Source organism: Microbacterium sp. NPDC089987, from assembly GCF_044748505.1.
GTDB lineage: Bacteria > Actinomycetota > Actinomycetes > Actinomycetales > Microbacteriaceae > Microbacterium.
In genome coordinates, this window is the sequence record NZ_JBIVGE010000002.1 from 1,006,324 (window position 1) to 1,060,175 (window position 53,852).

A 53,852-nucleotide genomic window follows, 5' to 3' on the forward strand; every position below is an offset into this window, starting at 1 on the left:
GACTCAGCGGCCGGCGGTCTTCGGGGCGAACCACTTGGCGATCAGGCGCGCGAGCAGGTTCAGCAGCATGACGATGAGGATCAGGGTGAGCGCGCCGGCCCAGGCGCGGGCGACCGAGGCGTCCGCCGCAGTGCCCTGGTTCATGTACGAGTTGTAGACGAACACCGGCAGCGTCATCATCTGACCGCTCACGAGGTTCGTGTTGAGGCTGGCGGTGAAGCCTGCGGTCAGCAGCAGCGGAGCGGTCTCGCCGATCACGCGCGAGATCGCGAGCATCACCGAGGTGGTGATTCCGGCGATCGAGGTGGGCAGCACGATCTTCAGGATCGTCAGCCACTTCGGCACGCCCAGCGCGTACGACGCCTCGCGCAGCTCGTTCGGCACGATGCGCAGCAGCTCCTCGCTGCCGCGTACGACCACGGGCACCATCAGCACCGCCAGGGCCAGAGCGCCCATCAGTCCCATCGAGATGCCCGGCCGCACGAGCAGCGCGAAGACGGAGTAGATGAACAGACCCGCGACGATCGACGGGATGCCCGTCATCACGTCGACGAGGAAGGTGATGCCCTTGGCGATGCGGCCCCGGCCGTACTCGACGAGGTAGATCGACGTCATCAGGCCGACCGGCACCGCGATCAGCGTCGCGGTGAGCGTGACGAGCACCGTGCCCCAGACAGCGTGCACGATGCCGCCGCCCTCGCCGACCACGTTGCGCATCGAGTAGCTGAAGAACTCCGCGTCGAGACGGCCGATGCCGTTGGTGACGACGGTCCACAGCAGCGAGATGAGCGGCAGCAGCGCGACGACGAACGCCGCGCTCACGAGCGCCGTCATGAGCCGGTCGACGGCCTTGCGGCGGCTCTCGGCGATCGAGGAGACGACCGTGATGAGCACCATGTACAGCAGCACGCCCACGATGACGGCACCGGCGATGTTGAAGTCGGCCGGGTCGCCGCCGATGGCGCCGAGGGCGAAGACGGTGAAGGAGGTGGCGAGGGATGCCCCGAGCAGAGCCCACGGTGCCCACGGCGCCAGCCGTCCGGCGGTGAGCGAGGACGAGGCGCGTGCGGCGCTGAGCGTGGTCATCTCGGTTCGCTCCAGAGTCGTGGTCATGTCAGTTCGCTCCGGAGAACTCGGCGCGACGCGCGACGATCCAGCGGGCCAGCGCGTTGACCGCGAAGGTCACGACGAACAGCACCAGACCCGTGGCGATGAGCGTGTTGACGCCCGTGTCGTGCGCCTCGGGGAAGGCGAGCGCGATGTTCGCGGGGATCGGGGTGGGGTTGGTGGCGGTGAGCACGAGGAGGCTGTAGACGGCCGCGGGGGAGAGCACCATGGTCACGGCCATCGTCTCGCCGAGGGCGCGCCCGAGCGCGAGCATGACGGCTGAGACCATGCCGCCGCGCGCGAAGGGCAGCACGGCCATCCGCACCATCTCCCAGCGCGTGGCGCCGAGTGCGAGGGCGGCCTCCTCGTGCAGCTTCGGCGTCTGCAGGAAGATCTCGCGGCAGATGGCGGTCATGATCGGGATGACCATGACGGCGAGCACGACGGCCGCGGTCATGATCGTCTTGCCCGTCGACGAGACCTGGCCGCCGAAGATCGGGATCCAGCCGGCGTTGTCGTTGAGCCAGGCGTACACGGGCTGCAGCAGGGGCGCGAGCACCAGCCCGCCCCAGAGGCCGAAGACGACCGAGGGCACCGCGGCGAGGAGGTCGATGACGTAGCCCAGCAGGCCGGCTAGGCGACGGGGCGCGTAATGCGAGATGAACAGTGCGATGCCGATCGCGATCGGCGTCGCCATCAGCAGGGCCAGGAACGACGCCCAGACCGTGCCGAAGGCGAGCGGCCCGACGTACTCCCAGAACGAGCGACCCTCGAGGATGTGGTTGTCGCTGGTGTCGGGGGCGAAGGCCGGCAGGCTCTGGATGATGAGGAACGCGGCCACCGCGGCGAGCACGACGAGGATGATGATGCCGGCGCCGAGGGCGCTGCCGGAGAACACCCGGTCGCCGAGGCGCTGCTTGGCTCTGATCGGGGCAGGCGGTGCCTGCCTGGTCGTCGTGCTCATGGTCTCCGTTCCGGGTCGAGATGCGTGCGGGCTGACCCTCCGGTGCCCCCGCGCCGGATCGGACGCGGGGGCACCGTTGTCAGCCGGTGGTGATGGGTCAGCCGACCTTGATCGTGTCGATGGCGGCGAGGACCTTCTCGCGCAGCCCGTCGGAGATCGGCGCGCTGCCGGCGTTGTCCGCTGCAGCCTCCTGGCCCTCCTCGCTCGCGACGTACTCGAAGTACGTCTTCACGAGCTCGGCCGTGTTCTCGTCCTCGTACTGCTCGCACGCGATCAGGTAGCTGACCAGGGCGATCGGGTAGGCGCCTGCCGGAGCGGCAGCCGGGTCGACGTCGAAGACGAGGTCGGCGTCTCCGCGACCCTCCTCGAGCGGCGATGCCTCGACCAGCGCGGCGGCGGCCTCGGCCGAGTACGCGACGTACTCGCCGTCGACGCCGACCTTGACCTGGCCGAGCTCCTTGGTCTGCGAGGCGTCTGCGTAGCCGATCGCGCCGTTGCCCGCCTTGATCGCCTGCACGACGCCGGAGGTGCCCTGAGCGGCTTCGCCGCCCTGCAGCGGCCACACGCCGTCGGCCTCGTCGGTCCACACATCCGGAGCGGTGGCGTTGAGGTAGGCGGTGAAGGTCTCGGTGGTGCCCGAGTCGTCCGAGCGGTGCACGGGCGAGATCGCCAGGTCGGGCAGCTTCACGCCCTCGTTCTGCGTGGCGATCGCGTTGTCGTTCCAGTTGGTGATCGTGCCGGCGAAGATGCCGGCGATCGTCTTGGCGTCGAGGTTGAGCTCGTCGATGCCCTCGAGGTTGAACGCGACGGCGACGGGCGAGATGTACAGCGGCACCTCGATGATGTTCTCCGACGAGCAGGTCTTGAACCCGTCGCCGAGCTCCTCGAGCTTGAACGCGCGGTCCGAGCCGATGAAGTCGCTCGCGCCGGCGATGAAGTTCTCGCGTCCGGTGCCGGACCCTGTGGGCTCGTAGTTGATGGTGACGCCGCTGTTGGCGGTCTGGAACGCGGCGACCCAGGCCTCCTGCGCCGAACCCTGCGACGAGGCGCCGGTGGCCTTCAACGTGCCCTCGAGCTTCGACGCGGCGGAGCCGTCGGTGCTCTCGGAGGCGGGGGCTTCGTTCGCGGCGCAGCCGGCGAGTGCGAGGGCGGCGACAGCGCCGACGGCGCTGAGACGAGCGATGCGGGTGATCTTCACTGTGGGTCCGTTCGATCGGGGAATGTGTATGGCCCGGTGCAGGGCACACAGTGACGTTAGGAGCGCCGGTTAACGAGACTCTCCCCGAGAGGTGAACGGGAGGTGAACGAGGGGCGGCCAGTCGCACCGCGCCCTCGGGTGGACGGCGTCAGATCTTCGGCTCGTGGGTCTCGATCGAGATGATCCCCGAGCCGGGATTGGTGGCGGACAGGTGCACGACCGAGAACGCCGCGACGTTCAGGGCGCTGGCGCTGTCGATGTACGAGCCGGGAACGGTTCCGGTGGCGAGCGCGAGCTCCGACAGGATGCCGGGAAGCACCGGCCCGTGGCTGCACAGCACCGTCGCCTTGCGCGAGCGCACGCGCCGTCCGATCACGGAGCGCACGTCGGCGGCGTCGGCATCCCACGCATCCTGACTGAGCTTCGGGGTCAGGCGAGCCATCCTGCCCAGCTTGCGCTCCAGCGGCGCGACCGTCTGCGTGCACCGCACCGCGTCGCTGCTGACGATGCGCCGCACGCCGAATGCGCGCAGCGGACCGACGATGGCCTTGGCCTGTCGCAGGCCCTTGTCGGTGAGCGGGCGAGCGGCATCCGCCTCATGCCAGTCCGAGCGGGCCACGGCCTTGGCGTGCCTCAGGGTGATGATGGGGAAGGTGCGCAGCACGCCGTCGTCGACGAGCCGGATGAAGTTGTCGAGGATCTCGACGTCGACGGGGTAGCTCAGGTGCTTGCGCGCCTTCTTCAGGCTCACCCACTCGACGCCGGAGATCTCGCCGTTCGGCACGAACGACGAGGCGCGGATCGCGTCGTCGGTGGCCTCGGCCGCCCAGTAGTGCACGACCTTCTGCCGCTTCGGGCGCATCCAGTACTTGCTGACGCCGACCGGCACTCCGAGCGAGACCTGGATGCCCGTCTCCTCGCGCACCTCGCGCACCGCGGTCTCGGCGAGCATCTCGCCGGGGTCGACCTTGCCCTTCGGCAGCGTCACATCGCGGTACTTCGTGCGATGGATCAGCAGCACCTTCAGCTTGTCGTCGACCATCCGCCAGACGATCGCGCCGGCCGCGTAGACCGCCGAGTCAGTCATCGGATCGTGCGCTTGCTGCGTCGTCGGCGGCTCTGCACGCTCGCCATCGTCAGATCCTGCAGGTCGACGAGGGGCTGTCCGTCGACCTCGGAGACCCGCTTCCATTCACCGCCCTCGCTCAGATGCCACGAGTTGGTCTGCGGGTCCATCGCCAGGTCGAACAGGTCGTGCAGCTCCTGCAGGTGCGCGGGGTCGCGCAGCCGCACAAGCGCCTCGACGCGGCGGTCGAGGTTGCGGTGCATCATGTCGGCGCTGCCGATGTACACGATCGGGTCGCCGTCGTTCTCGAACATGAACAGCCGGGAGTGCTCGAGGTAGCGGCCGAGGATGCTGCGCACGGTGATGTTGTCGCTCACACCCGGCAGGTCCACCCTCAGGCTGCAGATGCCGCGCACCCACACGTCGACCTTCACCCCGGCCATGCTGGCCCGGTACAGCCCGTCGATGATCTCCTCGTCGACCATCGAGTTGACCTTGATGCGGATGCGCGCGGGCTTGCCCGCCTCGGCGTTCGCGCGCTCCGCGTCGATGTGCCGCAGCAGCCCCTTGCGCAGGTGTCGCGGAGCGACGAGCAGGTGCTTGAACTTCTTCTCGATCGCGTAGCCGCTGAGCTCGTTGAACAGCCTGGTCAGGTCCTTGCCGACCTGCGGGTCGGCGGTGAACAGTCCGAAGTCCTCGTAGATGCGGCTGGTCTTCGGGTTGTAGTTGCCCGTGCCGATGTGCGAGTAGTGGCGCAGCACGCCCTCCTCCTCGCGGATCACCAGAGCGAGCTTGCAGTGGGTCTTCAACCCGACCAGGCCGTACACGACGTGCACGCCGGCCTTCTCGAGCTTGCGCGCCCAGACGATGTTGTTCGCCTCGTCGAATCGCGCCTTCACCTCGACGAGCGCCAGCACCTGCTTGCCCGACTCGGCTGCGTCGATGAGCGCCTGCACGATCGGGCTGTCTCCGGAGGTGCGGTACAGCGTCTGCTTGATGGCGAGCACGTGCCGGTCGCGGGCGGCCTGCTCGAGGAACGCCTGCACGCTGGTCGCGAAGGACTCGTAGGGGTGGTGCACGAGCACATCCGCCTTGCGGATCGCGCGGAAGATGTCGGAGCGCTCGTTGCTGTCACCCGGCTGGAACGCCACGGCCGTCGTCGGCACGTGCGGCGGGTAGCGCAGATCGGGGCGGTCGAGGCGCCCCAGATCGAACAGCCCGCGAAGATCGAGCGGCCCAGGCAGTCGATAGACCTCCTGGTCGGTGATGTCGAGCTCGCGGATCAGCAGCTCGAGAGTCACCTCGTCCATGTCCTCCGTGATCTCCAGCCGGATCGGCGGCCCGAACCGGCGCCGCAGCAGCTCGGCCTCGAGGGCCTGGATGAGGTTCTCGCTCTCGTCCTCCTCGATCTCGACATCCTCGTTGCGGGTCAGGCGGAACGCGTGATGGTCGAGCACCTCCATGCCGGGGAAGAGGTCGCCGAGGTGATTGGCGATGAGCTCCTCCAGCCGGATGAACCGGGTGATGGGGCTCGTGCCGGGCACCTCGACGAAGCGCGGGAGCATGGTGGGCACCTTGAGGCGCGCGAAGTCCTGCCGCCCGGTGCGGGCGTTGCGGATGCGGATCGCGAGGTTCAGCGACAGACCCGAGATGTACGGGAACGGGTGCGCGGGGTCGACGGCGAGAGGCATGAGTACGGGGAAGACCTGGGCCTGGAAGTACTCTCCGAGCGCGCCGCGTTCGGCGTCGGTGAGGTCGTTCCACTCGGTGATCTCGATCCCGGCGTCCGCGAGCGCGGGTCGCACGAGGTCGTTCCACGCGGCCGCGTGGCGCAGCTGCAGAGCATGCGCATCGCGCGAGATGTCGGCGAGCACGTCGCTCGGGGAGCGCCCGACGTTGGTCGGCACCGCGAGGCCGGTGAGGATGCGGCGCTTGAGCCCGGCCACCCTGACCATGAAGAACTCATCGAGGTTGCTGGCGAAGATCGCGAGGAAGTTCGCGCGCTCCAGCTCGGGCAGCGACGGATCCTCAGCCAGTTCGAGCACGCGCTGGTTGAACGCCAGCCAGCTCAGCTCGCGGTCGTGGTAGCGGTGGTCGGGGAGCACCGCGTCGGGAGCCTCGTGCGCATCGAAGTCGTCGTCTTCGGCATCCCCGAGGCCGGTGTCGACAAGGGCGGGTTCCATCATGGGGTACATCTTTGCACCCGCCGGTGACGGATGAGTGAACTCAGCCCGCCCCGGCCTGACCGTCGTCGTGCAGATTGAAGCGGTAGCCGACGTTGCGCACAGTGCCGATCACCTGCTCGGCGTCGCCGAGCTTGGCGCGCAGTCGCCGCACGTGCACGTCGACCGTGCGCGTGCCGCCGAAGTAGTCGTACCCCCACACGTCGCTCAGCAGCTGTTCCCGGGTGAAGACACGAGACGGGTGGGTCGCCAGGAAGTGCAGCAGCTGGAACTCCTTGTACGTCAGATCCAGCGGCTTGCCGTGCAGCTTGGCGGAGTACGACTGCTCATCGATCGTGATGCCCGACGCTTGAACGTGAGCGGGAGCCGCGGCATCCACCCGCGCCAGGGCGAGTCGCAGCCGGGCGTCGACCTCCGCGGGACCCGCGGTGCACAGCAGCACGTCGTCGAAGCCCCAGTCCGAGGCGATGGCGCTCAGCCCGCCTTCGGTGACGACCAGCAGCACCGGCGTCTCGGCTCCGGCGGTGCGCAGCAGCCGGCACGCAGCCCGCGCGGCGGCGAGATCGCCGCGTGCATCGATGATCACGGCGTCGCTCTCCGGCAGGTCCAGAAGGCGGGTGGCGTCGAACGGGTGATGCCGGATGCGGTGCGACAGCAGCTCGAGCGCGGGCAGTGCCGGGTCCCCTTCGGGAGCGGAGGTGAGTGCCAGCACGAGGACCACGCGTCAATGCTAATGGCGGGCGCTTCTGACATGACGGGATGCCGGGCGGCGGCATTCCGGATGCCCGCAGGTGCGGCCGTTACGATGTCACCATGTCTGAACCGGCCCTCGCCCCGCGCAGCGCCTTCCGCGGCATGATCGCGGTCTGGATCGCCTCCCTGGTGGTCGCGGTCACCCTCGGCTTCGTGCTTCCCGAGGAGGACAGGGTCGGCTGGCTGCTGATCGCCTTCGGCGGCATCGTGCTCGTCTCGTTCGCCGTTCAGCTCGCCTCCGGTCGCGCCCAGGGCTTCATCGTCCGCACGGCGGGAAGCGTCGTGGGTGCACTGATGATCATGGGTGCGGTCTCCGGCGTCTTCGGCATCGCGGCGCTCGCCTCCGCGCTCTGACACCGTCTCTCTCCAGTCCGGTCGTCAGGGGGAGGGGTAGAGTGGGCGCATGGACCTCGTCGCGCTCGAATTCTTCTTCCTCGGCCTGCTGGGGCTGGCGAGCCTCGCGATCGCCTTCGTCTCCGGCGTCGTGCTCGTCAACCTGTTCCGCGGCCAGCGCTGATCCGACGCCGTCGTGATCGAGCTGCCCACCGATCTTCCCGCTGACCTCGCACCGCTGTCATGGCTGCTCGGTGTCTGGGAGGGCACCGGCGTCATCGAGTACACCGCGGGCGAGCAGCGCTATCAGGGTGAGTTCTCGCACCGCGTGAGCTTCAGCCACGATGGTGGAGCCTTCCTGAACTACGCCGCATCCGCGTCGTTCCTCGGCGCCGAGGGCACGGACGAGCCCGTCGACCTGCTTGCCGAGACGGGCTTCTGGCGCCTCGCGCGTCCCCGCACCGATGCCGATCCCGGACCCGCTCTTCTTCCGCCCACCGCTGAGTCGACGCCGCGGACAGCCGACGACGTCGAGGCGCTGCGCACCGACGACGGGTTCCCGCTGGAGGTCTCGGTGACGCACTCCGACGGAACGCTCGAGCTGTACCTGGGCCGCATCGCCGGTCCCCGCATCGACATCGCGACGGATGCTGTGGTGCGCCCGGCCGGGACGAAGGCCTACTCGGCCGCCACGCGCATGTACGGCCTGGTTGACGCTCACCTGCTCTGGGCGTGGGACATCACCGCTCTCGGCGAGAAGCTGAAGTCCCACGCGTCGGCTCGTCTGGCCAAGGTCTGACATGGCCACGTTCGACGGCATTCCCGGCGCCGTGCGCGAGGGCGAGCTGATCGCGCACTTCGGCAGCCCGCTCATCGAGCAGCGTCGCCTGGCATCCGGCGAGGCGCTCGCGCCGCTCACGGACCGCGTGCTCATAGAGGTGTCGGGCGACGACCGGCTGACCTGGCTGGACTCGATCACCTCGCAGTCGGTGGCGCGGCTGCGCGCCGGCGACAGCACGGAACTGCTCGTGCTCGACCCGCAGGGCCGGGTGGAGCACGCTGCGGGCGCGCTCGAGGACGGCTCGTCCGTCTGGCTGATCGCCGATGAGGGGGATGCCGAGAAGCTGACCGCGTGGCTGCAGCGCATGGTCTTCCGCTCGCGCGTCACGGTCACGCTGCGACCGGATGCGGCGCTGGCCGGGTTCTTCGCCGGCGGCACCGCCGAGGCGCGCCTCACGGCATCCGCTCCGCACGGCGTGCCGCTCATCTGGCGCGACCCATGGGCGCGCGTGCAGCCCGGCGGGCACCAGTACGCCGCCGAAGCCGGGCATCCCGCCGCGGACTACAGCTGGAGCATCGCCGTCGTCGATGACGCGCACTCCCTCACTGGCCCGTTCGCGGGTGCGCTCGCCGCCGAGGCACTGCGCATCGCGGCCTGGCGGCCGCGCTGGGCACGTGAGGTCGACGACCGCAGCATCCCGCACGAGGCCGACTGGATCCGCAGCGCCGTGCACCTGAACAAGGGCTGCTACCGCGGTCAGGAGACGGTCGCGAAGGTGCACAACCTCGGGCATCCGCCGCGTCGCCTGGCGGCGCTGCTGCTCGACGGCAGCGACGTCGTGATGCCCGCGCCCGGTGATGCGGTGCTGGCGGGCGAGGCCGAGGTCGGCCACATCACGTCGGTTGCGACGCATCACGAGGACGGCCCGATCGCCCTGGCGATGCTGTCGCGCCGGGCGCCGGTGGGCGAGCTGGTCGTGCGCACGGGGGAGACCCTGATCGCCGCCGCACAGCAGGTGATCGTACCCGCCGATGCGGGTGCCACCGCTGATGTGCCGCGCCTGACCCGTCTCTCGCGCCGCCCCGCCGGCGAGGATCCGCGGCACGCTCGCTGACCCGCTGCCCATACGTCGAGAGCACGGGACGTCGTCGCGAGCACGGGTTATTCGCGCGAAAGCCCCGTGCATTCGGCGAGATGTCGTGCTCTCGACGATCAGAGCGGCGAGGTGTCTGATCAGGGGCGCGGGGCCACGGTGTGCCAGGGCACCGTCAGCTCGCCGAGGCGCCAGCGCCGGCGGTCGCCCCGCACCGGGATGCCCTGCGTCTTGAGCGCAGAGACGACGGCGAGCCAGCGCTGCACCGGACCGAACGTCGACAGGGGAGCCGCACGCTCCCATTCGCGAGCCAGTGCGGTGAGCAGATCGTGGACGCGCTCGCCGGGGACGTTGCGATGGATGAGCGCCTTCGGCAGGCGCTCGGCGACGATTCCCGGATGCTCGAGCTCGGTCAGCCGCAGCGAGATCGTGAACGCCACCGGCTCTCCCTCGCTCGTGACATCGGTCCAGCTGGCGATGCGGCCGATCTCGTCACAGGTGCCCTCGAAGAGCATCCCGCCCGGTGCGAGTCGCGACGTGACCTGGCGCCACGCGTCAGCGACATCGCCCTCGTCGTACTGCCGCAGCACGTTCATCGCTCGGATCACCGCGGGCCGTCGACCACCCGGTACCGGCACCTCGAACCCGCCGCGCGCGAACGACACCGCGAGATCCGCAGCGAACGGCGTGCTGCCCGCGCGCACGTCCTCCAGCTGACTGCGTGCGGTCGCCACGCGTCCCGGGTCCAGCTCGAGGCCCAGCACCTCGGCATCCGTCCTCACCCGGCGCAGTCTGGTCGCGAGCTCGAACGCGGTGACCCCGCTGGCTCCGTACCCGAGGTCGACGACGAGCGGGTCGGATGCCCGGCGGAACGCCGCCGACGCCGCGATCCACCGGTCGTTCCGCCGCAGCCGGTTCGTCCCCGTCGTCCCCCTCGTCGGCTGCCCAACCGGTGACGCTCCCATCCCTCCATTCTCCCCTCTCTACTCCTCACTTCCACACCGCTCATGCTCTCGCTCGCAGAGGTGAGGGCGGAGTGACGTTCCCGGAGCGAGCATCGGGGAGGGACCCGCGAAGCGGGAGGGGCACCCGCTCTGCGAGCGAGGGGAACGTCACGCAGCCCGCCGCACGTCACCCAGCCCGCCCCGCCCACCCCGAATCGATACAGTGGATCCATGACCCGCACTCTGATTCTTCTGCGTCACGGCCAGAGCGAATGGAACCAGCTCAACCTCTTCACGGGATGGGTGGACATCCGCCTGACCGACCAGGGCAAGGCGGAGGCTCGCCGCGGCGGCGAGCTGCTGGCCGAGTCGGGTCTGCTGCCCGACGTGCTGCACACGTCGCTGCTGAGCCGTGCGATCCAGACGGCGAACATCGCGCTCGACGCGGCTGACCGCCTGTGGATTCCGGTGACGCGCTCGTGGCGACTCAACGAGCGCCACTACGGTGCGCTGCAGGGCAAGGACAAGGCGCAGACGCTCGAGGAGTTCGGTCCGGAGCAGTTCCAGCTGTGGCGCCGTTCGTTCGACGTCCCGCCGCCCGCGCTGGCCGATGACAGCGAGTTCAGCCAGGTGCACGACGCCCGCTACGCGGACATCGATGGGGAGGTTCCGCGCACCGAGTCGCTCAAACTCGTCATCGACCGTCTGCTGCCGTACTGGAACGACGCGATCGTCCCCGACCTCGAGGCCGGCAAGACGGTGCTGGTCACCGCGCACGGCAACTCGCTGCGCGGCCTGGTCAAGCACCTCGAGGGTATCAGCGACGATGACATCGCCGAGCTGAACATCCCCACGGGCATCCCGCTGGTGTACGAGCTCGACGAGAACAACGTGCCGACCGGTCCGAGCCGCTACCTCGACCCCGAGGCCGCTGCGGCCGGCGCTGCCGCCGTCGCCGCGCAGGGCAAGAAGTAGCTCTGTCGACGCCCCCTCACATCGTCGAGGCCCCCTCCGGTCCACCTGGATCAGAGGGGGCCTCGACGATGTGAGGGGGCGCCGATGATGGTGGTGAGTGTCAGAACGCCGGAGGAGCGGGGGGCGTCACGCTCGACTGCGCCTCGGCCGCCAGTGCGATGTCCTCCTCCTGCACCGCCCAGTCGCCCGTCGCGAGGTAGACGACCTTCTTCGCGACGGCGACCGCGTGGTCGGCGAAGCGCTCGTGGTAGCGGCTGGCGAGCGTGGCGTCGACGGTCGCGGTCGCCTCGCCCTTCCAGTTGTCGCTGAGCACCTTCTCGAACACGCTGGCGTGCAGCTCGTCGACGTCGTCGTCGGCGTTGCGGATCTCGTCGGCGAAGCGCAGGTTCTGCGTGCGCAGCAGCTCGGCGAGGGTGCCGGCGATCTGCACGTCGAGTTCACCCATCCGGCGGAACGTGCCCTTGAGCCCCTTGGGAACGGCGCGCTCGGGGAAGCGCAGGCGGGCGAGCTGTGCGATGTGCTCGGCCATGTCGCCCATGCGCTCCAGCGAGGCGCTCACGCGCAGCGCGGTGATCACGATGCGCAGGTCACGGGCGACCGGCTGCTGACGTGCGAGGATCTCGATCGCCTGCTCGTCGAGCGCGACGGCCAGCTCATCGATCTTCGCGTCGTCGGCGATGACCTCTTCGGCCAGTGCGACGTCGCTCTCGGCGAATGCGGTGGTGGCCTTCTGGATCGCGACCGTGACCAGGTCGGCGATCTCGGCGAGCTGCGTCTGCAGCTCTTCGAGGGACTGGTGGAACACTTCGCGCATGTCGGCGCAACCTTTCGTCGGGGGTTCGGCACGGCATGCCGGGGCACGCGCTCGCGCGGCCGCATCGATTGTCCGCGTCGAAGGTTAACGAACGGTGCCGGGAACGTGAATACTATTCTCTCCGCCCCGTGACGGCGCGGTGCACGTCAGGTGGCCGGCATCCCGGCCTCTACTGTGGAGGCATGGATTCCGCTCAGCTGGCGCTGTTCGCCCTCGCCGTCGGCGCGCTGATCGGGGCGGGCGCCGTGCTGCTGGTGAGCTGGGCCTATCGCGTGCGCGCCATCGCCCTGCAGGAGACCTCCTCCGCTGTGCCGGGGGGCGTCCGCGACGTGCTCGCGAGCATGGATGACGCCGCGTGCGTGCTCGATGCCTCCGGGCTCGTGGTCGCCACGTCGAACGCCGCGACGCGCTTCAGCATCCGCGAGGGAGCAGTGCTGGAGAACGGGGAGCTGCGGCGCCTCGTGCGCAGCGTCCGCGACAGCGGCGCGGACGCGACCGAGACGATGCGGCTCACCGGCGGCGCCGCCCTGGATCCTCGGCTGGTCTCTGCACGCGCCAGCTCCGTCGGCCCGCAGCTGACTCTGCTGATCATCCGCGATGTCACCGAGCGCGAGCGCCTCGATCAGATGCGCACCGACTTCGTGTCGAACACCAGTCACGAGCTGAAGACCCCGGTCGCTTCGGTCAGCCTGCTCGCCGAGGCGATCGAATCGGCGGCAGACGACCCCGAGCAGGTGCGCATCTTCGCCGCACGCATCTCGGCGGAGGCCGCCCGTCTCGGGCAGCTCACCGGGCGCATCCTGAGCCTCTCGCGGCTGCAGGCGGCGGAGAGCCTGTCGCAGGTCGAGCCGGTCGCGATCGATGAGGTCGTGGCGGCGTCGATAGAGGCGCATTCGGTGCAGGCTGATTCGGCCGGTGTCGAGCTGAGCCGCGGCGGTGAGCGCGGGGTGTGGGTGCGCGGTGACGCGCAGGTGCTGATCGAGGCGGTCGGCAACCTCATCGCCAACGCGATCGTCTACTCGCCGCGCGGGTCGCGCGTCGGCGTCGGCGTGAAGGTCGACGGGGACGTCGTCGAGATCGCCGTGACGGATCAGGGCATCGGGATCTCGGATGCCGACCTCGAGCGCATCTTCGAGCGCTTCTACCGTGCCGATGAGGCGCGTTCGCGGCGCACCGGGGGCACCGGACTGGGACTGTCGATCGTCAAGCACGCCACTCAGCGGCACGGCGGCGAGGTGCGCGTGTGGTCGCGTCCGGGTCGCGGCTCGACCTTCACGATGCGCCTGCCGCTCGCGAGCGCACCCGCCAGCGCCGCCGACAAGAAGTCCAAGAGAAAGCCCAAGAAGAAGCGCGTGAGCGGCGATACCCGCAAGCGCGACGCTCGAAACGGAGAGTACGCATGACCCGCATCCTGCTCGTCGAGGATGAGCCCGATCTGGCCGACCCGCTCGCCTACCTGCTGCGACGCGAGGGCTACGAGGTCGAGATCTGCGAGGACGGCCCTGGGGCCCTGACCGCCTTCCGCGAGCGCGGCGCCGACATCATCCTGCTCGATCTCATGCTTCCGGGCATGGCGGGCACCGAGGTGTGCCGTCAGGTTCGTCAGACCTCGAGCGTGCCGATCATCATGCTGACGGCCAAGGACTCCGAGGTCGACATCGTGGTGGGGCTGGAGCTCGGCGCAGATGACTACATCACGAAGCCCTACTCGTCACGCGAGCTGCTGGCGCGCATGCGCGCCGTGCTGCGTCGAGTGGTGCAGGCCGAGGCGGAGCTGGACGAGCGCGTGCTGGAGGGCGGCCGTGTCACGCTCGACATCGACAGGCACACCGTCGCCGTGGATGGGTCCGAGATCAACATCCCGCTGAAGGAGTTCGAGCTGCTCGAGGTGCTCATGCGCAACGCGGGTCGTGTGCTCACCCGCGGTCAGCTGATCGATCGCGTCTGGGGCAGCGACTACTTCGGCGACACGAAGACCCTGGATGTGCACATCAAGCGCATCCGGTCGCGCATCGAGCAGAACCCGGGCGACCCGGTCATGCTGGTCACCGTGCGGGGCCTCGGCTACCGCTTCGAAGGCTGATCGGTCGCAGAACGCGAAGAGGCCGGTTCCGAAAGGAACCGGCCTCTTCTTCGTCGCAGCTGTCGCGACGGGAAGTCAGGATGCGGAGTCGAGCGGCGCGGCGCTCGGCACCAGGTCGGCGTACTGCGGGAGCGATCCGTCGAGCACGGGCACCTGGGCGGGAACCGCCTCGCCGTCACCCGCGACGATGAGCACCTCGACGGTGGCGCCGGGCTTGGCGCCGAGGTTCTCGACGCGCAGCGGCATCTTGTCGGCACCGAGGCTGACCCGGTCCTCGCTGGGCACGCGCAGGGTGAGCTGCTCGCCCGCGACGTCGATGTCGACCGTGCTGGTCTTCGAGCTCCCGTTGATGAACGCGCCGACGAGGTTGCCCACCTCGCCGTCCTCCGTGGCCACCACGAAGACGTTGCGCGCGACGACGGAGCCGCCGGTCTCGTCGATGTTCACACCGTCGGACGCGGAGTAGGGGTTCGTGGTCGCCTGGTGCGTGATGAAGGTGCATCCGGTGGTGCCGAGTGCGAGCGCCGAGCCCAGGGCGATGGCGGCGATGAGACGCGGAGCGATGGACGCAGCAGAGCGCGAGTTCACGGATCCTCCTGAGGTGCGACGGGTGGCCTGGATCAGTCTAGTGGGTCGAGCGTGCGCACAGACCACGGATGCCCGCTGCGGTGCCGATCGGCGCGAACCTTACTGCATAACGGCTGTGGTATGCTGGAGATTGCCGAAAGGACACGTTTTTATGCTTTTTGAGGTTGGCGAAACCGTCGTCTATCCGCACCACGGAGCCGCGACGATCATCGAGGTCAAGGACCGCGTGATCAAGGGGGAGACCAAGAAGTACCTGAAGCTCAACGTCACGCAGGGTGATCTCATCATCGAGGTTCCTGCCGAGAATGTCGACCTGGTCGGTGTTCGCGACGTGATCGGCAAGGAGGGTCTCGAGAACGTCTTCGAGGTGCTGCGCGCCCCGTTCACGGAAGAGCCCACCAACTGGTCGCGCCGCTACAAGGCGAACCTGGAGAAGCTCGCCTCGGGCGATGTGATCAAGGTGAGCGAGGTCGTTCGCGACCTGTGGCGCCGCGATCAGGATCGCGGTCTCTCCGCGGGTGAGAAGCGCATGCTCGCCAAGGCCCGCCAGATCCTCGTGTCGGAGCTCGCTCTGGCCGAGAAGATCGATGAGGACAAGGCCGGCGCCCTGCTCGACGAGGTGCTCGCCTCCTGACGAGCGCGTCGACGGTCGGAATTCGAAGAGGGCGGATGCTGCGGCATCCGCCCTCTTCGCGTGCTGCGGCGCGCGATAGCGTGAGAAGGTGACTTCGATCCCGACTCCCACCACAGCGATCATCGTCGTCGCCGCCGGCTCCGGCACGCGACTCGGTGCCGGCATGCCCAAGGCGCTCGTGGACATCGACGGCCGGACCGTGCTGCATCACGCTCTGGATGGTGTCTTCGCCGCCCAGCGCATGCAGGTCGTCGTCGTGGCCCCAGCCGGGTTCGAGCAGGCCGCGGCGGACATGCTGACCGATGCCGATCGAGGCCGAGGATGGCCGGCATCCGTCGTCGTCGGCGGCCAGACACGGCAGCAGTCCGTTGCCGCGGGCCTCGCCGCCCTCGACGCGAAGATCGACGTCGTGCTCGTGCATGACGCTGCGCGTGCCCTCACCTCGGCCGCGCAGATCGATGCCGTCGCCGCGGCGGTGACATCAGACGCCGGGGTCATCCCCGCGCTTCCCGTGGTCGACACGCTCAAGCAGGTGTCGGGCGACGAGGTCGTCGGTGCCGTCGACCGCTCGCTGCTCGCGGCCGCGCAGACCCCCCAGGGCTTCCCCCGTCGCGCGCTGGAGGCCGCTTATGAGCGCGTCCTGCTGACGGGCGACGAGCACACCGACGACGCCGCGCTGTTCGCGGCGGACGGAGGGACCGTGCGCCGCATCCCAGGATCCGAGCGTGCATTCAAGATCACCACCGCGGAGGATCTGGAGCGTGCGCGCATGCTTCTGACCCAGAGGATGCCGTCTCCGCCGATGCTGCCGCGCATCGGCGTCGGCACAGATGTGCACGCCTTCGGTGGGGAGGGGAACCTGTGGCTCGCCGGTCTGGAATGGCCGGGGGAGCAGCCCCTGTCGGGCCACTCTGACGGGGATGCCGTCGCACACGCCATGGTCGACGCCCTGCTGGGCGCGGCAGGACTCGGTGACATCGGCCAGCATTTCGGCACGGCGCACCCCGAGTACGCAGGCGCGCACGCTGACGTCTTCCTCGCCCGAACCGCGGCGATGCTCGCCGAAGCGGGCTTCGCGATCGGCAACGTGTCGGTGCAGTTCCAGGGCAACCGGCCGCGGTTCAGCGCCCGCCGGGTCGAGGCCGAGCAGGTGCTCTCAGCCGCGCTGGGAGGCGCCGCCGTCACCGTCTCGGCGACCACGACCGACGGACTCGGGTTCACCGGTCGCGGCGAGGGCATCGCGGTCACCGCGGTCGCGCTCGTCCACCGGATCTGACAGGGGAGCCCGCCCCCAGGTGCGCACCGCGACGCCCCGGTAGTCTTGTGCGGTGACGATCCGCCTGTACGACACTCGCGCACAGCAGCTGCGCGACTTCGCCCCGCTCGATTCCTCGAACGTGACGATGTACGTCTGCGGACCCACCGTGCAGTCCGGCCCGCACATCGGGCACGTGCGCGCGGCCCTGAGCTTCGATCTGCTGCGCCGCTGGCTCGCGCACCGTTACGAGCGGGTCACCTTCGTGCGCAACGTCACCGACATCGACGACAAGGTGCTCGCCAATGCGACCCAGACCGAGTCGTGGTGGGCGCTGGCGTACCGGATGGAGCAGGAGTTCTCGCAGGCCTATGCCGCCGTCGGCATCCTGACGCCCACCTACGAGCCGCGCGCGACCGGGTTCATCCCGCAGATGCACGATCTCATCGCGGCCCTCATCGAGCGTGGCCACGCATACGCCGCATCCGACGGCTCGGGTGACGTCTACTTCGACGTGCGCTCCTGGCCGGAGTACGGCTCGCTCACCCATCAGTCCGTGGACGCGATGGAAGCGGCGGCCGACGCCGGGCCGCGCGGCAAGCGCAACCCGCAGGACTTCGCGCTGTGGAAGGGCGCGAAGAGCGACGAGCAGCCGGATGCCGTGTGGGATTCGCCGTGGGGACGTGGCCGTCCCGGCTGGCACATCGAGTGCTCGGCGATGTCGCGCCGCTTCCTCGGACCCGAGTTCGACATCCACGGCGGGGGTCTGGACCTGCGCTTCCCGCACCACGAGAACGAGCTCGCGCAGTCGGCCGCCGCCGGCGACGGCTTCGCGCGGTACTGGGTGCACAACGGGCTCGTCACCGTGGGCGGTCAGAAGATGTCGAAGTCGCTGGGCAACTTCACCCTCGCCGCCGACGTGCTCGCCGCACAGGACCCGCTGGTCGTGCGGTACGCGCTCGCCGCCGCGCACTACCGCTCCAGCCTCGACCTCACCGAGTCGTCGTTCGCCGAGGCGGATGCCGCGCTGGGGCGCATCCGCTCGTTCCTCGAGCGCGCGGCTCGACTGCCTGCTGAGTTCGCCTGGACTGCAGAGCGCGCCACCGACGACGACGCCGACGACGGCGAGGCGAGCCTCGAGCTGCTGCCCGCCGCCTTCGCGGCCGCGATGGACGATGACCTCGGCGTGCCCCAGGCGCTCGCCGTGCTGCACGAGACGGTGCGGTCGGGCAACAGCATGCTCGATGCCGGTCGCAGCGCCGACGCGCAGCTCGCGGCGATGCAGGTGCGCGAGATGGCGGGCGTCCTCGGGATCGACCCGCTCGCGCCCGAGTGGAGCACCGACAAGCACGACCGCGCTGAGGCTTCCGCCCTCGACGCGCTCGTGCAGACGATGATCACGCAGCGCGCCGAGGCGCGCGCGGAGAAGGACTGGGCCGCAGCCGATCGCATCCGAGATGCGATCGGCGCGGCAGGAATCACTCTGGAGGACACTCCGGACGGAACACATTGGAGTATCGATGGTTAAGCCTGGACGCCCCGGAGCGGGCAACAGCAAGAAGAAGGGTGCCAGCAAGGGCACCGGCGGCCTCGGGCGCAAGGCGCTCGAGGGTCGCGGCCCGACACCCAAGGCAGAGGACCGCAGCTGGCACGTCGCCGGCAAGCGCAAGGCAGCTCAGGAGCGCTTCGCCGCAGCCGGCGGCAAGGGCAAGGTGAGCCAGAAGCCGCAGGGGCGCGACATGAACCGCCAGCAGCGCAGCAAGGCATCCGACGACACCGAGACGGTCACCGGCCGCAACTCCGTGCTCGAGGCCCTGCGCACCAAGATCCCGGCGACGTCGTTCTACATCGCACAGCGCGTCGAGATGGACGACCGCGTGAAGGAGATGCTCTCGATCGCCCGCCACCGGGATATCCCCGTGCTCGAGGTCACCCGCCAGGAGCTCGACCGCATGGCCGGGTTCGACGGCGTGCACCAGGGCGTCGCGCTGAAGGTGCCGCCGTACGAGTACGCGCACCCGCAGGACCTCCTCGAGCAGGTCATCGACCGCGGCGAGACGCCGCTGTTCATCGCCCTCGACGGCATCACCGATCCGCGCAATCTCGGAGCGATCATCCGCTCGACGGCCGCCTTCGGCGGGCACGGCATCATCCTGCCGCAGCGCCGCTCGGCGAGCGTCAACAGCGCCGCGTGGAAGACCAGCGCCGGCGCGGCGGCGCGTCTGCCGGTCGCGCTGGCCGCGAACCTCACCACGCTGCTGAAGGAGTTCAAGAAGCAGGGCGTGTTCGTGCTCGGCCTCGACGGCGGGGGAGATGTCGCGCTGCCCGCGCTCGAGCTGGCCGACCGTCCCGTCGTGATCGTGGTCGGATCCGAGGGCAAGGGGCTCTCGCGCCTGGTCACCGAGACGTGCGATCAGATCGTGTCGATCCCGATCTCATCCGCCACCGAGTCGCTGAACGCCGGCATCGCGGCATCCGTCGCGCTGTACCAGGTGTCGACGGTCCGCGCCGCCGCGGAATAGCCTGCGCAGCGGCGGGAGTTGTACCCGACGAACCCGTTCGCGTATCGGAAGGAGCACAGATGTCCCGCATCGTCGTCATCGGAGGAACCGGCTACGCCGGATCGCACATCACCCGCGAGGCGGTGAGCCGAGGGCATGAGGTGACGGTGATCTCCCGTCAGGCCCCGGAGGCACCCCTCGACGGTGCGCGGTACGTGCAGGGCTCGGTGCTCGACCTCGACGGCCTCGGCGACGTCTTCGATGGAGCGGATGCCGTCGTCTCGGCGCTCTCACCGCGCGGCGATATGGAGAACGAGGTCATCGGGGCACTGCGCGGCCTGACCGAGAAGCTCGCCGGCACCCCGACCCGTCTGGGCGTCGTCGGCGGAGCCGGCGGCAGCCTGGTCGCACCGGGCGGACCGCGCCTGTTCGACCAGGGCTTCCCCGAGGAATACAAGCACGAGGCGCAGGTGGGCATCGACTCGCTCGAGCTGCTGCAGCAGGCCGATGACCTGGAGTGGTTCTTCATCCACCCCGCCGAGGTGTTCGGACCCTGGGCGGAGGGCGAGCGCACCGGCCGCTACCGCGACGGCGGCGACGTGCTGGTCCGGGACGCCGACGGCAACTCCACCATCTCGGGCGCCGACTTCGCCATCGCCGTCGTCGACGAGATCGAGCAGCCGAAGCACCGCCGCGGGCGGTTCACGGTCGGCTACTAGCGTCAGACGAGGTCGCGCCAGTCGATCGCGGCGGTGTCGTCCGAGACCTCGACCGAACCGGTATCCACCGGGATGCCCATCGACTCGGTCGGCGGGCCCATGATCGTCGCCTCGTCGCGGCGGTGCCGCAGCACATCGTTGATGTAGCTCGTCAGCACCTCGGCGAGCGGCACCGACCGCGACTGGGCCTGTGACAGGTACCAGCGGTGCTCGAGCACCTGGTGATACACCTCGGCCGGCTCGAGCTTGGCGCGCAGGTCGTAGGGGATGGCGCGCACGACCGGCTCGAACACTCGAGTCAGCCACTCGTGCGCGTACATCTCCTCCTCAGCCCATGCCTTGGTCGAGCGCACCCGGAACTCGTCGAGGTCGTTGAGCAGCCGGCGCGCCTGGTTCTCCTCGACGTCGAGACCGGTGAGGCGGATCAGCCGTCGCTGATGGTGTCCTGCATCGACAACCTTGGGCTGGATGCGCACGGTGGTGCCGTCTGCGGTGGTCTCCATCGACATCTCGTCGATGTCGAAGCCGAGCGCGTTCAGCTGCTCCACCCGCTCGGTGATGCGCCACGTCTCTCCGGTGGAGAACGACTCCTCATCGGTGAGCGCCGCCCACAGCGAGCGGTACGACGAGACGATGCCGTCGGCGATCTCGAGCGCGTCCACACCCCGTTCCAGGCGGCCGCCGGCGGCGAGGTCCATGATCTCGCCGGCGATGTTCGTGCGCGCGAGGTCGAGGTCGTATGCGCGCTGCCCGTCGGTCAGCCCCTCCTCATGCAGCTCGCCGGTCTCAGCATCCACCAGATAGGCGGCGAAGGCGCCCGCGTCGCGACGGAACAGCGTGTTCGACAGCGACACGTCGCCCCAGTAGAAGCCCACGTTGTGCAGCCGCACGAGCAGCAGGGCGAGGGCGTCGACCAGGCGGGTGGCCGTGTCAGGGCGCAGCACCCGGGTGAACAGCGCGCGATACGGCATCGAGAAGCGCAGATGCGAGGTGACGAGCGCCGCAGGCAGAGCCTTGCCGTCGTCATCCGTTCGTCCTGCGATCACCGCGACCCTGCTCACGCAGGGCACGTCGAGGCGGCCGAGGTTTCCGAGCATCTCGTACTCGCGCTGCGCCATCTCGGCCGTGGTCTCCTTGACCGCGACGACGCGCCCGGACAGATCCGCGAAGCGCACCAGGTGACGCGAGAGGCCCTTCGGCAGCGACACGATCCTCTCCGACGGCCACTTGCCGAGCGGGGTCGACCAGGGGAGGCTCAGCAGACCCGGGTCGATGGAGCTGGCGGTGATGCGCAGCGACTCCTGCATGGTTCCTCCGAAAACACCGCGGCGCGGGAGACCGAGAGGTCCGCCCGCGCCCGCGTGTGCTGATTCGTCAGGCCGAGACGACCGGCTTGTCGTTGAGGCGCTCGCCCGACTCGAGGTCGAAGGCGTGCACGTGTCCGGGGTTGGCGGCCAGGGTGACCGTCTCGCCGGCGTTGGGGTGGCTGCGGCCGTCGACGCGCGCGACGATGTCGGTGCGCTTGCCGTTGATCTCGGTGTGACCGTAGAGGTAGCCGTCAGCGCCGAGCTCCTCGACCAGGTCGACCACGACCGAGAGGCCCATGCCGTCAGCGGGGCCGACGGTGATGTCCTCGGGGCGGACGCCGACGGTGACCTGCGAGCCGTTGGCGCGGCCGACGGTGTCGCGGTCGAGCGGCACGACCTCGGTGCCGAAGCGCACGCCGCCATCGGCGAGGTCCGCCGAGAAGAGGTTCATCGCGGGCGAGCCGATGAAGCCGGCGACGAAGACGTTGTTCGGCTTCTCGTACAGGTCACGCGGGGTGCCGACCTGCTGCAGGATGCCGTCCTTGAGCACCGCGATGCGGTCGCCCATCGTCAGGGCCTCGGTCTGGTCGTGGGTGACGTAGACCGTCGTGACGCCGAGCCGGCGCTGCAGCGAGGCGATCTGCGTGCGCGTCTGCACACGCAGCTTCGCGTCGAGGTTCGACAGCGGCTCGTCCATCAGGAACACCTGCGGCTGGCGCACGATCGCCCGGCCCATGGCGACGCGCTGACGCTGGCCACCCGAGAGCGCCTTCGGCTTGCGGTTGAGGTACTCCTCGAGGTCGAGGAGCTTGGCGGCCTCGAGGACGCGGCTCGCGCGCTCCTCCTTGCCGACGCCGGCGATCTTGAGCGCAAAGCCCATGTTCTCCGCGACCGTCATGTGCGGGTACAGCGCGTAGTTCTGGAAGACCATCGCGATGTCGCGGTCCTTCGGCGGCACGTCGGTGACGTCGCGGTCGCCGATGAGGATGCGGCCGCCGTTGACCTCTTCGAGGCCTGCGAGCATGCGCAGCGACGTGGACTTGCCGCAGCCGGACGGGCCGACCAGGACGAGGAACTCGCCATCGGCGATCTCGATGTTCAGCTTGTCGACAGCCGGACGAGTGCCGCCGGGGTACAGGCGGGTGGCGTCGTCGAACGTAACGGTGGCCATGATTTCTCCTTCACCGGCAGGTACGTGCCGGACGATCCTTCGTGATGGAAGCGGCGGACGCTGCCCGCCGTGACCCGCCATCGGGTCGGGATCAGTATGGCACGGCGGGGCGCGTCTGGGTATTTCTCAGGCTGCCTCGTTAGCATCGAATCCGGCGCCGCAGTCTCCGCGGCCGCGGGATCACCCGTCCCACCCGATCTTCAAGAGGAACGATGTCGAGCGACGAAACGCCGAACGTCCCCGCCGCTCGCCATTCGCGCGAAGCGGTGCGGGAGAAGGCACAGTTGGTGCACGCCCAGCAGTCGCGGGCGCGACTGATGCGACGGCTCATCATCACTCTCGTGGCGATCCTCGCCGTCGGCTCGATCGGCGCGGCCGTGGCGTATGCGGTCAGCTCGTCGATCTCGAAGCCGCAGCTCAGCCCGACCGGGATGTCGGACGACGGCGTCACGGTGAGTCAGATCTCTGCGGCTCCCTCCGCGACAGCGGCGACCCCGGCGCCGTCTGAGGGCGCGTCGGAGACCGGCGAGAGCGCCACCCCGACCCCGGATCCGTCGGCCACGCCCGGCGCGAAGGCCACCGAGATCCACATCTACGTCGATTACCTCTCGGCAGGAGCCGCGGAATTCGAGCGGGCCAATGCCCGTCAGCTCGCCGGCTGGATCTCGGAGGGCGCGGTCACCGTGACCTACCACCCGGTCGCTCTGCTGACCGCCAGCTCCAACGGCACGAAGTACTCCCTGCGCGCCGCTGCCGCCGCCGCGTGCGTCGCCACCTACGCGCCGAACAGCTTCTACGACTACAACCACGAGCTGCTCGCCAACCAGCCCGAGCCCAACACTGACGGCCGCAGCGACGCCGACCTGGCCGACCTCGCGGTCGCCGTCGGAGTGTCGGATGCCAAGAAGGTGCGCTCGTGCATCGAGAAGCAGGACTTCGTGTCGTGGGCGAAGGATGCCACCGACCGCGCGCTCGAGGGTCCGCTGCCCGGCTCCGATGGCCTGAAGCTGAACAACGAGGCGCTGATCCTCGTCGGCGGCAAGTCGTACGTCGGCGCGCTGAACGACCCGGCCGAGTTCTCGCAGTTCGTGCTCACCATCGCGAGCGACGAGTACTTCGGCTCCACGAAGCCCACCCCGACCCCGACTGCCACTCCGGCGTCCTGACCCGGGTGGTCGGCGCGGGTGATCCGCGCGCCGTCGCTATGCTTGATGACGGTCCGCCGACTTGGCGCAATTGGTAGCGCACCGTACTTGTAATACGGGGGTTACGGGTTCGAGTCCCGTAGTCGGCTCCACACACGAGGCACGTGCACCCGAGAGGGGCGCGTGCCTCGTCTCGTCAGAAGAGGGTCTGGGCGCCCTTGTCGTCGTCGCGTGGCACGGCGGCGACCCGCTCGTCGAGACCGGCAGCGGCGAGCAGGGCCTCGTCGATGAGCTCGCGAGTGGGGTCGCCGTGCAGCCAGTCGTCCGCGAACGCGGTCGCGATCAGCACGGGCATCCGGTCGTGGATGTTCGCCAGGTGCGGGGGAGCAGGGCGCATCACGATGGAGTAGCAGGTGATCCACTCGCCGTCGGGGGTGCGGCCCCGCTGGGTGACGGCGGCCATTCCGAACAGCACTCCGCGACCGAGACCGAACTCGTGCCACACCCGATCGGGCTTCTGCATCTCGTACCAGCCCGTGGCGGGTACGAGACCGCGCGTGCGCAGCGAGCCGGGGCGATCCTGCAGGCGTTCGGATCGGGTATTGATCGAGGGGAACCGCGCCGGCTGCCCGTCGACGAGAAAGCCCCACCATGCGGGCTCGAGGGCGGCGTCGCCGTCAGCCGTCGTCACCAGGGGATTGAGATTGCGCAGGTTCTTCCCCGTCGGGCGCAGGGTCTCACCGGCGTTGCGCTCGGCCCACGTTCGCAGCCCGTCGAGCACCGCGTCGTCGGCCTCGGCCAGCAGCTCGGCGTCGGTGAAACGGGGATCCAGTCCGTAGCTCGCGCACATGCTGACAGGCTAGCCCCGGGCACCGACATGATGAAGGGCTGGCGAGAGCGCCGAGCGATGCCCCGGGCCGGGTAGCCTGGAGCGAGTGACGCCCACCCGACCGCTGCCCGCCTGGATCGCCCTCGGCGGCGCTGTCGCGATCGGGGCCATGACGGCCATCCAGGCCCGGATCAACGGCGTCCTCGGTGTCCGCATCGACGACGGCATCGTCGCCGGTCTGGTCTCGTTCTCGGTCGGGCTCGTCTTCCTCATCGTGGTGATCCTCGCGCTGCCGTCCGGCCGCGCCGGCCTCGGACGTCTGCTCACCGGCATCCGCTCCCGCTCCATCCCCTTCTGGATGCTTCTCGGCGGCACCTGCGGCGCTCTCACGGTCACCACGCAGGGTCTCGTCGCGGGCGTGCTGGGAGTCTCGCTGTTCACCGTGGGCGTGGTGGCGGGCCAGACGCTGCACGGCCTGCTGCTGGACCGCATCGGCGTCGGGCCGTCGGGGATCGTCGCCGTCACCCCTGGGCGGGTGATCGGCGGTGGGCTCGCCCTGGGCGCCGTCGGCATCTCGCTGGGCGGCGATGTGCTCGGGACCGCACCACTGTGGCTGCTGCTGCTTCCGTTCGCTGCGGGTGCGGGCATCGCCTGGCAGGCTGCGGCGAACGGCCGCCTCGCGCGGCGGGTCGCGTCGCCGCTGACGGCGACGCTGATGAGCTTCATCGCCGGCACCGTGGTGCTGCTGGCCGGTGCTGCTGTCAGCGTCTCGATCAGAGGGATGCCCGATGCGCTCCCGGCCGAGCCCTGGCTGTACCTGGGCGGCCTGCTCGGGTTCGCCTACATCCTGCTCGGCGCCTGGCTGGTGCCCTACACCGGCGTGCTGCTGCTCGGGCTCGGCAGCGTGCTCGGGCAGCTGGTGGCGTCGGTGGTGATCGATGTCGTCTGGCCGGTCGACCGCGGTCCCGCGCTGTGGCAGCTCGCCGCGATGCTCGTCGTCGCCGGGGCGTCCGTCGTCGTCGCGCTGCCGCGGCGGCGCTGACTCAGCGCTTCTTCCCGTCCTTCTTCTTCTTCGACTTTTTGTGCTTCTTCGGCTTCTCGTCGTACTGAAGCTGCTCCTCGCCCGGCGCCGGCGCCGCGGGCATCGCGGTGAGCAGCGAGTCGGCATCCACCGGCCTGCGTCGACCGGCGTCCTTGCCCTCCGGCTTGCCGCCGACATAGAGCCAGCCGAGCAGCTCCTCGTTCTTCTTCAGGCCGTGCGCCTTCGCGACGGCCTTCGAGCGGGTGAGACCGCCGGTGCGCCAGATGACGCCCCAGCCCGCCTCATCCAGCAGAAGGCTGAGGACGTGGGCGACGCCGGAGGCCACCGCCTCCTGTTCCCACCGCGGGACCTTGTCGCTCTTGCGGTACGAGGCGACGATCGCGATCAGCAGCGAGGCGCGCAGCGGCTTGGTGGACGGCTTGTCGTCTCCGTCCGCTCTCGCCAGCGCCGCTCCCAGCGCGAGGCGATCATCGCCGCGCAGCTCGATCAGCCGCCACGGGCGAAGGGAGGAGTGGTCGGCCACGCGCCCGGCCGCTTCGACCAGGGGCAGCAGCTGCTCGCGGGTGGGAGCGTCCTCGGTCACACGTGACCACGATGCACGGCGCCGAACGGCGTCGAGCGCGCTCACGACTGGTCGGGTGTGAACGACAGCGCCACGGAGTTCATGCAGTAGCGGTCGCCGGTGGGAGTGCCGAAGCCGTCGGGGAAGACGTGTCCGAGGTGCGATCCGCATGCGGCGCAGCGCACCTCGGTGCGCACCATGCCGAGCGAGGTGTCCTCGATGAGCTGCACCGCCTCCGGGCGCACCGACTCGTAGAAGCTCGGCCAGCCGCATCCCGAATCGAACTTCGTGCCGCTGCGGAACAGCTCCGCGCCGCACGCGCCGCAGGTGTAGAGCCCCGCGCGCTCCTCATCGAGCAGCTCTCCCGTCCAGGGGCGCTCCGTCGCCGCCGTGCGCAGCACCGCGTACTGGTCGTCGCCGAGCTCGGCGCGCCACTCTGCATCCGTCTTGTTCACGCTGTAACCCATGCGTCCATTCTCTCGCTTCCGCGGCTGGTGCGGGCCGCGGAAGCGAGGCGGGCATCGGCCGGCCGCTGGAACAATGGGAGCATGACGGATGCTGTCGCCGAGCGCTACGACCGCTTCGCCCGGGAAGAAGCGCGCGGACGCAGCGAGGTGTACGCCGAGTGGGCGGCGGGCGTCGCGACGGATGACCTTGTGCAGGCCGTGCTCGAGCGGCTGACCCCGCAGCAGCGGCAGCCGCCGCTCGTGTTCGCCGTGTCCCGGCTTCTCGGCGCCCCGGTGGGCGGATATCGGCGGTGGCGCGAGTTCGTGCTCGCGCACGCCGACGAGCTGGTTGCGGAATGCACTCGCCGCGGTGTGCAGATCAATGAACCGCTTCGGCTGGCGGCCCTGCTGCCCGCGCTCAGCCTCATCGAGGGTCCGATAGCGCTGCTCGAGCTGGGTGCCGCCGCGGGTCTGTGCCTGTATCCCGACCGGTTCTCGTTCCGCGTCGACGGCCCGGATGGCATCCTGCGGCGCCGACTCGACCCGCCGGAGGGCCCGTCGCCGGTGCTGCTGACCAGCACCGTCTCGGGCGAGCTGCCCGAGCTGCGCCTGCCCGAGGTGAGCTGGCGGGCGGGGATCGACCTCGACCCGATCGACGTGCGTGCGCCCGCCGATCGCGCGTGGCTCGAGTCGCTCATCTGGCCGGGCGAGCACGAGCGAAGCGAGCGTATCGCCCACGCGATGGGCGTCGTCGCAGCCGACCCGCCGCTGCTGCGCGCGGGCGACGCAATCGAGCAGCTCGAGACGATGGCCGACGCAGCCCCGGCCGAGGCGACACTGGTCGTCACCACCCCGGGGATGCTGGTCTACCTGCCCCGACCGCGATGTGCCCAGCTCATCGACCGCATCCGCGCGCTCGATGCGCGCTGGATCACGATCGACCCGCCTGCGCTGCATGACGCCTGGCGACCGGCGATCGATCCGGCCGCCTTCCGCGGCTTCGCGGTCGCGCTCGACGGTCGGGTGGTGGCGGATGCCGATCCGCTCGGCCGCTGGTGGGAGTGGCGCGCGGGGATCGGACCGGATGCCGCATAGCCTGAGCACATGCTCGGTGAACTCTCCGATCGCGATCGCGCGATCCTGACGCTGGAGGCGGCCTGGCCGCGTCATGGCGGCATGAAGGAGGAGACCATCCGCGCCCAGCTGGGCATGAGCCCGGCACGCTACTACCAGCTGCTGGGGCGGCTGATCGAGACCGAAGCGGCGCTGGACTTCGACCCGCTCCTCGTTCGCCGCCTGCGCCGCCTCCGCGACGTGAGGGCGGGGCAGCGCACCGCGCGCATGCGCGGATTCGTGGGCTGACGCGACGCCTCTCGCGGGCTTCCGTTCCGCATCCGGCTCCGTGCGGACTCACGGCAGCCGCCCGCTAGCATCGAGGGGTGCAGAAGCTCTCCCGTGATCGATTCGACGACGTTCCGCGCGCCACCGGACGCGTCGGCGCTCACCGTGCCGAGCAGCCGGGTATGAACGGCCTCGTCGTGCTGCTGTGGTCGGCCGCGGTCGCCCTCGTGCTCATCGTCTGCGGGATCTTCGTGTCGCTGGTGATGATGGATCGCATCTCGCTGTTCGGCGGCTCGGAGCCGGCCCCCGTGCATACCCAGCCGGGTGTCGTCGCTCAGGTCGACACCTCGTATCGCGTGCTGGTCCTCAACGCGACGCCCGAGAAGGGGCGCGTGGCCGAGGTGCGCGAGAAGCTGCTCGCCGAGGGCTGGGCGACCGACGACGTGTTTGGCAGCGACGGGGCATCGCAGGAGTTCTCGAAGACCACTGTCTTCTACGTCGCGGACGCCGACGAGGGTGCGGCGCTGGGAGTCGCAGAGGTGCTCGGCGGAGTCGACGTGCAGCAGAGCGATTTCTACGCCGGGATGAACGACTCCGAGAGACCGCAGCTGACGGTCGTGATCGGTATGGACGAGGCGGGCTCGTCCGCGCCGGCCACCGAGGCTCCGGCTCCCTGACGCCCCGCTCTCGCTTTCCTCCCGCGGCTTGCACTCCCATGGGTCGAGTGCCAGACTGGTGTTAGCACTCGAACACCAGGAGTGCTAATACCCCATCGCCTACGTCCGGGAGGGACGAAAGACTCATGGCAAAGATCATCGCTTTCGATGAGGAGGCCCGTCGTGGCCTCGAGCGCGGCCTGAACATCCTGGCCGACGCCGTCAAGGTGACCCTCGGCCCGCGCGGTCGCAACGTCGTGCTCGAGAAGAAGTGGGGCGCCCCCACGATCACGAACGACGGTGTGTCGATCGCCAAGGAGATCGAGCTCGACGACCCGTACGAGAAGATCGGTGCGGAGCTCGTCAAGGAGGTCGCCAAGAAGACTGATGACGTCGCCGGTGACGGAACCACCACCGCGACCGTCCTCGCTCAGGCACTGGTCCGCGAAGGTCTGCGCAACGTCGCAGCCGGCGCCGACCCCATCTCGCTCAAGCGCGGCATTGAGAAGGCCGTCGCGGCCATCACCGAGGACCTGCTGAACAGCGCCAAGGAGATCGAGTCCAAGGAGCAGATCGCCGCCACCGCGTCGATCTCGGCCGCTGACCCGGCCATCGGCGAGCTCATCGCCGAGGCCATCGACAAGGTCGGCAAGGAGGGCGTCGTCACCGTCGAGGAGTCGCAGACCTTCGGCACCGAGCTCGAGCTCACCGAGGGCATGCGCTTCGACAAGGGCTACCTGAACCCCTACTTCGTGACGGATCCGGAGCGCCAGGAAGCTGTCTTCGAGGACCCGTACATCCTCATCGCCAACCAGAAGATCGGCAACATCAAGGACCTGCTGCCGGTCGTCGACAAGGTGATCCAGGACGGCAAGGAGCTCGTCATCATCGCCGAGGACGTCGAGGGCGAGGCTCTCGCGACGCTCGTGCTCAACAAGATCCGCGGCATCTTCAAGTCGGTCGCCGTCAAGGCTCCCGGCTTCGGCGACCGTCGCAAGGCTCAGCTGCAGGACATCGCGATCCTGACCGGCGGCCAGGTCATCACCGAAGAGGTCGGCCTCAAGCTCGAGAACACCACCCTCGACCTGCTCGGCCGTGCACGCAAGGTCATCGTCACCAAGGACGAGACCACGATCGTCGAGGGCGCGGGCGAGCAGTCCGCCATCGAGGGTCGCGTGACCCAGATTCGTCGCGAGATCGAGAACACCGACAGCGACTACGACCGTGAGAAGCTGCAGGAGCGCCTCGCGAAGCTGGCCGGCGGCGTGGCCGTCATCAAGGCCGGCGCCGCGACCGAGGTCGAGCTCAAGGAGCGCAAGCACCGCATCGAGGACGCCGTCCGCAACGCGAAGGCTGCCGTCGAAGAGGGCATCGTCCCCGGTGGTGGCGTCGCGCTGATCCAGTCGGCGAAGGCTCTCGACGGGCTGTCGCTCGAGGGCGACGAGGCGACCGGTGCGAACATCGTGCGCGTTGCACTCGAGGCGCCGCTGAAGCAGATCGCCCTGAACGCAGGGCTCGAGCCCGGTGTCGTGGCGCACAAGGTCGCCGAACTGCCGGTCGGTCACGGCCTGAATGCCGCTACGGGCGAGTACGGCGACATGTTCGCACAGGGCATCATCGACCCGGCGAAGGTCACCCGTTCGGCGCTGCAGAACGCGGCATCGATCGCTGCTCTGTTCCTGACCACCGAGGCCGTCGTCGCCGACAAGCCCGAGAAGGCTCCGGCCATGCCGGCCGACCCGTCGGGTGGCATGGACTTCTGATCCCAGGGATCTGAAGCACCGCTTCGAATGCCCCCTGCCTCACGGCAGGGGGCATTCTGCGCTGGAGGGCATCAGCGGAACAGGCTCGCCGAGAACTGGTCCGCGTCGGCGTACTGCGCCGCAGCCGAGCCGAGGGCGCCGCTGATCGAGCCGAGCACCTGCTCGAGGTGCATCTGCGCTCCGCGCCACTGCTCGCTGCACTGCTGGAACGCGACGGCGGCTGTACCGGTCCATGACGACTGCAGCTGGGTCAGCTGCGCCATGAGCGCGGCTGACTCGCTCTGCAGTCGTTCCATGGTGGCGTACGCGGCGCCGTTCGCGGCCTGGACAGCGTCGGTGTCGACGGTGAAGACGGACATGGGGTCTCCTCTCGATGGGCTTTCGAGGCTAGGAGGTGCCACGACCCGTGAGGACGCGCGTATCCGGCATCCGTGCACAAGTCGCCGGATACCGGCGATGTGCAGCGGCAGTCGTGTGCTCAGCGATCCAGGCGCTCGATCGGCTGCGTCTGCTCGAGCAGATGCGCGGGAGTGGACTGGGCCGGCGCCAGCGGCAGCGCGACGATGAACGTCGCACCTCCTCCTGGCGTCTCGTCGACCGAGACCGAGCCGTGCAGCGACTCGACGATCGACGTGACGATCGCGAGCCCCAGGCCGGATCCGCCCGTCTCCCTCGCCCGCGAAGTGTCGGCTCGCCAGAAGCGTTCGAAGATCTGCTCGCGGATCTGCGGCGGGATGCCCTCACCGTGATCGACGATCGAGATGGTGCCCACGCCTCGTCGGCGATCCGCTCCGACCACCAGCTCGATCGGGCTGTCGCCCGGCGAGAACCGGCGCGCGTTGCCGAGCAGGTTCGTGATCACCTGACGCACCTTGTTGTCCTCCCCGAGAACGATCGGGGGTGTGCGCACGGGAGCATCCGTCGCCTCGGTGAAGTCGATGGCGGGCACCGGTGTCGACGGCCTCGGGCGGCGTCGCAGGCGGGCCAGCGGATTCGCCGGGCGGCTCGTCGTGGACGGCGGCGGCACGGGCGTCGGTGCGCTGCTCGGCGACTTCCCATGCAGTCGAGGTGCATCGTGCTCGTCGGCGGTGGTGTCAATGACGGTGATGGTGCGTCCGGGAGCTGCCACCCGCAGATCCAGAGCCGCATCCCGTGCGATCGGACGCAGGTCGAGCGGCTCGATCTGCAGCTCGCGGGATCGCTCCTCGTCGAGGCGGGCCAGCGCGAGCAGGTCCTCGACGAGCACGCCCATGCGGATCGCCTCCTTCTCGATGCGCTCCATCGCCCGCGCGGTGTCCTCCTCTCCGGTGATCGCGCCCATCCGGTACAGCTCGGCGTAGCCGCGCACGCTCACCAGCGGCGTGCGCAGCTCATGACTCGCGTCGCCGATGAATCGTCGCATGTTCTGCACGGTGCGGTCGCGCTGCGCGAGAGAGCGGTCGACGCGGTCCAGCATCGTGTTGATGGCTGAGTTCAGGCGGCCCACCTCGGTGGTCGGCTCGAGGTCGGTGAGGCGCTGGCTGAAGTCGCCGGCCGCGATCGCCATGGCGGTCGACTCGACGTGCCCGAGTCGACGGAAGGTCAGGGTCACGAGGCCCCGGGTGAGCAGCGCGGCGAGCAGGATCGTGACCAGCGCGACGGTGGTGTACACGGCGACATAGGTGGCCACGATGCGGTCGGCCTCGTCGAGCGGCAGGGCGACGATCTGCACGTAGGTGAGGCCCTGGGGATCCTGTGCTGACTGCGCGGAGGCGACGGCGCTGTACGTCTCGCCGTCGTCGCCGTTCAGCGTGATCACCTGATCGCCCTGGCTGACAGTGTCCTGCAGGGTGAAGACCTTCGGGAACTGGGGGCGAGGGGCGGATGCCTGGCCGCCCGCCTCGGCGATGAAGTCACCGTTCGCGGTGTAGAACGCGACCATGAAGTCGGTGGGACGCGGGGCGATCTCGGCCGGCTCGAACACGAGCCCGCCGCCTTCGGCCGAGACGTCGAAGAAGCGCTCGGCCTGGCCGGTGGTCGCCAGGGCCGGCAGCTGCGCGTCGATGTTGTTGATCATCGCCCCGCGCAGGATGGGCACCGTCCCGATGCCCGCGATCATCAGCCCGAGGGCGAGCACCGCGACGGTGACGCCGGTGACCTTCGCGCGCAGGCTGATCCGCCGCCACCACCGGGTGACGGAGTCGGGCTCGCCTGCCATGACCGTCTCGAACCCTGCTCCGCTACGCGGACTTGCCGACCTTCAGCATGTAGCCGAAGCCGCGCTTGGTCTGGATCACCGATTCCTCGGTGTGCGGGTCGATCTTGCGACGCAGGTACGAGATGTAGCTCTCGACGATGCCTGCGTCGCCGTTGAAGTCGTACTCCCAGACGTGATCGAGGATCTGCGCCTTCGACAGCACCCGGTTCGGGTTGAGCATGAGGTACTTGAGCAGCTTGAACTCGGTGGGGCTGAGCTCGATCGGCACCTTGCCGACGAAGACATCATGGGTGTCCTGGTCCATCGACAGCTCGCCCGCGCGGATCAGCGACTCCTCGTCGGTGTGCATCGTGCGACGCAGGATGGCCTGGGCGCGGGCGACGATCTCGTCGAGCGCGAACGGCTTGGTGACGTAGTCGTCGCCGCCGGAGTTCAGACCCTCGATCTTGTCCTGGGTGTCGTCCTTGGCGGTGAGGAAGAGGATGGGGGCGGTGAACCCGGCGCCGCGCAGACGCTTGGTGACGCTGAACCCGTTCATGTCCGGGAGCATGACGTCGAGGATGATGAGGTCGGGCTCCTCCTCGAGGACGGCTGAGATGGTGGCCGCTCCGTTCGCCACGGTCCGCACCGTGAATCCGGCGAAGCTGAGACCTCGGGAGAGCAGGTCGCGGATGTTCGGCTCGTCATCGACGACCAGGATTCGCGCATCAGTCATGCCCCCATTATGGTGACTTCGGCCCTGTGCGCGCTGATTGCGTTCGGCGCGGGGGTCAGGATGCCAACGCCGCATCCACCGCGACCGCGACGATGTCGCGACTGGGCGCCCCTCGAGGAGTAGCGTCGACGCCATGGACGAGGACGACCACGGCGGCGACAGCGCCTGCTGGCTGTCTCAGGTGTGCCCGGAGTGCGGCGCCCTTCTCGACGACCTCGCTGCACCCTGCTGGCGCTGCGGCGTGAAGCCGGGCGAGGAGACCGGCTGATCTCGATCCGGCGGCTCAGGCCGCCAGGTCCACGGCGTCCATGATCGTGTAGCTGTACCCCTGCTCGGCCAGGAACCGCTGCCGGTTCTGCGCGTAGTCCTGATCGACCGTGTCGCGGGCGATGAGCGTGTAGAAGCTCGCGGTGTGGTTCGACTGCTTGGGTCGCAGCAGCCGGCCCAGGCGCTGCGCCTCCTCCTGACGCGAGCCGAACGAGCCCGACACCTGGATCGCTACGGATGCCTCGGGCAGGTCGATCGAGAAGTTCGCGACCTTCGACACCACCAGCAGCGAGATCTCACCCTCGCGGAACTGGCGATAGAGCTCTTCGCGTTCATCGATCGGCGTGGCGCCGGTGATCTGCGGCGCGTTCAGCGCCTGGGAGAGGCTCTCCAGCTGGTCGAGGTACTGCCCGATGACGAGGATGCGCTCGCCGGGGTGCTTGGCGATGAGCTCCCGCACGGCGGTGATCTTCGCCGGAGCCGATGCGGCCAGGCGATAGCGTTCGTCGTCGGTCGCCGCGGCGTACTCGAGCCGGTCGCTCGGCGGCAGGTCGACCCGCACCTCGTAGCAGGCGGCGGGGGAGATGAAGCCCTGCGCCTCGATCTGCTTCCACGGGGCGTCGAAGCGCTTGGGCCCGATCAGGCTGAAGACGTCGCCCTCGCGGCCGTCCTCGCGCACGAGGGTCGCGGTGAGGCCGATGCGCCGGCGCGCCTGCAGGTCGGCGGTCAGCTTGAACACGGGTGCGGGAAGCAGGTGCACCTCGTCGTAGACGATCAGGCCCCAGTCCATCTCGTCGAGCAGCGAGAGGTGCGCGTACTGGCCTTTCCGCTTCGCCGTGAGGATCTGGTAGGTCGCGATCGTGACCGGCCTGACCTCCTTGGCCTGCCCGGAGTACTCGCCGATCTCCTCAGGGGTGAGCGAGGTGCGCTTGAGCAGCTCGTCGCGCCACTGCCGCGCCGAGACCGTGTTCGTGACCAGGATCAGGGTCGTCGTTCCGGTCGCGGCCATGGCCGCGGCGCCGACGATCGTCTTGCCCGCGCCGCACGGCAGCACGACGACACCGGAGCCGTCCTTCGCGAAGGCGTCGACCGCCTGACGCTGGTACGGCCGCATGGTCCAGCCGTCCTCGTCGAGGTCGATCTCGTGAGGGGTGCCCGGTGTGTACCCGGCGAGGTCCTCCGCGGGCCAGCCGATCTTGAGCAGCTCCTGCTTGATCTGGCCACGCGCCCAGGCATCGATGACGTAGCTGTCGGGGGAGGGATGCCCGATCAGCAGCGGCTGGATGCGCTTGTTGTTCGCCACCTGCGCGAGCACGGCGGGATCCGTGGAGCGCAGCACCAGCAGGCCCTCGTCGTCGCGCTCGATCACGAGCCTGCCGTAGCGGTTGACGGTCTCGCGCAGGTCGACAGCCACCGAGGGCGGCACCGGGAAGCGCGACCAGCGATCGAGCGTCTCCAGCATGTCCTCCGCGGTGTGTCCGGCAGCGCGGGCGTTCCACAGCCCCAGCCGCGTGATGCGGTACGTGTGGATGTGCTCGGGAGCGCGCTCCAGCTCGGCGAAGATCGCCAGCTCGTGCCGTGCCGATTCGGCATCGGCATGCGCGACCTCGAGCAGCACGGTGCGGTCGCTCTGGACGATCAGGGGGCCATCAGACATAGCAGACCAGTCTACCGGGCGTCAGCGCGGGTGGTCCGCCCGAGGTCAGCTCGACGGCGCCCGCACCGAGACGATGCTCCGAACAGGCAGCGTGCGCTCGACATCCGCCGCTCGGTCGCGCCCGCGCAGCCGCCCGCCGCCCAGGCCCGACGCCTCGAGAGTGAGCTCGCGCCGCGAGCCGTCCGGCATCGCGACCTCGACGATCACGACGGACCTCGCCCGCACGGCGGCCTCCAGCTCGCGGTCGAGCCACGCGGCATCGGCATCCGCGCCCTGGTGCGAGCGGAGCCGAGCGATCAGGGCGGTGTAGCCGGGGTCGTTCTGAGCGTCCGCACCGGCGATCCGGGCACGCCCAGCGGCGACACTGCGACCGTCGCGGTCGACGAGGGTCGCCGGGTATCGGGCATCCGTCAGCGCCCAGGCGACGGCCTCGGCGCCGACTCGCGAGACCAGTCCGTCGTCCTCGCGGATGAGCCCGAGCGGACGCAGGTTGCGGTCGATCTCCATCGCCTCGAGCAGGTGCGGGTCGGCGCTCGTGACGACGGTGCCGCCCTCGGCATCCGGACGCACTCGCACGAGACCGTGTCTGGTCGCGGTCTGCCGGACGAGGTACTCGAGGGGCTGCGGAACGCCGGTGAGCGAGATCTGCCGCAGGAAGGTCAGGATGCCCTCGCCGGTGTCTCCCTCGACCAGCGCCCGCGACACGGATTCGGCGGTGAAGCGATACGACGAGGCCTGGGCGGGATCGTGGTCGGTCATCGCGCGCAGCCGATTGTCGAGCGAGGGCTGCAGGGGACCGGGCGCGATGGCGCTGAGGTCGTTCTGCAGGAAGATGCGGTCCACCTCGGTGGGCAGCAGCGCCTGCAGCGCAGAGCTGTCGAAGGGCGAGTCGGCGCGCAGGGCCGCCCCCCACGCCGGAACCGTCCACGTGCCGTCGGATCCGCCCGTTAGCAGGCCGATCCGCCACGCCAGAGAGCGCAGGTGCGCTGCTCGCGCGGGCCAGTGCGGATCCCAGGGGTGCAGTCGGGGCCAGTCGGCCGCCGCGGAGCTCCGGATGCCAGAGGGCAGCGACTCGGCGAAGCGCGAGGCCACGTGCGCCCACCGCTCGGGGAAGGAGGCATCCAGCCATCGCTCGGCGTCCGCGGTGAGCCGCAGCTCGCGATCGACGCGTCGCACGAGGCCCGCGAGCTCGGCGAGATCGCGCAGCTCGTCGAGGTCGCCGTCATCGAGCAGCCGGCGCTTCTCGGTCGCGCTCAGCGCCCCGGTCGCCAACAGCGCCAGCGGCGCGGTGCGGGCGGCGAGCAGCAGCTCGGCCAGGCTGCCGATCGTCGCGAAGGCCCGCTCGGCCGCTTGCGCGGAGTCGGCATCGGATGCCGGCGAGGGGACGGCATCCGCAGCATCCGGGATCTCGGGCTGGCTCTCGACGACCGCACGCACCGGCGGCAGCAGCCGGCCTTCCCCGTCCAGCAGCCCGAGCGCGGTGTCGTCGAGCGCAACGCGGTCGCCGGACGCTGCCGCACGCAGCGCGCGCGCCTCGGCCCTCGTCAGTCGCGCGAGCGCGCGCTCGATCGATGCCGGCTCGAGAAGCGCCTCCGCGGCGTCGAAGAAATCGGTCCAGCCGACGTCGGGCCGCACCGCCCGCTCACGCAGCACCCGCTCCAGCTGCGCGTCGCTCGCTGAGGCGAGCTGGTCAGCCAGCGGACGGGCGTGCGTGCTCATGGTCAGGACCCGGAACCCGCGCGTCCCCTGCGAGCCCAGTTGATCACGAGCAGCGCGATGATCATCACGAAGGCGAGCGGCAGCCCGAACAGCGGCAGGCCTGCGACGACCGGCCAGATCCCGTCGCCGAACGCGGACTGGTCCATCCCGACGGCGGTGCCGATGATGATCGAGAAGAAGCAGATCACCGACACGGCGGCCAGCACGAGCGCGGTGAACGCCAGGAATCGCTCGAGTCGCCCGGTCTGCCGTGCGGTGCTGTCGTCGTGCTTGCTCATCGGTCTCAGCGTATCCTGACGGCGCGAGGGGGCGGGTAGGCTGGAGGGGTCGCGCTGCCGTGCGACGTCTCCGTTCCGTGTTTCAGTGAGGTTCGCCCATGCCCACCGGCAAGGTCAGGTTCTACGACGACGAGAAGGGGTTCGGCTTCATCGCATCCGATGACGGCCAGGACGTCTTCCTGCACGCCTCTGCCCTTCCTGCAGGCGTCTCCGTGAAGAAGAACGCCCGGGTCGAGTTCGGCCTGGCCGACGGTCGACGCGGTCCGCAGGCGCTGTCGGTGCGCGTGCTCGACGCCCCGCCCAGCCTGGCGAAGGCCGCGCGCAAGCCCGCCGATGACATGGCCGTGATCGTCGAGGATCTCGTGCGGATGCTCGACGAGATGGGCGGCGATCTCCGTCGCGGTCGCTATCCCTCGGCGACCAGGAGCCGCACTGTCGCCGCCGTCCTCCGCAAGGTCGCTGATGACCTCGACGCCTGACCTCGCCGAGAGCACGCGCGAGCTCGCGCTCGCCGCGCTGCATGAGATCACGCCCTCGTCGACCGTCGGGCCGGCCGCCGGGCATGTCGTAGAGGAGAGCGGTGCGGTCTCGCTGCGCTTCGAGAACCGTCTGCCCGGGTACCCGGGATGGCTCTGGACCGTCACGGTCGCTCAGGTCGATGACTCGGAGCCGACCGTGCTCGAGGTCGAGCTGATGCCCGGCGACGGCGCGCTGCTCGCACCCGACTGGGTGCCGTGGGCCGAGCGCCTCGCGGAGTATCGCGCGCACCAGGCCGAGCTCGCCGCGCAGGCCGAGGCGGATGCCGTCGACGGCGGCGCTGACCAGGACGACGACTCCGATGAGGACGAGGACTCTGAGGATGACTCCGACGAGGACGACGACTCCGACGACGACGTCTCGCCCCGTCTGCACGCCGGCGATGTCGATGGCGTGGACATCGACGAGCTCGACGACTCGGGCGATGAGCCGGACGACGAGGACTCCGATGACGATGACGACGAGTCCGACGATGATGACGAGGACGACTCCGACGACGACGACGACGACGAGGACTCCGATGACGACGAGTCCGACGAGGACTCCGATGACGACGACTCCGACGATGAGGATGACGACGACGAGGACGACTCCGACGACGACGAGTGAGTGACGCGGCGTCCCGACCAGTGCGGGCGCCCCTCTGACCACCGACGCCCCCTCTGATCCGCCGGGATCAGAGGGGGCGTCGTCGGTCGAGGGGAGGCCGCCGGCAGCTCTCAGCCCTGGTGCGCGAGCACGTGCTCGATCGAGCGGATGAGCTGGCGCACGTCCTCCGGCTCGATCGACACGAACGTCGCCACGCGCAGCTGGTTGCGGCCGAGCTTGCGATAGGGCTCCGTGTCGACGATGCCGTTCGCGCGCAGGGTCTTCGCGACAGCCGCCGCATCGACTGTCTCGTCGAAGTCGATCGTGGCGACCACCGGCGAGCGGTGCGCCGGGTCGCTGACGAACGGGGTGGCGACGTCCGACGCGGCAGCCCAGTCGTAGAGGAGCCCGGACGACTCCGCCGTGCGAGCGCCTGCCCAGCTGAGCCCGCCGCCCGCCAGGATCCACTCGAGCTGGCTGTCGAGCAGGTGCAGCGTGGCCAGGGCAGGGGTGTTCAGGGTCTGATTCAGTCGTGAGTTGTCGACCGCGTTCTTCAGGCTGAGGAATTCGGGGATGTACCGGCCCGATGCGGCGATGCGCTCGATCCGGTCGATCGCGGCCGGTGACACCGCGGCGAACCACAGTCCGCCGTCCGAGCCGAGGTTCTTCTGCGGCGCGAAGTAGTAGACGTCGGCCTGGGCGACGTCGAAGTCGATGCCGCCGGCGGCGCTGGTCGCGTCGATGACGGTGAGCGCGCCCTCGGCGCTGACGCGCTGCACGGCGGCGGCGACGCCGGTCGAGGTCTCGTTGTGCGGCCACGCGTACACGTCGACTCCGTCCACGACCTCGGCGACGGTCAGCGACCCTGCGTCAGCAGTGCGCACATCCGGCGCCTCGAGCCACGGCGCGGCCGCCGCCTTGGCGAACTTGCCGCCGAACTCTCCGAAGACGAGATTCTGGCTGCGGTGCTCGATGAGACCGAAGGCGGCGGCATCCCAGAACGCCGTCGATCCGCCGTTGCTGAGGATGATCTCGTAGCCGTCCGGAAGGCGGAACAGCGCCGCGAGGCGTTCGCGCACGCTGCCGACGAGGTTCTTCACGGGCGCTTGGCGATGCGACGTGCCGAGCAGGCTGAGACCCGCCGCGGCGAGGGCCTCGACCTGGGCGGGACGGATCTTCGAGGGGCCGCAGCCGAAGCGTCCGTCGGCTGGCAGGAGTTCGCGGGGGATCTCGATCGACATGGCTCGATTGTAGAGGCGGGGCGTGCGCAGTCCGCGCCCTGTGACGGGTTCGGCGTCGCCCGGGAAGGTAGGCTTGCCTACGAGCTTCGGAGGCACGAATGACCGACTTGATCGACACGACCGAGATGTACCTGCGCACCATCCTCGAGCTCGAGGAGGAGAACATCGTGCCGCTTCGCGCACGGATCTCCGAGCGCCTGGGCCACTCCGGCCCCACGGTGTCGCAGACCGTCGGCCGCATGGAGCGCGACGGTCTCGTCGTCGTGTCCGAGGACCGTCGTCTCGAGCTCACCGACGACGGCCGCCGCAAGGCGGTCGACGTGATGCGCAAGCACCGGCTGGCCGAGCGGCTGCTCTCCGACGTGATCGGCCTCGACTGGGCGTACGTGCACGAAGAGGCCTGTCGCTGGGAGCACGTCATGAGCGAACAGGTCGAGCGACGTCTCGTCGAGCTGCTCGGGCATCCCACCGAGTCGCCGTACGGCAACCCGATCCCCGGACTCGACCAGCTCGGAGACGTCGAGACGCCGGCTTTCGAATCGGGCGTGGTGGGTCTCGTCAAGAAGCTGGATGCCGCGGGCGGCCCCATCACGGGCACCGTGCGGCGTCTCGCCGAGCCGGCGCAGGTCAGTCCCGAGCTGCTCGAGCAGCTGCGCGACGCCGGCGTGGTCCCCGGCGCCAGCGGCGACTACCGGTACAGCGAGGGGTACGTGCTCATCCAGATGGACGGCAGCGAGGCGGGCCTCGAGCTTCCCGTCGAGCTGGCCTCCCACATCTTCCTTGTCGGAGAGAACGCCTGATCAGGCCGCATTCTTTCGGCATCGAGATGATTGCCAGGTTCGCAGGGTGACAGAATCGTTATCTTCCGGTAGCCTCGGTGAAGTCGTCGGAGAAGAAGCCCGCCGATGACGAATCGCGAAGATCGCCTCCCTGGCTCGTCGTCTTCGCGAAGAGTTCGCACAACGTGCCGTCTGACATACGTGCCCGAGAAACGACATTGCTGACGAGTCGGCGCTACCCGAAGCGCGGAGGCGCAGGAGGAATCCCTTTTGGCCGAAGAAATCGTTCCGACCGAGCCTGCGGGCACCCCGAAGCTCTCGCGTCGGCGAGCACCCGGCGGAGGCCGCTCGAGCGTCAAGCCGATGCGCACCGTCGCCATCCTGGGCGCCGTGGGTGCGCTGGTCGCCGGCGTCGCGCTTCCCGCCCTGGCGTCAGCCAAGCCCACCCCGAGCGCAGCCACCACGCTGCAGCAGATGGCGTTCGACGATGCGCAGTCCCTCGTGGTCGCATCGGAGGCCACGAGCGCTCCGCTCGAGCGCGGCTCGTACTCCGCGACGACGCCCGATGAGATCGAGAAGAAGAAGGCCGAAGAGGCCGCGAAGGCCCGCGCCGCCGCAGCCGCGGCAGCAGCCCGCGTCGCTTCGAGCTCCGGCAGCAGCATCAGCGACGCCGATCTCCAGCTCATCTCGGCGGGTTCCGGCGCGGTGCGCTCCCCGCTGCCACAGGGCTCGTACTCCGTCAGCCGCACCCTCAGTGCCAGTCACAACGGCGCCGACATGGTCGCGCCCGCCGGCACCCCGATCTTCGCCGCCACCGGCGGCGTCGTCCGCATCTCGTCCGAGAGCCACTTCGGCTACGGCGTCGCGGTGGTGATCGACTCCGTGATCGGCGGCCAGCGCGTCTCCACCCTCTACGGACACATGACCAACGGCACCCGCGCCGTGCAGACCGGTCAGACGGTGGAGCCCGGTCAGTTCATCGGCAAGGTCGGCAACACCGGCCACTCCTTCGGTGCTCACCTGCACTTCGAGGTCAAGGTCAACGGCTCGCTCGTCGAGCCCATCGGCTGGCTGCGCGTCAACGCCGGCTGATCGGCCGGCGTCCCGATCGGCACGCCGTTCAGATGCACTGCATCCGCTGTTCATGCGGATGGGTTACCCTGAACCCGTCGTCGAACGGACGGGAGGAAGCCGATGAGCTCGATACCGGGCATCCGCACCATGGATGCGCTCGGTCGTCTGGCCCTTCGGCAATGCCCGCAGATCCATCTCGGTCTGACCGAGCGCAAGAGGCGCTGTCTGTAGACAGCGCCTCTTCCTGTATCCGCGTGCCCTCCTGATCCGCCGACGTCGTGTGAGTCGAGAGTGCCGGGAAGCCATCCCGGCGGATCGAGAGGATGACGACGATGCGCACGCTGGTTTTGAACGCCGGGTACGAACCGCTGACGGTGGTCTCGTTCAAGAGAGCCATGGTGCTCGTGATGAACGACAAGGCCAGCGTGATCGAGCGCGTCGAGAACGATCCGGTCATCGCGGGATGCCGGCGCTTCGATCGGCCCGTGGTGATCCTGCTCACCCGGTACGTGCGCGTGCCGGCCGCGCGTCGGCAGCCGGTCACCCGTCGTGGAGTGCTGCGGCGAGATGACCACCGGTGCGGATACTGCGGAAAGGCGGCGTCGACCATCGACCACGTCATGCCGCGCTCGCGCGGGGGAGCGGACAGCTGGGAGAACCTCGTGGCGTGCTGCCTTCGCTGCAACAACGCCAAGAGCGATCGCACGCCGCAGGAGATGGGCTGGGTGCTGCATCGCGCGCCGCGTGCCCCGCACGGCGGGACGTGGGTCGTGCGCGGGGCCGAGCGCGGGGATCCGGTCTGGGAGCGGTACCTGGCGCTGGCGGCGTAGGCCCGGGCCGACGACTAGACTTGTCGGGCGCCTTCGTAGCTCAGTCGGATAGAGCGGCCCTCTCCTAAAGGGCAGGTCGCAGGTTCGAATCCTGTCGAGGGCACGTACTCGAAGAGCGGGCCGCCCGAGGGCGGCCCGCTCTTCGTCTCATCCGAGCTCAGTGCGCGGCGTGGTACGCCTCGAGCACGTCGGCGGCGATCCGCCCGCGCTCCGAGACCTTCATGCCCTGCTTCTTCGCCCACTCGCGGATCTCGACCGTATCCGAGCTGCCCGCTGAGCGGCGGCGCGGGGTGGACGAGCGGGTGGCGGTGGATCCTGCGGCGCGTCGGCCGGCCTCGATGTACGGTGCCAGAGCGTCCCGCAGCGCCTCCGCGTGGGAATTCGTCAGATCGATCTCATAAGCGACACCATTCAGTGCGAAATGAACGGTCTCTCCTTCGCCGACATCGAGAAGCGTTCCATCGATATCGTCGACCAGCTGGTGCACAATTCTTCGAGCCATGACAATAGGGTATTTGAATTCCTCCAGCCACCGCAATCGACGCGTGCATTCATATTGAGAATGAGCCGCATGAAATGTTCCGGCGGTCAGGGAAGAAGGCCCGCGCGCCGGGCGCGCGCGACCGCGGCATGCCGCGTCGACGCGTCGAGTTTCGACATGGCCGCACTCAGATATGCCTTCACCGTGCCTTCACGCAATCCCAGCTGCGTGGCGATCTCCGCATTCGTCGCGCCCAGTGCGGCACACGCGAGCACGTCCGTCTCGCGCGGTGAGAGGCGCACCGTCGCCAGCGGCGCCGTCGCGGTCGGCGGCTCGGCGGCGGATGCGCCCACCAGGCGTCGTTCCACGGCGGCGATGCGCTTTCGGATCCCCTCGTCGCTCACCGACGCGGCGATGCTGCGCAGCTCGGCGAAGCTCTCCCGAAGGTCTTCGAGGTGCGAGCCGTGCACCGCCTGATCCCGCCGGATCGAACGCATGCGACGCTCCACCTCGTCCCGGATGCGCAATTCGTTCGCGACGTTCTGCGCCACGCTCATCGCCGGAGCGGTCGTGAAGCCGCCGACGTGCGATTCCTCCCATGCGCCCGCGTAGAGCACGCCGCGAGGGCGCCCTTCGACGACGATCGGCAGTGCGAGCAGAGTGCGCAGGCCCTCGCCGAGAACGAACACGTCGTAGTCGTGCGTGATCTGCTGCGAGGTGCGGTAGTTGCTCGTCATCCGGGGTCGCAGCTCGATCATCGCGCGGCCGCCGAGCCCGCGCTCCGGACGGACGGTCAATCCGTCCAGGCTGTGCGTGCGATTGCCGACGATGCTGGTGACCCGCACCACACCGTCTTCGATGAGTCCGCCGAACGCGACCGGGAAGCGGGTGCGGCGCGCGAGTTCCCGTACCCCGACCGCCACGGGATCCTCTTCGGCGCCCCGGTGCTTGTCCGATTCCACTGATACCAACTTTCGGGGGTGACGACAGGGCCCGCCGGTTTCGTAGCGTCGACCATACCACCGTGTGAATTCCCTCATGCGGACGACGGACATGTGGCAAGGAGGCCCCATGACTCAACCGACGACGCGCGATTCCTCTCCGGGAATCGACTACATCGCTGTCGAGGAATCAGAGAGATTCCAGGGATTGAGGCGACTGCAGCGCTCGTTCATCTTCCCGATGGCCGCGTTCTTCCTCATCTGGTATTTCGCTTACGTGCTGCTGGCCGCGTTCGCGACCGACTTCATGAGCCAGCGCGTCTGGGGGGACATCACCGTCGGCCTGCTCATGGGTCTCGGGCAGTTCGTGACCACTTTCGTCATCACGATGGCGTATGTGTCCTTTGCCAACCGACGCCTCGATCCGATCGCGACCGAGATCCGTGAAGAACTCGAGAAGGCCGAGACGAAGGCATGACGACGACATACCTGGCCGCCGAAGCGGTTCAGAACGACCCGGTGCTGAACATCGCGATCTTCGGCGCATTCGTCGCGGTCACGCTCTTCATCGTGATCCGCGCCAGTCGCAACAACAAGACAGCCGCCGACTACTACGCCGCCGGACGCTCGTTCACCGGCACGCAGAACGGCTTCGCCATCGCTGGAGACTATCTGTCGGCAGCCTCCTTCCTCGGCATCTGCGGGGCCATCGCACTGAACGGATACGACGGGTTCCTCTATTCGATCGGATTCCTGGTCGCGTGGCTCGTCGCACTCCTGCTCGTGGCGGAGATGATGCGCAACACGGGCAAGTTCACGATGGCCGACGTGCTGTCGTTCCGTCTCAAGCAGCGGCCGGTGCGCATGGCGGCAGCCCTGACGACCCTCGCTGTCTGCTTCTTCTACCTGCTCGCGCAGATGTCGGGTGCGGGCGGACTGGTCTCACTGCTGCTCGGCATCGACGACAAGATCGGCCAGTCGCTCGTGATCGCGGTCGTGGGCGTGCTCATGATCGTGTACGTGCTGATCGGAGGCATGAAGGGCACGACATGGGTGCAGATCGTCAAGGCGGTGCTGCTCATCGCCGGCGCTCTCGCGATGACGCTCTGGGTTCTCGCGCTGCACGGCTTCAGCCTGAACACGCTGCTCGAGAGCGCCGTCGACAACTCGCCCAACGGCGAGAAGATCCTCGGCCCTGGTCTGCAGTACGGGGCGAACCCGCTCGACTTCCTCTCGCTCGGCATGGCACTGGTGCTCGGCACCGCCGGTCTGCCGCACGTGCTGATGCGCTTCTACACCGTGCCCACGGCCAAGGAGGCACGGCGCTCCGTGGTCTGGGCGATCTGGCTCATCGGCGGGTTCTACCTGCTGACGCTGGTGCTCGGCTACGGAGCCGGCGCGCTCGTCGGTCCGGAGCGGATCGCGGCGGCGCCAGGCGGCGTCAACTCCGCCGCGCCACTGCTCGCCCAGGCGCTGGGCGGTCCGCTGCTGATGGGCTTCATCTCGGCCGTCGCGTTCGCGACGATCCTCGCGGTCGTCGCCGGTCTGACGATCACTGCGGCGGCATCCTTCGCGCACGACATCTACTCGAACGTGATCAAGCGCGGGAAGGACGGCACGGGCACCGTCGACCCGAACGGCGAGGTCAAGGTGGCACGACGCACGGTCATCGTGATCGGAGTGCTCGCGATCGTCGGCGGCATCGGCGCCCAGGGGCAGAACATCGCCTTCCTCGTCGCGCTCGCGTTCGCCATCGCGGCGTCGGCGAACCTGCCGACCATCCTCTACTCGCTGTTCTGGAAGCGCTTCAACACGCGCGGCGCGGTGTGGAGCATGTACGGCGGACTGATCGCTGCGATCGGCCTCATCGTGATCTCGCCCGTGTTCTCGGGCAATGAGAAGGCGATGATCCCGGGGATCGACATCGCGATCTTCCCGCTGAACAACCCGGGCATCATCTCGATTCCGCTGGGCTTCCTGCTCGGCTGGATCGGCACGATCACGGCGAAGACAGCCGAATCGCGTGCGCTCGCCGCCGAGATGGAGGTGCGCTCGCTGACCGGCTTCGGCGCCGAGAAGGCGGTGGATCACTAGGTTTCTCCCCAGAGATACCCGAATGCCGCGTCCCCAGCGCGACGGGAGCGGAGCCCGGCGGCCTACACGCCGGGCTCCGGTTCGTTCACGACCGCGTGGCAGACGAGTCGCGCTCGAGATCGAGCAGGTAGCGCTTGCGCTCCGGGTACGCCCCGTAGTGGCCGGGCGTGCCGTCGGCGCGGATCACTCGGTGCACCGGAACGATCACCGACAGAGGAGTGACCCGGCATGCCGAGCCGACGGCGCGGGCCGCACCGGGGCTGCCGGCGATCACCGCGACCTCGCCGTAGCTCATGGTCTCGCCCCACGGAATGTCGCACACCGCCTGCAGCGCCGACCGGGTGAAGCCGTCGACCAGACGCCAGTCGAAGGCGAAGCGCTCGTCGAACCGCACGGGCTCTCCCTCGAAGTACTCCTCGAGCGCCACCGTGAGCTCATCCGCCGCACCGGGGGCCGACACGGGCATCTCACCGATCCGCCGGCTGACGCTCTCGAGAAGCCACGGCACGCGAGGATCCGCCGACTCCGACAGGTCGAAGCTGACGATCCCGGCATCCGAGAAGACGGCGAGGGCATCGCCGAACGGTGTTGGTGCGAAGTCGTAGCGATAGCTCATGCCCCCATCCTGCTCCCCGTCCGCGCCCCGGGGACGGCGCGATCACGCAGTCGGTGGACAACCGGATCGACGGGCCGCCTGTGCAGGGCGATACCCCAAGAGGACGCGGAATCCTCGCGAAACGGCCAGGAATACCGCTGGCCGCGCCTCTCGCGCCTAGGCTTGCCGTGTGTGGCGACGAGAGGCGAAGGATGCTGAGCGCGCGACCCAGCCGGTCGCAGTGACGCTTGGCGATCTCAGCAACTCGTCAACCGGCGTCGGTATCGCGCACGCGGCCGAGGAACGGCGCACCAGCCTGCGCGCCCAGGCCGCCGACCTGGGCGGAGCATCGCCGCTCATCAGCTTCGTCGACGCGCCCGAATCCGTCGTCGACATCTCCCGCGCGCACCCGGGAAGCCTGCCGCAGTTCATCACCGGCCGCTCCACGCTGCTGTCGAACCTGTTCCGCGACGAGGTGGGGCTGCGGACCGCGCGCATGGCCGCCGAGCGCATCACGGCGCGCAATACAGAGCTGCGCACGGTGCGCGGCATCGACGCCGTGCGCCTCGCGGTGGGCATCGCACGGTGGCGGATCGGCGGCGCGCAGTTCGCCGCCCCGGTGCTGCTGCGTCCGCTGGCGATCCGGCGTCATCACGCCGACTTCGAGCTGAAGCTGCACGGTCGCTTCGAGGTCAACCCCGAACTGGTGCGCGTCGCGCGCGAGCACTTCGGGCTCGACCTCGACCCCGCCGGGCTGGCATCCCTCGCCTACGACGGCGGCATCTTCAAGCCGCAGCCGGTTATCGACCAGCTGCGCGCCCTGACCCGCTCTATCGACACGTTCTCGGTGAACCCGCGCCTGGTGGTGTCGACCTTCGCCGATGTCGCCGATGCCATGGTGCGCGACATGGTCGACCTCGACCATCCCGTGCTCAACGCGCTCGCCGGACACGTCGCCGACCGCGAGCAGGTCACCGCGCCCCGCGAACTGCCTGCCGCGGCAGGGCCTGACGATCGTGCGCCCGCCTCGGAGAGTCTTCTCCTCGATGCCGACTCCGAGCAGGAGGAGGTGCTCGCGCGCATCGCCGCCGGGCACTCCCTCGTGGTCTCGACGCTGCCGGGCACAGGAGGCACGCAGACCGTCATCAACGCGCTCGGCGGATTCGTGCGCTCCGGGCGGCGCGTCCTGGTCGTCTCGGCTCGCAGGTCGACGCTCGACGGCGTGCGTCATCGCCTCGCCGGCGTCGGTCTCGACGCGCTCGCCGTCTCACCCGATCGGGCGCGACGCGACCTCATCACCGCGATCACCCGCAGCGAGAAGGCCGTCCAGCCCAAGGCCGCCGAGCTCGACGAGGCGCTGGTGCGTCTGCGCACCGTGCTGCGCGACTACCGCGGGGCGCTGGGGGAGCCGGTGGGGCGCACCGGGGCATCCGTTCTCGACGCCACAAGAGAGCTCGCCCGACTCGCCTCGCTTCCTGTGCCGCCGTCGACCGGCGCCCGGCTGTCGATCCAGACGCTCGAGAAGCTCGCGGGGGACCGCAGGGATGCGGCGCAGGCGCTCACCCGTGCGGCCAAGCTCGGCGAGTTCCGATTCGGGCCCGACGACTCGCCGTGGTACGGCGTCAGCTTCGACAGCGCTGAGGCTGCCCAGCAGGCTCACGAGCTGGCGGGCCGGCTGCACGGCTCGGCCGTGCCCTCGCTTCTCGAGCGCGGGTACGAGCTGATCGCGCAGACGAGCATGCGGCCGTTCGGCACCATCGACGAGCTCGGCGAGTACGTGCGGCTGCTGCAGGGCATCCGGGATTCGCTCGACCGCTTCAGCCCGACCGTCTTCGAACGGCCTCTCGGCGAGCTGATCCAGGCGCACGGCTCGCGCCGGGACGCGCCCGGCATGTCGTCGGCCAACCGTCGCAGGCTCAAGAAGCTCGCCCGCGAGTACGTGCGTCCCGGTGCGCATGTGTCGGAGATGCACGAGGCGCTGCTGCGCATCCAGCAGCAGCGCACGCAGTGGCAGCGCTACGTGGAGGCCGGCGTCGCACCGCAGGTGCCGCTCGGGCTCTCGGACGTGCACGTCGCGTGGCAGCGGGTCTCGGCCGAGCTCGCCGACCTCGATCGCGCCCTGAGCCGTCGCGAGCCGCTCAGCTCCCTGCCGGTCGCGCGTCTCGTGCGCACCCTCTCCGGCCTCGCCGCACGCTCCGCCGTGTTCGACAACCTCGTCGAGCGCACGCAGATCCGCGATGCGCTCGCGGATCTCGGCCTGCGTCCGCTGCTGTCAGACCTCTCCGTACGGCACGTGCCTGAGGAGCGGGTCTCGGCCGAACTCGAATTCGCCTGGTGGCAGTCGCTGCTCGAGCGGGCTCTGCAGGACGACCGGTCGCTGCTCGGCGCCAACACCGCGGTGGTCGACCGTCTGGAGCGCGACTTCCGGCTCGTCGACGAGGCGCACACCGCGATGGCCGGTCCGCTGCTGGCCTGGAACCTGGCCAGCCAGTGGCGCATCGCGATCGTCGACGAGCCCGAGCAGGCCTCGCATCTGCGCCAGGCGCTCAAGGGGGGCGAGGCGACGACCGCCGAGATCGTCTCGGCGGCTCCCGATCTCACGCGAGTGCTCGCACCGGTGTGGATCGCGTCGCCGTACGAGGTGCCGCTGATCCCCGAGTCGGTCGAATTCGATGCCGTGCTGCTGGTGGATGCCGCCGCCGTGAACCTCGCCGAGACCGCGCCGGCGATCCGCCGTGCACGCCAGATCATCGCGTTCGGCGACCCGGTGACGCAGCGTCCCACGCCGTTCACCGTCGCCACGGTGCCCGACCCTGACTGGGAGCCCGAGGTCGAGTTCGACGACGTGTCGGTCTTCGAGCGGCTCGCCGAGCTCCTGCCGGTGATGACGCTCACCCGCAGCTACCGTGCCGGCGGCGAGGACCTCGCCGAGCTCATCAACGACGCGTTCTACGGCGGCGAGATCGTCTCGCTGCCATGGGCCGGGTCGTACCTCGGGCGCGGCAGCCTCACGGTCGACTACGTGGAGGGGGGAGTCGGCACTCCCGACCCCGACTCGGGCGCGGTCGAGAGCCCGGATGCCGAGGTGGCCCGCGTCGTGACCCTGGCGGTGGAGCACGCCATCCATCGCCCCGCTGAGTCGCTCATGGTGGTCACCGCGAGCCGCAAGCACGCGGAGCGGGTGCGAGCGGCAGTGGCATCCGCGTTCGCCGGACGATCCGACGTCGCCGCCTTCGTCGGCCGCGACACGGCCGAGCCGTTCGCCGTGCTCACGCTCGAGGAGTCCGTGGCCGAGAGTCGGGATCGCGTGATCTTCTCGCTCGGCTTCGGCCTCACCAAGCACGGACGCGTGCTCAGCGACTTCGGCGACCTCTCCCAGCAGGACGGCGAGCGACTGCTCACGGTCGGGATGACGAGGGCGCGGCGCTCGATGGTCATCGTGTCGTGCATCCGCCCGTCGGCATTCGACGAGGGGCGGCTGGAACACGGCGCGTCGACCCTGATGTCGATCCTCGGCGGACTCGCGACGCGCGGCCGCGACGCGCGACTCGAGGATCTCGCCGACCCGTTGACCCTGGCGCTGGCCCGCGAGCTGCGCCGTCTCGGCGCCTCGGTCGATGTCGACTATCGCGGACTGCTGCCGCTGGTCGCGCAGCATGACGGACGTGCGGTGGTCATCGAATCCGACGCCGAGATGCGCGGGGAGTCGCTGCGCGAGAGCGTGCGCCTGCGCCCCCAGGTGCTGCGCCGGCTGGGCTGGCACTACGTGCGCGTGCACGCCTTCGATCTGTACAGCGATCCGGCCACCGTCGCCCGTCGCATCGCCACCGTGCTGGGGATCGACGAGGACGCGGTGCGTGCCGAGAACGACACCCAGCCCTTCGACGTCGATGGATGATGAGCGTCAGCGGGTCGTGCGCGTCGCCGGGGCGCGCCGGGCGAAGCTGACCCGCGTCGAGGGCACGAGCTCCGAGCCGCATGTGAAGCCCGAGCGCTCAGCGCCGGCAGACGGCGACCGCGGACCGAACGACGAGCGGATGCTGCGCGAAGTTCCGCCGCACTACTGACCGGCGCGGTGCCCGATGCGCCTGATCGACAACGGCCCGCCTCTGGCGAGGCGGGCCGTTTTATCCTCGGGCGCAGTCAGCGCGTGCCGGCGTCGCGACGCAGCAGGTCGCGGATCTCGATGAGCAGCTCCTGCTCGGTCGGCAGCGTCTCCTCGTCGACGGCGGGGTTCTTGGCCGCCTTGCGCTCCTTGTACGTGTTCATCGGCACGACGAACACGAAGTACACGACGATCGCCACCGCGAAGAAGGTGATCACGGCGGAGAGCAGCTCGCCGATCGGGAAGGTCACCGGGTCGTCGTAGATGTTGCGCACGGTGAATCCGAACTTGCCCGCCTCATCCGCCTTGAAGACCATCGCGACGAGCGGGTTGATGATGCTCGACACGACCGCGTTCACGATGGCGGTGAACGCGGTGCCGATCACGACAGCGACGGCGAGGTCGATGACGTTGCCCTTGGTGACGAACTCCTTGAAACCCTGGATCATCGGCTTCCCTCTCTGCGGCTCAGTTCGCGGCCGGGGTCGACGCCGGCGCCGGGGCGGCGGTCGTCGCCTTCTCCGCCTTCGATGATGCCGAACCGGCCGCGGGTGCGCCAGCATCTCCGCGGGAGTCCGTGCGGTAGAAGCCGGAGCCGTTGAAGGTCACTCCGACCGTCCCGTACTGCTTGCGCAGCGCTCCGCCGCATTCCGGGCAGAGGGTGAGCGAGTCCTCCGAGAAGGACTGCACGGCGTCGAAGCGGTGGTCGCAGGCCGTGCACGCGTAGGCGTAGGTGGGCATGGGAGGCTCCTGTCAGTTCCGCGCGGGCGACAGGGTGATGGTCTGCGTCGGGGTGACGATGCCATCGACCGGCTGGTCGTGCACTTCGCGCGGGAGCGAATCGAGTACCTCGGAATCATAGATCACGGCGTACACCGGCGGGCGGCCCTCCATCGAGCCGAGGGTCTTGTCGAAGTACCCGCGTCCCCAGCCCAGACGCGTGCCGTCGCGGTCGACGGCGGCAGCCGGGATGAGCATCAGATCGACGTCGTTCACGGCGATCGGACCGAGCACCTCGCCGGTCGGCTCGGGCAGGCCGAACAGTCCTTCGCCGACCGCGTCGGAGTCGTCCGCGACGGCCCAGTCGAGCAGCCCGTCGGCACGGCTGATCGGAAGCAGCACCCGGATGCCGCGGCGCACCGCGGCCTGCACGAAGGGCATGGTGCCCGGCTCGGTCGTGGTGGAGAGGAAGCACGAGACCGACCGTGCTCCGTGCGCGTCGAGGAGGGCGTCGAGCTGGGCCGCAAGTCCCGCGGCCGCCTCGTCGCGCTGCGCCTGTGACAGGATCTGACGGCGTTCACGCAGTTCGGCGCGCAGCGCGCGCTTCTGCTGTTCTGCTTCGCTCCGCATGCCCCGATCATACGGGGGTGACTCCGGCATCCCGCCGGGCCGCGGCAGGGCCGCGCCACTATGCTGAACCGCATGCGCACCATGAAGGCGGTGATTCCCGCCGCGGGCCTGGGAACCAGGTTCCTGCCGGCGACGAAGGCGATGCCCAAGGAGATGCTCCCGGTCGTCGACAAGCCGGCCATCCAGTACGTGGTGGAGGAGGCGGTCGCCGCCGGCATCCAGGACATCCTCGTCATCATCGGTCGCAACAAGAACGCGATCTCGGACCACTTCGACTCCGTGCCCGAGCTCGAGGTGCGGCTGCAGGAGAAGGGCGACCATGGGCGCCTCGAGCGCGTGATGAAGTCCAGTGACCTGGCGGACATCCACTTCGTGCGCCAGGGTGAGCCGAAGGGCCTCGGTCACGCGGTGCTGCGTGCGCGGACGCACGTCGGCGACAGCTCCTTCGCCGTGCTGCTCGGCGATGACCTCATCGACGAGCGCGATTCGCTGCTGACCGAGATGATCGCGACCCACGAGAGCACGGGTGCGGCGGTCATCGCCCTCATGGAGGTGGACCCCGCCCAGATCCACCTGTATGGCGCGGCCGACGCCCAGCCGACCGATACCGAGGGAGTCGTGCGGGTGGATGCCCTGGTCGAGAAGCCCTCGTCGGAGGATGCTCCGTCGAACCTCGCGGTGATCGGTCGCTATGTGCTGCCTCCGGCCATCTTCAGCATCCTCGAGCGCACCGAGCCCGGCAAGGGCGGCGAGATCCAGCTGACCGACGCGCTGCAGGAGCTCGCAGCGGATCCGGACGGCCCCGGGGTGGTCGGCGTCGTCTTCGGTGGGCGCCGCTATGACACGGGTGATCGGGCGGACTACATCAAGGCGATCGTGCAGCTCGCCGTCGACCGCGACGACCTCGGCGAGGAGCTGCGCCCGTGGCTCAAGCGGTTCGCGGCCGGACTCTGACCGGGAGAAGACGATGTCGAACGACATCCTGCCCGTGATGCGCTACGGTCCCGTGACCCTCCGACTCGTGAAGCCACGCGACGCGAGGGTGCTGCAGCGTGAGCTGCTCGAGAACCGCTCCTGGCTGCAGCCCTGGGAGGCGACGATTCCCGGCGGCAGCGCAGGATTCGACATGAGGGCGGCCATCCGCCGGCTGCTGCAGCAGCACCGCGACGGTGCCGGGTACCCGTTCGTGATGGAGTACGACGGCGACGTCGCCGGGCAGCTCAACATCTGGGGCGTCGCTCGCGGTTCGCTCGCGTCGGCGACCATCGGGTACTGGGTCAGCGAGCGCTTCGCAGGGAAGGGCATCACTCCCGCAGCGGTCGCGATGGCGACGGATGCCGCGTTCGACCAGCTCGGCCTGCACCGAATGGAGATCTGCATCCGTCCCGAGAATCACGCGAGCCTGCGGGTGGTGCAGAAGCTCGGATTCCGTTACGAGGGGCTGCGGCGGCGCTACATCCACATCGACGGGGACTGGCGCGACCACCACGCGTTCGCCCTCACGCAGGAGGAGGTTCCCCGCGGGGTGCTCTCGCGCTGGGTGAACGGCGATGTGCCTCTTGCGGCGGCGCTGCCTCCGCACGGAGATGAGCAGAGCTGAAGCGCGCGACACACGCGCGGGAATGATCGGGTCTGAGCTCAGCCGCGCGCTACCGTGGTCAGCATGGATGGGCCGGTGCTGAGTGGGGGCGTGATCGTCCTCGTCGCTGTGCTGCTCTGGGTGCTCTACTTCGTGCCCAGCTGGCGCGGGCGACACCAGTACTACGCGGCCGAGCGCAACGCGGTGCGACTCAACCAGGCGCTGCGGGTTCTCGCCGAGACGAGCGAGACGCCTGACGAGGTGCGCCTCGAACTCACCGCGCGCACGGCTCTCGCCCAGCAGCGGCTGGCCAAGCGCCTGCAGGCCGAGAAGGAGAACGCGGAGCTCGAGCGCCTTCGCGAAGAGCTCGCCGCCACCCGTCGTGATCCCGTCGTGCGTCAGGCGCGGGCGCGCCGCCGCACGCGGCTGGCCGCAACGGCATCCCTCGTCACCGCGCTGATCATGCTGGGACTCGGCATCTGGCAGATCGTCGCGACCGGCGGCTGGATGCTCGCAGCCGGGGGAGTCGTCCTCGCTGCGCTCGGGACGGCGGTTCTGGTCCGCATGGCTCA

Annotated in this window: 57 protein-coding genes and 2 tRNA genes (1 of these 59 running past the window's edge); 32 read left to right on the plus strand and 27 right to left on the minus strand. The window is 69.3% G+C overall.

The window, feature by feature from the left end; all coding sequences use genetic code 11:
* Positions 1-3: 3 nt before the first annotated feature.
* The 6 genes from pstA to ACIPV2_RS12565 form a co-directional block, all read right to left on the minus strand.
* Positions 4-1,113 (minus strand): phosphate ABC transporter permease PstA, encoded by a 1,110-nt coding sequence (gene pstA, locus ACIPV2_RS12540; RefSeq protein WP_400841692.1) that lies wholly within the window; start codon positions 1,111-1,113, stop codon positions 4-6.
* A 1-nt stretch (position 1,114) separates the two neighbouring features.
* The gene (gene pstC, locus ACIPV2_RS12545) at positions 1,115-2,071 is read right to left on the minus strand and encodes a phosphate ABC transporter permease subunit PstC (RefSeq protein ID WP_400841694.1); all 957 of its coding nucleotides are present in this window, start codon (positions 2,069-2,071) and stop codon (positions 1,115-1,117) included.
* 97 nt (positions 2,072-2,168) lie between these two features.
* Complete coding sequence (locus ACIPV2_RS12550) at positions 2,169-3,269, minus strand: phosphate ABC transporter substrate-binding protein PstS (protein WP_400841696.1); 1,101 nt, start codon at positions 3,267-3,269, stop codon at positions 2,169-2,171.
* 148 nt (positions 3,270-3,417) lie between these two features.
* Positions 3,418-4,356 carry an NUDIX domain-containing protein gene (locus ACIPV2_RS12555; protein WP_400841698.1) on the minus strand — a complete coding sequence of 313 codons (939 nt, stop codon included), beginning with the start codon at positions 4,354-4,356 and terminating at the stop codon, positions 3,418-3,420.
* Positions 4,353-6,521, minus strand: coding sequence for an RNA degradosome polyphosphate kinase (locus ACIPV2_RS12560; protein ID WP_400841700.1), 2,169 nt, complete (start codon positions 6,519-6,521; stop codon positions 4,353-4,355). The genes ACIPV2_RS12555 and ACIPV2_RS12560 overlap by 4 nt, the downstream gene beginning before the upstream one ends.
* Before the next feature lie 40 nt (positions 6,522-6,561).
* A complete protein-coding gene (locus ACIPV2_RS12565; RefSeq protein ID WP_400841702.1) occupies positions 6,562-7,239 on the minus strand; it encodes a winged helix-turn-helix domain-containing protein in 678 nt (225 codons plus the stop codon).
* A 92-nt stretch (positions 7,240-7,331) separates the two neighbouring features.
* On the opposite strand from ACIPV2_RS12565, the gene ACIPV2_RS12570 reads away from it, so the two are divergent.
* The 3 genes from ACIPV2_RS12570 to ACIPV2_RS12580 all read left to right on the plus strand — a co-directional run bounded on the left by ACIPV2_RS12570 (position 7,332) and on the right by ACIPV2_RS12580 (position 9,499).
* Positions 7,332-7,625, plus strand: a complete 294-nt coding sequence (locus tag ACIPV2_RS12570) for a hypothetical protein (RefSeq protein WP_101188604.1) — start codon at positions 7,332-7,334, stop codon at positions 7,623-7,625.
* Positions 7,626-7,800: 175 nt separating this feature from the next.
* Entirely contained in the window at positions 7,801-8,403 is a 603-nt protein-coding gene (locus tag ACIPV2_RS12575; protein ID WP_400841704.1) for an FABP family protein, read from the plus strand.
* A 1-nt stretch (position 8,404) separates the two neighbouring features.
* Positions 8,405-9,499: a YgfZ/GcvT domain-containing protein gene (locus ACIPV2_RS12580; RefSeq protein ID WP_400841706.1), complete on the plus strand. Its 1,095-nt coding sequence runs from the start codon at positions 8,405-8,407 to the stop codon at positions 9,497-9,499.
* A 119-nt stretch (positions 9,500-9,618) separates the two neighbouring features.
* Here ACIPV2_RS12580 and ACIPV2_RS12585 read toward each other — a convergent pair whose 3' ends face one another.
* The gene (locus ACIPV2_RS12585) at positions 9,619-10,443 is read right to left on the minus strand and encodes a class I SAM-dependent methyltransferase (protein WP_400841708.1); all 825 of its coding nucleotides are present in this window, start codon (positions 10,441-10,443) and stop codon (positions 9,619-9,621) included.
* Positions 10,444-10,653: 210 nt separating this feature from the next.
* Between ACIPV2_RS12585 and ACIPV2_RS12590 the strand changes: the two genes are divergently transcribed.
* Complete coding sequence (locus ACIPV2_RS12590; RefSeq protein WP_400841710.1) at positions 10,654-11,397, plus strand: phosphoglyceromutase; 744 nt, start codon at positions 10,654-10,656, stop codon at positions 11,395-11,397.
* Between the two features lie 100 nt (positions 11,398-11,497).
* Here ACIPV2_RS12590 and phoU read toward each other — a convergent pair whose 3' ends face one another.
* Positions 11,498-12,211, minus strand: a complete 714-nt coding sequence (gene phoU / locus ACIPV2_RS12595; protein WP_400841712.1) for a phosphate signaling complex protein PhoU — start codon at positions 12,209-12,211, stop codon at positions 11,498-11,500.
* A gap of 182 nt (positions 12,212-12,393) precedes the next feature.
* Here phoU and ACIPV2_RS12600 point away from each other — a divergent pair, with 182 nt between their 5' ends.
* Together ACIPV2_RS12600 and ACIPV2_RS12605 are read left to right on the plus strand one after the other, a co-directional pair.
* Positions 12,394-13,614: a sensor histidine kinase gene (locus ACIPV2_RS12600; RefSeq protein ID WP_400841714.1), complete on the plus strand. Its 1,221-nt coding sequence runs from the start codon at positions 12,394-12,396 to the stop codon at positions 13,612-13,614.
* Positions 13,611-14,294, plus strand: coding sequence for a response regulator transcription factor (locus ACIPV2_RS12605; RefSeq protein ID WP_101188611.1), 684 nt, complete (start codon positions 13,611-13,613; stop codon positions 14,292-14,294). The genes ACIPV2_RS12600 and ACIPV2_RS12605 overlap by 4 nt, the downstream gene beginning before the upstream one ends.
* 75 nt (positions 14,295-14,369) lie before the next feature.
* Here ACIPV2_RS12605 and ACIPV2_RS12610 read toward each other — a convergent pair whose 3' ends face one another.
* Entirely contained in the window at positions 14,370-14,882 is a 513-nt protein-coding gene (locus ACIPV2_RS12610; protein WP_400841717.1) for a DNA modification methylase, read from the minus strand.
* 151 nt (positions 14,883-15,033) lie between these two features.
* Between ACIPV2_RS12610 and ACIPV2_RS12615 the strand changes: the two genes are divergently transcribed.
* The 5 genes from ACIPV2_RS12615 (at position 15,034) to ACIPV2_RS12635 (ending at position 19,991) form a co-directional block, all read left to right on the plus strand.
* A complete protein-coding gene (locus tag ACIPV2_RS12615) occupies positions 15,034-15,516 on the plus strand; it encodes a CarD family transcriptional regulator (protein WP_071640539.1) in 483 nt (160 codons plus the stop codon).
* Between the two features lie 88 nt (positions 15,517-15,604).
* Complete coding sequence (ispD, locus tag ACIPV2_RS12620) at positions 15,605-16,792, plus strand: 2-C-methyl-D-erythritol 4-phosphate cytidylyltransferase (RefSeq protein WP_400841719.1); 1,188 nt, start codon at positions 15,605-15,607, stop codon at positions 16,790-16,792.
* Between the two features lie 52 nt (positions 16,793-16,844).
* Complete coding sequence (gene cysS, locus ACIPV2_RS12625; RefSeq protein WP_400841721.1) at positions 16,845-18,299, plus strand: cysteine--tRNA ligase; 1,455 nt, start codon at positions 16,845-16,847, stop codon at positions 18,297-18,299.
* Positions 18,292-19,293, plus strand: a complete 1,002-nt coding sequence (gene rlmB / locus ACIPV2_RS12630) for a 23S rRNA (guanosine(2251)-2'-O)-methyltransferase RlmB (RefSeq protein WP_101188615.1) — start codon at positions 18,292-18,294, stop codon at positions 19,291-19,293. The genes cysS and rlmB overlap by 8 nt, the downstream gene beginning before the upstream one ends.
* A gap of 59 nt (positions 19,294-19,352) precedes the next feature.
* Positions 19,353-19,991 (plus strand): NAD(P)-dependent oxidoreductase, encoded by a 639-nt coding sequence (locus ACIPV2_RS12635; RefSeq protein WP_400841723.1) that lies wholly within the window; start codon positions 19,353-19,355, stop codon positions 19,989-19,991.
* 2 nt (positions 19,992-19,993) lie between these two features.
* Here ACIPV2_RS12635 and ACIPV2_RS12640 read toward each other — a convergent pair whose 3' ends face one another.
* Together ACIPV2_RS12640 and ACIPV2_RS12645 are read right to left on the minus strand one after the other, a co-directional pair.
* Positions 19,994-21,298 (minus strand): DUF4032 domain-containing protein, encoded by a 1,305-nt coding sequence (locus ACIPV2_RS12640; RefSeq protein WP_400841725.1) that lies wholly within the window; start codon positions 21,296-21,298, stop codon positions 19,994-19,996.
* A 67-nt stretch (positions 21,299-21,365) separates the two neighbouring features.
* Positions 21,366-22,469 (minus strand): ABC transporter ATP-binding protein, encoded by a 1,104-nt coding sequence (locus ACIPV2_RS12645; protein ID WP_101188618.1) that lies wholly within the window; start codon positions 22,467-22,469, stop codon positions 21,366-21,368.
* Between the two features lie 212 nt (positions 22,470-22,681).
* Between ACIPV2_RS12645 and ACIPV2_RS12650 the strand changes: the two genes are divergently transcribed.
* Positions 22,682-23,635 (plus strand): thioredoxin domain-containing protein, encoded by a 954-nt coding sequence (locus tag ACIPV2_RS12650; protein ID WP_101188619.1) that lies wholly within the window; start codon positions 22,682-22,684, stop codon positions 23,633-23,635.
* A 55-nt stretch (positions 23,636-23,690) separates the two neighbouring features.
* Positions 23,691-23,766 (plus strand) — tRNA-Thr (locus ACIPV2_RS12655).
* A 44-nt stretch (positions 23,767-23,810) separates the two neighbouring features.
* Here the strand turns inward: ACIPV2_RS12655 and ACIPV2_RS12660 are convergent.
* On the minus strand, positions 23,811-24,464 hold the full coding sequence (locus tag ACIPV2_RS12660) for an SOS response-associated peptidase family protein (protein WP_400841728.1): 654 nt from the start codon (positions 24,462-24,464) through the stop codon (positions 23,811-23,813).
* A gap of 115 nt (positions 24,465-24,579) precedes the next feature.
* Between ACIPV2_RS12660 and ACIPV2_RS12665 the strand changes: the two genes are divergently transcribed.
* Positions 24,580-25,485 carry a DMT family transporter gene (locus tag ACIPV2_RS12665; RefSeq protein WP_400841828.1) on the plus strand — a complete coding sequence of 302 codons (906 nt, stop codon included), beginning with the start codon at positions 24,580-24,582 and terminating at the stop codon, positions 25,483-25,485.
* 1 nt (position 25,486) lies between these two features.
* Here ACIPV2_RS12665 and ACIPV2_RS12670 read toward each other — a convergent pair whose 3' ends face one another.
* Positions 25,487-26,113 carry a nitroreductase family protein gene (locus ACIPV2_RS12670; RefSeq protein ID WP_400841730.1) on the minus strand — a complete coding sequence of 209 codons (627 nt, stop codon included), beginning with the start codon at positions 26,111-26,113 and terminating at the stop codon, positions 25,487-25,489.
* The gene (gene msrB / locus ACIPV2_RS12675; protein ID WP_400841732.1) at positions 26,110-26,514 is read right to left on the minus strand and encodes a peptide-methionine (R)-S-oxide reductase MsrB; all 405 of its coding nucleotides are present in this window, start codon (positions 26,512-26,514) and stop codon (positions 26,110-26,112) included. Before msrB ends, ACIPV2_RS12670 begins: the two co-directional genes overlap by 4 nt.
* 81 nt (positions 26,515-26,595) lie before the next feature.
* Here msrB and ACIPV2_RS12680 point away from each other — a divergent pair, with 81 nt between their 5' ends.
* The 4 genes from ACIPV2_RS12680 (at position 26,596) to groL (ending at position 30,253) form a co-directional block, all read left to right on the plus strand.
* Entirely contained in the window at positions 26,596-27,588 is a 993-nt protein-coding gene (locus ACIPV2_RS12680; RefSeq protein WP_400841734.1) for a DUF2332 family protein, read from the plus strand.
* 9 nt (positions 27,589-27,597) lie between these two features.
* On the plus strand, positions 27,598-27,855 hold the full coding sequence (locus tag ACIPV2_RS12685; RefSeq protein ID WP_400841736.1) for a DUF3263 domain-containing protein: 258 nt from the start codon (positions 27,598-27,600) through the stop codon (positions 27,853-27,855).
* 77 nt (positions 27,856-27,932) lie between these two features.
* Positions 27,933-28,511, plus strand: a complete 579-nt coding sequence (locus ACIPV2_RS12690) for a LytR C-terminal domain-containing protein (protein ID WP_400841738.1) — start codon at positions 27,933-27,935, stop codon at positions 28,509-28,511.
* 125 nt (positions 28,512-28,636) lie between these two features.
* Positions 28,637-30,253 (plus strand): chaperonin GroEL, encoded by a 1,617-nt coding sequence (groL, locus tag ACIPV2_RS12695; RefSeq protein ID WP_400841740.1) that lies wholly within the window; start codon positions 28,637-28,639, stop codon positions 30,251-30,253.
* A 71-nt stretch (positions 30,254-30,324) separates the two neighbouring features.
* On the opposite strand, the gene ACIPV2_RS12700 is transcribed toward groL, so the two are convergent.
* From ACIPV2_RS12700 to ACIPV2_RS12710, 3 genes are all read right to left on the minus strand, one after another.
* A complete protein-coding gene (locus tag ACIPV2_RS12700) occupies positions 30,325-30,612 on the minus strand; it encodes a WXG100 family type VII secretion target (protein WP_101188626.1) in 288 nt (95 codons plus the stop codon).
* Between the two features lie 119 nt (positions 30,613-30,731).
* Positions 30,732-32,450, minus strand: a complete 1,719-nt coding sequence (locus ACIPV2_RS12705; RefSeq protein WP_400841742.1) for a sensor histidine kinase — start codon at positions 32,448-32,450, stop codon at positions 30,732-30,734.
* 22 nt (positions 32,451-32,472) lie between these two features.
* A complete protein-coding gene (locus ACIPV2_RS12710) occupies positions 32,473-33,165 on the minus strand; it encodes a response regulator transcription factor (protein ID WP_101188628.1) in 693 nt (230 codons plus the stop codon).
* A gap of 133 nt (positions 33,166-33,298) precedes the next feature.
* Between ACIPV2_RS12710 and ACIPV2_RS12715 the strand changes: the two genes are divergently transcribed.
* Complete coding sequence (locus ACIPV2_RS12715; protein ID WP_400841745.1) at positions 33,299-33,433, plus strand: hypothetical protein; 135 nt, start codon at positions 33,299-33,301, stop codon at positions 33,431-33,433.
* Between the two features lie 15 nt (positions 33,434-33,448).
* Here the strand turns inward: ACIPV2_RS12715 and ACIPV2_RS12720 are convergent, their stop codons facing one another.
* The 3 genes from ACIPV2_RS12720 to ACIPV2_RS12730 are packed head-to-tail and all read right to left on the minus strand — an operon-like array spanning position 33,449 to position 37,086.
* Positions 33,449-35,089, minus strand: coding sequence for a DNA repair helicase XPB (locus ACIPV2_RS12720; protein WP_101188629.1), 1,641 nt, complete (start codon positions 35,087-35,089; stop codon positions 33,449-33,451).
* A 45-nt stretch (positions 35,090-35,134) separates the two neighbouring features.
* Complete coding sequence (locus ACIPV2_RS12725; protein ID WP_400841747.1) at positions 35,135-36,808, minus strand: helicase-associated domain-containing protein; 1,674 nt, start codon at positions 36,806-36,808, stop codon at positions 35,135-35,137.
* Between the two features lie 2 nt (positions 36,809-36,810).
* Positions 36,811-37,086, minus strand: coding sequence for a multidrug ABC transporter ATPase (locus ACIPV2_RS12730; RefSeq protein WP_400841749.1), 276 nt, complete (start codon positions 37,084-37,086; stop codon positions 36,811-36,813).
* Positions 37,087-37,184: 98 nt separating this feature from the next.
* Here ACIPV2_RS12730 and ACIPV2_RS12735 point away from each other — a divergent pair, with 98 nt between their 5' ends.
* Both ACIPV2_RS12735 and ACIPV2_RS12740 read left to right on the plus strand, forming a co-directional pair.
* Entirely contained in the window at positions 37,185-37,565 is a 381-nt protein-coding gene (locus ACIPV2_RS12735) for a cold-shock protein (protein WP_071640579.1), read from the plus strand.
* Entirely contained in the window at positions 37,549-38,232 is a 684-nt protein-coding gene (locus ACIPV2_RS12740) for a DUF3027 domain-containing protein (RefSeq protein ID WP_400841752.1), read from the plus strand. Before ACIPV2_RS12735 ends, ACIPV2_RS12740 begins: the two co-directional genes overlap by 17 nt.
* A gap of 110 nt (positions 38,233-38,342) precedes the next feature.
* On the opposite strand, the gene serC is transcribed toward ACIPV2_RS12740, so the two are convergent.
* Positions 38,343-39,452, minus strand: coding sequence for a phosphoserine transaminase (gene serC, locus ACIPV2_RS12745; RefSeq protein ID WP_400841754.1), 1,110 nt, complete (start codon positions 39,450-39,452; stop codon positions 38,343-38,345).
* Positions 39,453-39,550: 98 nt separating this feature from the next.
* On the opposite strand from serC, the gene ACIPV2_RS12750 reads away from it, so the two are divergent.
* The 4 genes from ACIPV2_RS12750 (at position 39,551) to ACIPV2_RS12765 (ending at position 42,238) form a co-directional block, all read left to right on the plus strand.
* Positions 39,551-40,252, plus strand: a complete 702-nt coding sequence (locus ACIPV2_RS12750) for a metal-dependent transcriptional regulator (protein ID WP_101188634.1) — start codon at positions 39,551-39,553, stop codon at positions 40,250-40,252.
* A 249-nt stretch (positions 40,253-40,501) separates the two neighbouring features.
* A complete protein-coding gene (locus ACIPV2_RS12755) occupies positions 40,502-41,323 on the plus strand; it encodes a M23 family metallopeptidase (protein ID WP_400841756.1) in 822 nt (273 codons plus the stop codon).
* Between the two features lie 314 nt (positions 41,324-41,637).
* Complete coding sequence (locus tag ACIPV2_RS12760) at positions 41,638-42,135, plus strand: HNH endonuclease (RefSeq protein ID WP_400841758.1); 498 nt, start codon at positions 41,638-41,640, stop codon at positions 42,133-42,135.
* A gap of 29 nt (positions 42,136-42,164) precedes the next feature.
* Positions 42,165-42,238 (plus strand) — tRNA-Arg (locus ACIPV2_RS12765).
* Between the two features lie 54 nt (positions 42,239-42,292).
* Here ACIPV2_RS12765 and ACIPV2_RS12770 read toward each other — a convergent pair.
* Positions 42,293-42,637, minus strand: coding sequence for an Lsr2 family protein (locus ACIPV2_RS12770; protein WP_101188635.1), 345 nt, complete (start codon positions 42,635-42,637; stop codon positions 42,293-42,295).
* A gap of 86 nt (positions 42,638-42,723) precedes the next feature.
* Positions 42,724-43,539, minus strand: coding sequence for a LuxR C-terminal-related transcriptional regulator (locus tag ACIPV2_RS12775; RefSeq protein WP_400841760.1), 816 nt, complete (start codon positions 43,537-43,539; stop codon positions 42,724-42,726).
* 148 nt (positions 43,540-43,687) lie between these two features.
* Between ACIPV2_RS12775 and ACIPV2_RS12780 the strand changes: the two genes are divergently transcribed.
* Positions 43,688-44,035 carry a DUF485 domain-containing protein gene (locus ACIPV2_RS12780; protein ID WP_400841762.1) on the plus strand — a complete coding sequence of 116 codons (348 nt, stop codon included), beginning with the start codon at positions 43,688-43,690 and terminating at the stop codon, positions 44,033-44,035.
* A complete protein-coding gene (locus ACIPV2_RS12785) occupies positions 44,032-45,651 on the plus strand; it encodes a cation acetate symporter (RefSeq protein ID WP_101188638.1) in 1,620 nt (539 codons plus the stop codon). The genes ACIPV2_RS12780 and ACIPV2_RS12785 overlap by 4 nt, the downstream gene beginning before the upstream one ends.
* A gap of 85 nt (positions 45,652-45,736) precedes the next feature.
* On the opposite strand, the gene ACIPV2_RS12790 is transcribed toward ACIPV2_RS12785, so the two are convergent.
* Positions 45,737-46,267, minus strand: coding sequence for a methylated-DNA--[protein]-cysteine S-methyltransferase (locus tag ACIPV2_RS12790; RefSeq protein WP_400841765.1), 531 nt, complete (start codon positions 46,265-46,267; stop codon positions 45,737-45,739).
* Positions 46,268-46,436: 169 nt separating this feature from the next.
* On the opposite strand from ACIPV2_RS12790, the gene ACIPV2_RS12795 reads away from it, so the two are divergent.
* A complete protein-coding gene (locus tag ACIPV2_RS12795) occupies positions 46,437-50,144 on the plus strand; it encodes an AAA family ATPase (RefSeq protein WP_400841767.1) in 3,708 nt (1,235 codons plus the stop codon).
* Complete coding sequence (locus ACIPV2_RS12800; protein ID WP_400841769.1) at positions 50,104-50,313, plus strand: hypothetical protein; 210 nt, start codon at positions 50,104-50,106, stop codon at positions 50,311-50,313. The genes ACIPV2_RS12795 and ACIPV2_RS12800 overlap by 41 nt, the downstream gene beginning before the upstream one ends.
* 76 nt (positions 50,314-50,389) lie before the next feature.
* On the opposite strand, the gene mscL is transcribed toward ACIPV2_RS12800, so the two are convergent.
* From mscL to ACIPV2_RS12815, 3 genes are read right to left on the minus strand one after another with little or no spacing between them, the layout of a single operon-like run.
* Positions 50,390-50,800 carry a large conductance mechanosensitive channel protein MscL gene (gene mscL / locus ACIPV2_RS12805; protein ID WP_400841770.1) on the minus strand — a complete coding sequence of 137 codons (411 nt, stop codon included), beginning with the start codon at positions 50,798-50,800 and terminating at the stop codon, positions 50,390-50,392.
* 19 nt (positions 50,801-50,819) lie between these two features.
* A complete protein-coding gene (locus tag ACIPV2_RS12810) occupies positions 50,820-51,092 on the minus strand; it encodes an FmdB family zinc ribbon protein (protein WP_400841772.1) in 273 nt (90 codons plus the stop codon).
* 12 nt (positions 51,093-51,104) lie between these two features.
* Positions 51,105-51,701 carry a 5-formyltetrahydrofolate cyclo-ligase gene (locus tag ACIPV2_RS12815; protein WP_101188643.1) on the minus strand — a complete coding sequence of 199 codons (597 nt, stop codon included), beginning with the start codon at positions 51,699-51,701 and terminating at the stop codon, positions 51,105-51,107.
* Between the two features lie 81 nt (positions 51,702-51,782).
* Here ACIPV2_RS12815 and galU point away from each other — a divergent pair, with 81 nt between their 5' ends.
* The 3 genes from galU to ACIPV2_RS12830 all read left to right on the plus strand — a co-directional run.
* Entirely contained in the window at positions 51,783-52,655 is an 873-nt protein-coding gene (gene galU, locus ACIPV2_RS12820; protein ID WP_400841830.1) for a UTP--glucose-1-phosphate uridylyltransferase GalU, read from the plus strand.
* 37 nt (positions 52,656-52,692) lie between these two features.
* The gene (locus ACIPV2_RS12825; RefSeq protein ID WP_400841832.1) at positions 52,693-53,301 is read left to right on the plus strand and encodes a GNAT family N-acetyltransferase; all 609 of its coding nucleotides are present in this window, start codon (positions 52,693-52,695) and stop codon (positions 53,299-53,301) included.
* Positions 53,302-53,364: 63 nt separating this feature from the next.
* Positions 53,365-53,852, plus strand: the 5' portion of a protein-coding gene (locus ACIPV2_RS12830) for a hypothetical protein (protein ID WP_400841774.1). It continues 376 nt past the right edge of the window; only the first 488 of its 864 coding nucleotides appear in the window; its start codon is at positions 53,365-53,367; its stop codon lies off the right edge, out of view.

Excerpts from the sequence above, each read along its gene's own strand:
- ACIPV2_RS12560 (WP_400841700.1), bottom strand. The coding sequence starts at position 6,521 with ATGATGGAACCCGCCCTTGTCGACACCGGCCTCGGGGATGCCGAAGAC.
- ACIPV2_RS12815 (WP_101188643.1), bottom strand. The coding sequence starts at position 51,701 with ATGCGGAGCGAAGCAGAACAGCAGAAGCGCGCGCTGCGCGCCGAACTG.
- phoU (WP_400841712.1), bottom strand. The coding sequence starts at position 12,211 with ATGCGCGAAGTGTTCCACCAGTCCCTCGAAGAGCTGCAGACGCAGCTC.
- ACIPV2_RS12590 (WP_400841710.1), top strand. The coding sequence starts at position 10,654 with ATGACCCGCACTCTGATTCTTCTGCGTCACGGCCAGAGCGAATGGAAC.
- pstA (WP_400841692.1), bottom strand. The coding sequence starts at position 1,113 with ATGACCACGACTCTGGAGCGAACCGAGATGACCACGCTCAGCGCCGCA.
- ACIPV2_RS12720 (WP_101188629.1), bottom strand. The coding sequence starts at position 35,089 with ATGTCTGATGGCCCCCTGATCGTCCAGAGCGACCGCACCGTGCTGCTC.
- ACIPV2_RS12735 (WP_071640579.1), top strand. The coding sequence starts at position 37,185 with ATGCCCACCGGCAAGGTCAGGTTCTACGACGACGAGAAGGGGTTCGGC.
- pstC (WP_400841694.1), bottom strand. The coding sequence starts at position 2,071 with ATGAGCACGACGACCAGGCAGGCACCGCCTGCCCCGATCAGAGCCAAG.
- ACIPV2_RS12600 (WP_400841714.1), top strand. The coding sequence starts at position 12,394 with ATGGATTCCGCTCAGCTGGCGCTGTTCGCCCTCGCCGTCGGCGCGCTG.
- groL (WP_400841740.1), top strand. The coding sequence starts at position 28,637 with ATGGCAAAGATCATCGCTTTCGATGAGGAGGCCCGTCGTGGCCTCGAG.
- ACIPV2_RS12810 (WP_400841772.1), bottom strand. The coding sequence starts at position 51,092 with ATGCCCACCTACGCCTACGCGTGCACGGCCTGCGACCACCGCTTCGAC.
- mscL (WP_400841770.1), bottom strand. The coding sequence starts at position 50,800 with ATGATCCAGGGTTTCAAGGAGTTCGTCACCAAGGGCAACGTCATCGAC.
- ACIPV2_RS12570 (WP_101188604.1), top strand. The coding sequence starts at position 7,332 with ATGTCTGAACCGGCCCTCGCCCCGCGCAGCGCCTTCCGCGGCATGATC.
- ACIPV2_RS12585 (WP_400841708.1), bottom strand. The coding sequence starts at position 10,443 with ATGGGAGCGTCACCGGTTGGGCAGCCGACGAGGGGGACGACGGGGACG.
- ACIPV2_RS12700 (WP_101188626.1), bottom strand. The coding sequence starts at position 30,612 with ATGTCCGTCTTCACCGTCGACACCGACGCTGTCCAGGCCGCGAACGGC.
- galU (WP_400841830.1), top strand. The coding sequence starts at position 51,783 with ATGAAGGCGGTGATTCCCGCCGCGGGCCTGGGAACCAGGTTCCTGCCG.
- ACIPV2_RS12790 (WP_400841765.1), bottom strand. The coding sequence starts at position 46,267 with ATGAGCTATCGCTACGACTTCGCACCAACACCGTTCGGCGATGCCCTC.
- ACIPV2_RS12740 (WP_400841752.1), top strand. The coding sequence starts at position 37,549 with ATGACCTCGACGCCTGACCTCGCCGAGAGCACGCGCGAGCTCGCGCTC.
- ACIPV2_RS12555 (WP_400841698.1), bottom strand. The coding sequence starts at position 4,356 with ATGACTGACTCGGCGGTCTACGCGGCCGGCGCGATCGTCTGGCGGATG.
- rlmB (WP_101188615.1), top strand. The coding sequence starts at position 18,292 with ATGGTTAAGCCTGGACGCCCCGGAGCGGGCAACAGCAAGAAGAAGGGT.
- ACIPV2_RS12710 (WP_101188628.1), bottom strand. The coding sequence starts at position 33,165 with ATGACTGATGCGCGAATCCTGGTCGTCGATGACGAGCCGAACATCCGC.
- ACIPV2_RS12680 (WP_400841734.1), top strand. The coding sequence starts at position 26,596 with ATGACGGATGCTGTCGCCGAGCGCTACGACCGCTTCGCCCGGGAAGAA.
- ACIPV2_RS12645 (WP_101188618.1), bottom strand. The coding sequence starts at position 22,469 with ATGGCCACCGTTACGTTCGACGACGCCACCCGCCTGTACCCCGGCGGC.
- ACIPV2_RS12705 (WP_400841742.1), bottom strand. The coding sequence starts at position 32,450 with ATGGCAGGCGAGCCCGACTCCGTCACCCGGTGGTGGCGGCGGATCAGC.
- ACIPV2_RS12780 (WP_400841762.1), top strand. The coding sequence starts at position 43,688 with ATGACTCAACCGACGACGCGCGATTCCTCTCCGGGAATCGACTACATC.
- ACIPV2_RS12635 (WP_400841723.1), top strand. The coding sequence starts at position 19,353 with ATGTCCCGCATCGTCGTCATCGGAGGAACCGGCTACGCCGGATCGCAC.
- ACIPV2_RS12785 (WP_101188638.1), top strand. The coding sequence starts at position 44,032 with ATGACGACGACATACCTGGCCGCCGAAGCGGTTCAGAACGACCCGGTG.
- serC (WP_400841754.1), bottom strand. The coding sequence starts at position 39,452 with ATGTCGATCGAGATCCCCCGCGAACTCCTGCCAGCCGACGGACGCTTC.
- ACIPV2_RS12580 (WP_400841706.1), top strand. The coding sequence starts at position 8,405 with ATGGCCACGTTCGACGGCATTCCCGGCGCCGTGCGCGAGGGCGAGCTG.
- ACIPV2_RS12640 (WP_400841725.1), bottom strand. The coding sequence starts at position 21,298 with ATGCAGGAGTCGCTGCGCATCACCGCCAGCTCCATCGACCCGGGTCTG.
- ACIPV2_RS12725 (WP_400841747.1), bottom strand. The coding sequence starts at position 36,808 with ATGAGCACGCACGCCCGTCCGCTGGCTGACCAGCTCGCCTCAGCGAGC.
- ACIPV2_RS12605 (WP_101188611.1), top strand. The coding sequence starts at position 13,611 with ATGACCCGCATCCTGCTCGTCGAGGATGAGCCCGATCTGGCCGACCCG.
- ACIPV2_RS12615 (WP_071640539.1), top strand. The coding sequence starts at position 15,034 with ATGCTTTTTGAGGTTGGCGAAACCGTCGTCTATCCGCACCACGGAGCC.
- ACIPV2_RS12730 (WP_400841749.1), bottom strand. The coding sequence starts at position 37,086 with ATGAGCAAGCACGACGACAGCACCGCACGGCAGACCGGGCGACTCGAG.
- ACIPV2_RS12770 (WP_101188635.1), bottom strand. The coding sequence starts at position 42,637 with ATGGCTCGAAGAATTGTGCACCAGCTGGTCGACGATATCGATGGAACG.
- ACIPV2_RS12715 (WP_400841745.1), top strand. The coding sequence starts at position 33,299 with ATGGACGAGGACGACCACGGCGGCGACAGCGCCTGCTGGCTGTCTCAG.
- ACIPV2_RS12660 (WP_400841728.1), bottom strand. The coding sequence starts at position 24,464 with ATGTGCGCGAGCTACGGACTGGATCCCCGTTTCACCGACGCCGAGCTG.
- ACIPV2_RS12750 (WP_101188634.1), top strand. The coding sequence starts at position 39,551 with ATGACCGACTTGATCGACACGACCGAGATGTACCTGCGCACCATCCTC.
- ACIPV2_RS12650 (WP_101188619.1), top strand. The coding sequence starts at position 22,682 with ATGTCGAGCGACGAAACGCCGAACGTCCCCGCCGCTCGCCATTCGCGC.
- ACIPV2_RS12825 (WP_400841832.1), top strand. The coding sequence starts at position 52,693 with ATGCGCTACGGTCCCGTGACCCTCCGACTCGTGAAGCCACGCGACGCG.
- msrB (WP_400841732.1), bottom strand. The coding sequence starts at position 26,514 with ATGGGTTACAGCGTGAACAAGACGGATGCAGAGTGGCGCGCCGAGCTC.
- ACIPV2_RS12685 (WP_400841736.1), top strand. The coding sequence starts at position 27,598 with ATGCTCGGTGAACTCTCCGATCGCGATCGCGCGATCCTGACGCTGGAG.
- ACIPV2_RS12760 (WP_400841758.1), top strand. The coding sequence starts at position 41,638 with ATGCGCACGCTGGTTTTGAACGCCGGGTACGAACCGCTGACGGTGGTC.